The sequence below is a fragment of the Ardenticatenales bacterium genome (assembly GCA_020634515.1).
In the GTDB taxonomy this organism is placed as follows: Bacteria; Chloroflexota; Anaerolineae; order Promineifilales; family Promineifilaceae; genus JAGVTM01.
In genome coordinates this window covers 1-57,671 of the sequence record JACKBL010000011.1, presented here as the reverse complement: position 1 = coordinate 57,671, position 57,671 = coordinate 1, and the positions used below count along the sequence as shown (strand labels likewise).

General features: G+C 58.5%; 42 protein-coding genes and 2 pseudogenes. 9 read left to right on the top strand and 35 right to left on the bottom strand.

All coding sequences use genetic code 11. The features are described from left to right. Positions 1-132 precede the first annotated feature (132 nt). The 24 genes and pseudogenes from H6650_22000 to H6650_21885 all read right to left on the bottom strand — a co-directional run bounded on the left by H6650_22000 (position 133) and on the right by H6650_21885 (position 34,705). Positions 133-2,127, bottom strand: a pseudogene (locus H6650_22000) (serine carboxypeptidase). Between the two features lie 401 nt (positions 2,128-2,528). Next, positions 2,529-3,329 (bottom strand): ABC transporter permease, encoded by an 801-nt coding sequence (locus H6650_21995; GenBank protein MCB8954686.1) that lies wholly within the window; start codon positions 3,327-3,329, stop codon positions 2,529-2,531. Between the two features lie 2 nt (positions 3,330-3,331). Continuing rightward, positions 3,332-4,120, bottom strand: a complete 789-nt coding sequence (locus H6650_21990) for an ABC transporter permease (protein MCB8954685.1) — start codon at positions 4,118-4,120, stop codon at positions 3,332-3,334. Next, a complete protein-coding gene (locus tag H6650_21985; GenBank protein MCB8954684.1) occupies positions 4,113-5,036 on the bottom strand; it encodes an ABC transporter ATP-binding protein in 924 nt (307 codons plus the stop codon). Before H6650_21985 ends, H6650_21990 begins: the two co-directional genes overlap by 8 nt. A gap of 200 nt (positions 5,037-5,236) precedes the next feature. Continuing rightward, positions 5,237-15,583, bottom strand: a complete 10,347-nt coding sequence (locus H6650_21980) for an amino acid adenylation domain-containing protein (GenBank protein ID MCB8954683.1) — start codon at positions 15,581-15,583, stop codon at positions 5,237-5,239. Between the two features lie 43 nt (positions 15,584-15,626). After that, positions 15,627-16,355, bottom strand: a complete 729-nt coding sequence (locus tag H6650_21975; protein MCB8954682.1) for a histidine phosphatase family protein — start codon at positions 16,353-16,355, stop codon at positions 15,627-15,629. A gap of 14 nt (positions 16,356-16,369) precedes the next feature. After that, positions 16,370-17,536, bottom strand: a complete 1,167-nt coding sequence (locus H6650_21970) for a nucleotidyltransferase family protein (protein ID MCB8954681.1) — start codon at positions 17,534-17,536, stop codon at positions 16,370-16,372. A 101-nt stretch (positions 17,537-17,637) separates the two neighbouring features. Beyond that, positions 17,638-18,687 carry an asparaginase gene (locus H6650_21965; GenBank protein MCB8954680.1) on the bottom strand — a complete coding sequence of 350 codons (1,050 nt, stop codon included), beginning with the start codon at positions 18,685-18,687 and terminating at the stop codon, positions 17,638-17,640. An 89-nt stretch (positions 18,688-18,776) separates the two neighbouring features. Continuing rightward, positions 18,777-19,730, bottom strand: a complete 954-nt coding sequence (locus H6650_21960; protein MCB8954679.1) for an LD-carboxypeptidase — start codon at positions 19,728-19,730, stop codon at positions 18,777-18,779. A 40-nt stretch (positions 19,731-19,770) separates the two neighbouring features. Next, positions 19,771-20,952, bottom strand: a complete 1,182-nt coding sequence (locus H6650_21955) for an acyl-CoA/acyl-ACP dehydrogenase (GenBank protein MCB8954678.1) — start codon at positions 20,950-20,952, stop codon at positions 19,771-19,773. A gap of 2 nt (positions 20,953-20,954) precedes the next feature. Next, complete coding sequence (locus H6650_21950; protein MCB8954677.1) at positions 20,955-21,218, bottom strand: acyl carrier protein; 264 nt, start codon at positions 21,216-21,218, stop codon at positions 20,955-20,957. Between the two features lie 36 nt (positions 21,219-21,254). Further along, complete coding sequence (locus tag H6650_21945; GenBank protein MCB8954676.1) at positions 21,255-22,493, bottom strand: type III PLP-dependent enzyme; 1,239 nt, start codon at positions 22,491-22,493, stop codon at positions 21,255-21,257. Continuing rightward, positions 22,490-23,998, bottom strand: a complete 1,509-nt coding sequence (locus tag H6650_21940; GenBank protein ID MCB8954675.1) for an acyl--CoA ligase — start codon at positions 23,996-23,998, stop codon at positions 22,490-22,492. Before H6650_21940 ends, H6650_21945 begins: the two co-directional genes overlap by 4 nt. A gap of 17 nt (positions 23,999-24,015) precedes the next feature. Further along, positions 24,016-25,170: a phosphotransferase gene (locus tag H6650_21935; protein ID MCB8954674.1), complete on the bottom strand. Its 1,155-nt coding sequence runs from the start codon at positions 25,168-25,170 to the stop codon at positions 24,016-24,018. Between the two features lie 8 nt (positions 25,171-25,178). Further along, entirely contained in the window at positions 25,179-26,003 is an 825-nt protein-coding gene (locus H6650_21930; GenBank protein ID MCB8954673.1) for a methyltransferase domain-containing protein, read from the bottom strand. 131 nt (positions 26,004-26,134) lie between these two features. After that, on the bottom strand, positions 26,135-26,521 hold the full coding sequence (speD, locus tag H6650_21925; GenBank protein MCB8954672.1) for an adenosylmethionine decarboxylase: 387 nt from the start codon (positions 26,519-26,521) through the stop codon (positions 26,135-26,137). Beyond that, a complete protein-coding gene (locus tag H6650_21920) occupies positions 26,506-27,654 on the bottom strand; it encodes a hypothetical protein (protein ID MCB8954671.1) in 1,149 nt (382 codons plus the stop codon). The genes speD and H6650_21920 overlap by 16 nt, the downstream gene beginning before the upstream one ends. A gap of 5 nt (positions 27,655-27,659) precedes the next feature. After that, positions 27,660-28,454, bottom strand: a complete 795-nt coding sequence (locus H6650_21915; GenBank protein ID MCB8954670.1) for a hypothetical protein — start codon at positions 28,452-28,454, stop codon at positions 27,660-27,662. 338 nt (positions 28,455-28,792) lie between these two features. Next, a complete protein-coding gene (locus tag H6650_21910) occupies positions 28,793-29,398 on the bottom strand; it encodes an HAD-IA family hydrolase (GenBank protein ID MCB8954669.1) in 606 nt (201 codons plus the stop codon). Further along, complete coding sequence (locus H6650_21905) at positions 29,376-30,434, bottom strand: hypothetical protein (GenBank protein ID MCB8954668.1); 1,059 nt, start codon at positions 30,432-30,434, stop codon at positions 29,376-29,378. The genes H6650_21910 and H6650_21905 overlap by 23 nt, the downstream gene beginning before the upstream one ends. Before the next feature lie 7 nt (positions 30,435-30,441). After that, entirely contained in the window at positions 30,442-31,272 is an 831-nt protein-coding gene (locus H6650_21900; protein MCB8954667.1) for a class I SAM-dependent methyltransferase, read from the bottom strand. Between the two features lie 22 nt (positions 31,273-31,294). Next, the gene (hemW, locus tag H6650_21895; GenBank protein ID MCB8954666.1) at positions 31,295-32,680 is read right to left on the bottom strand and encodes a radical SAM family heme chaperone HemW; all 1,386 of its coding nucleotides are present in this window, start codon (positions 32,678-32,680) and stop codon (positions 31,295-31,297) included. A 184-nt stretch (positions 32,681-32,864) separates the two neighbouring features. Continuing rightward, positions 32,865-33,788, bottom strand: coding sequence for a phosphotransferase (locus H6650_21890; protein MCB8954665.1), 924 nt, complete (start codon positions 33,786-33,788; stop codon positions 32,865-32,867). Positions 33,789-33,844: 56 nt separating this feature from the next. Further along, complete coding sequence (locus H6650_21885; protein MCB8954664.1) at positions 33,845-34,705, bottom strand: cupin-like domain-containing protein; 861 nt, start codon at positions 34,703-34,705, stop codon at positions 33,845-33,847. Positions 34,706-35,310: 605 nt separating this feature from the next. On the opposite strand from H6650_21885, the gene H6650_21880 reads away from it, so the two are divergent. The 4 genes from H6650_21880 (at position 35,311) to H6650_21865 (ending at position 39,622) form a co-directional block, all read left to right on the top strand. After that, positions 35,311-36,639 (top strand): DUF4147 domain-containing protein, encoded by a 1,329-nt coding sequence (locus H6650_21880; protein MCB8954663.1) that lies wholly within the window; start codon positions 35,311-35,313, stop codon positions 36,637-36,639. Positions 36,640-36,860: 221 nt separating this feature from the next. Further along, positions 36,861-37,331 carry a hypothetical protein gene (locus tag H6650_21875; protein MCB8954662.1) on the top strand — a complete coding sequence of 157 codons (471 nt, stop codon included), beginning with the start codon at positions 36,861-36,863 and terminating at the stop codon, positions 37,329-37,331. Positions 37,332-37,501: 170 nt separating this feature from the next. After that, on the top strand, positions 37,502-38,482 hold the full coding sequence (locus tag H6650_21870) for a prolyl oligopeptidase family serine peptidase (GenBank protein ID MCB8954661.1): 981 nt from the start codon (positions 37,502-37,504) through the stop codon (positions 38,480-38,482). A gap of 15 nt (positions 38,483-38,497) precedes the next feature. Then, positions 38,498-39,622, top strand: a complete 1,125-nt coding sequence (locus H6650_21865) for a hypothetical protein (GenBank protein MCB8954660.1) — start codon at positions 38,498-38,500, stop codon at positions 39,620-39,622. A 114-nt stretch (positions 39,623-39,736) separates the two neighbouring features. Here H6650_21865 and H6650_21860 read toward each other — a convergent pair whose 3' ends face one another. The 10 genes and pseudogenes from H6650_21860 to cmr1 all read right to left on the bottom strand — a co-directional run bounded on the left by H6650_21860 (position 39,737) and on the right by cmr1 (position 50,055). After that, positions 39,737-40,540, bottom strand: coding sequence for a hypothetical protein (locus H6650_21860; GenBank protein MCB8954659.1), 804 nt, complete (start codon positions 40,538-40,540; stop codon positions 39,737-39,739). After that, a complete protein-coding gene (locus H6650_21855; GenBank protein MCB8954658.1) occupies positions 40,521-40,970 on the bottom strand; it encodes a hypothetical protein in 450 nt (149 codons plus the stop codon). Before H6650_21855 ends, H6650_21860 begins: the two co-directional genes overlap by 20 nt. After that, positions 40,970-41,980: a type III-B CRISPR module RAMP protein Cmr4 gene (cmr4, locus tag H6650_21850; GenBank protein MCB8954657.1), complete on the bottom strand. Its 1,011-nt coding sequence runs from the start codon at positions 41,978-41,980 to the stop codon at positions 40,970-40,972. Before cmr4 ends, H6650_21855 begins: the two co-directional genes overlap by 1 nt. Continuing rightward, positions 41,973-43,007, bottom strand: coding sequence for a hypothetical protein (locus tag H6650_21845; protein MCB8954656.1), 1,035 nt, complete (start codon positions 43,005-43,007; stop codon positions 41,973-41,975). The genes cmr4 and H6650_21845 overlap by 8 nt, the downstream gene beginning before the upstream one ends. Positions 43,008-43,029: 22 nt before the next feature. Further along, positions 43,030-43,230 carry a hypothetical protein gene (locus H6650_21840; protein MCB8954655.1) on the bottom strand — a complete coding sequence of 67 codons (201 nt, stop codon included), beginning with the start codon at positions 43,228-43,230 and terminating at the stop codon, positions 43,030-43,032. Between the two features lie 1,142 nt (positions 43,231-44,372). Then, on the bottom strand, positions 44,373-46,109 hold the full coding sequence (locus H6650_21835; GenBank protein ID MCB8954654.1) for a CRISPR-associated protein Csx11: 1,737 nt from the start codon (positions 46,107-46,109) through the stop codon (positions 44,373-44,375). A 70-nt stretch (positions 46,110-46,179) separates the two neighbouring features. Continuing rightward, on the bottom strand, positions 46,180-46,662 hold the full coding sequence (locus H6650_21830; protein MCB8954653.1) for a nucleotidyltransferase domain-containing protein: 483 nt from the start codon (positions 46,660-46,662) through the stop codon (positions 46,180-46,182). After that, on the bottom strand, positions 46,659-48,044 hold the full coding sequence (locus tag H6650_21825; GenBank protein MCB8954652.1) for a hypothetical protein: 1,386 nt from the start codon (positions 48,042-48,044) through the stop codon (positions 46,659-46,661). Before H6650_21825 ends, H6650_21830 begins: the two co-directional genes overlap by 4 nt. Continuing rightward, positions 48,041-48,946 carry an AAA family ATPase gene (locus tag H6650_21820; GenBank protein ID MCB8954651.1) on the bottom strand — a complete coding sequence of 302 codons (906 nt, stop codon included), beginning with the start codon at positions 48,944-48,946 and terminating at the stop codon, positions 48,041-48,043. Before H6650_21820 ends, H6650_21825 begins: the two co-directional genes overlap by 4 nt. A gap of 842 nt (positions 48,947-49,788) precedes the next feature. Beyond that, positions 49,789-50,055, bottom strand: a pseudogene (cmr1, locus tag H6650_21815) (type III-B CRISPR module RAMP protein Cmr1). Positions 50,056-50,286: 231 nt separating this feature from the next. On the opposite strand from cmr1, the gene queF reads away from it, so the two are divergent. Genes queF through H6650_21800 form a run of 3 tightly spaced genes read left to right on the top strand, consistent with a single transcriptional unit; the run spans position 50,287 to position 51,946 of the window. Further along, the gene (gene queF, locus H6650_21810) at positions 50,287-50,703 is read left to right on the top strand and encodes an NADPH-dependent 7-cyano-7-deazaguanine reductase QueF (protein MCB8954650.1); all 417 of its coding nucleotides are present in this window, start codon (positions 50,287-50,289) and stop codon (positions 50,701-50,703) included. Positions 50,704-50,705: 2 nt separating this feature from the next. Continuing rightward, entirely contained in the window at positions 50,706-51,371 is a 666-nt protein-coding gene (gene queC, locus H6650_21805) for a 7-cyano-7-deazaguanine synthase QueC (GenBank protein ID MCB8954649.1), read from the top strand. Between the two features lie 56 nt (positions 51,372-51,427). Further along, complete coding sequence (locus H6650_21800) at positions 51,428-51,946, top strand: VUT family protein (protein ID MCB8954648.1); 519 nt, start codon at positions 51,428-51,430, stop codon at positions 51,944-51,946. 251 nt (positions 51,947-52,197) lie between these two features. Here the strand turns inward: H6650_21800 and H6650_21795 are convergent, their stop codons facing one another. Further along, complete coding sequence (locus tag H6650_21795; protein MCB8954647.1) at positions 52,198-54,957, bottom strand: ATP-binding protein; 2,760 nt, start codon at positions 54,955-54,957, stop codon at positions 52,198-52,200. Positions 54,958-55,204: 247 nt separating this feature from the next. Between H6650_21795 and H6650_21790 the strand changes: the two genes are divergently transcribed. After that, complete coding sequence (locus tag H6650_21790) at positions 55,205-56,029, top strand: hypothetical protein (protein ID MCB8954646.1); 825 nt, start codon at positions 55,205-55,207, stop codon at positions 56,027-56,029. A 256-nt stretch (positions 56,030-56,285) separates the two neighbouring features. Continuing rightward, on the top strand, positions 56,286-56,918 hold the full coding sequence (locus H6650_21785; protein ID MCB8954645.1) for a hypothetical protein: 633 nt from the start codon (positions 56,286-56,288) through the stop codon (positions 56,916-56,918). The last annotated feature ends 753 nt before the right edge of the window (positions 56,919-57,671 follow it).

Sequence of the window (57,671 nt, the reverse complement as noted above, 5' to 3'; positions counted from 1 at the left end):
GCCGGCAACCATCGCCCGGTAAGGTCTGCGGCGCGCGCTAACCCCCTTGGCCATGACGGGCATTTTTGCCAGTTTGGCGGCGGCATCTGCCTGCACCTGGGCAAACAATGCCGGGTCCTGGCGATATCTGGCGGCCAGGGTCTGTTTTTCCGCAAATGCCTCGTCGCTAATGTAGTCGCCAAAGGAGCGCAGGCCGGCAATCTGGAATTCGTGCTTCTTGAAGAGGCGGTAAATCTCCTTCACCCGCTCCATGGTAATGTTGCGCCCCAGGGTGTAATCCTCAAAGCGCCCTTCCATCGCCAGCAGCGCCGTCTCCGCCAGGCAGGCGTAGGCCGTCTTCGGGGGCAGGCCAATGTCGTAGCCAAAATCAATGTCCCCCGGAATCAGCACCTCGCCACTCTCAATCACCAGCACATCGGGGCGCAGGGCCGCTTCCGCTTTGTTGATGTCCGGCGGGCGGGCCACGTCGCAAATCACGGCCCCCGGCTTGCACTTGCTGATGTCGATGATGCGCTGGCCGAAGGCGGACGTGGCCGTTACCACCAGGTCGCAGGAAGGCAATGCCTCATCGGGGCGAGTGGCGATGACCACGTGCGCGCCGGGCGTTTCCGCCTGGATGGTGCGCTTTAGCTCAATGAGGCGCTCCGGTTCAATAGAGACGAGGACGACGTCGAAGATGGCTTGCGCCAGGAGGCGGGAGCAGACGGAGCCGATGGAACCGGTGGCCCCAACGATCATGACTTTGCCTTTGGTGAGGTCGGTGGCCCCCATTTTGATCACGGCCTGCTTGGCGGCTTCCAGGGTGGCGGCGACGGTGAGGCTGTTGCCGCTGGTGATGGCGATGTCGGCTTCGTGGGCCACGGTGATGCCGGCATCTCCCACCACACTCGTAAACGCCCCCAACCCCATAATGCGCGCCCCCCGTCGCTCCGCCATCCGCGCCGCCTGATTCAACTTGTTGTACGTAAACCGCTCCCCATGCGTCATCATCTGCCGCGGCGTCGCCCCTAGCGTGATCAGATGCCCCTCAATCCGCTGCCCCGTCGTCGGCGACTGCCCGCCCGTGATGCGCGAGAGATAAATGGGCGGAAAATGGGCCGCCACTCGTTCCACGATCTCGTCCGGGAAGAAGCGCGTCCAGCGGAAGCGACGGTCATTATGCACAAAGCGCACATCCAGCGGGTGAATGACGAAGGAGAAGCGGTTGATGCCTTGTTCTTGCGGTTGGAGGGTGCGGATTGCCGGCATCCATTCAATCTCCGCCAGCAAATCCAGATACGTATCCTCCGTCAATGGCGCGCCCGGATCAGACCGCAGCGCCACCAGTGTCGCCTCCACTGTCGCCGCCGACCATCGTCCCAGGTTGCCGCTGTCCAATGCCGGCATCATCGTCACCACAATTGACGCCCCCCGCCCGCGCAAATCCGTCAGGTCCGCCTCATTCGCATACTCCACCACCACCGTCTTCCGCTTCAACGACGCCGGCGCATAACGGCGAATCGCGCCCACATCCCCGGCGATAATATCCGCCCAATCAAACGCCGATTCCGCCCGCGCCTCCGGCGTGCCATTCGGCTGCGGCTGCAAACGGGCAAACGGCGCATCCTTCAACTGCTCCAACGTCGGCGGCGCCGCCTGCTCCAACGTTTGGCGGCTGCCCACGCCGGGGAACCCGGGCAGGCCAAAGAAAATCATCGGATCGGCATAACGAATCGTGGACGTGCGCCGCTCCAACGCCTGCGCCAACCCCGCATGATTCAATCCCGGGACCATCAACACCCGCTTCTGGCTAAAAATACCCGGCTGCGCGCGATCCGCCAGAATCACGCCCCACCGCTCCAACCCGGCGCGAATACCACTGCCATCAACCACGGGGGTTGTCCGGGCAACCGTAGGGATCGTAGCCCCGGTTTCATGGGCGCGGCGGGCCGGGCCGAGTTGCAATTGTGCCGGCATTCCCTCCAACCCAATCGCATCTACCTGACTATCATATTCCTCAATAGCCGCCTCAACGCGAGCAACGTCCCCCTGGCAACCGATGCGCCTTATCCGCACCGTCTGACCCAGAAAGGTCACCTCTTCCACATTACTATCCTCATTCAAGTGTAGGATTATTATTTGCTTCATAGAACTCCTCCGTCAACAACCTGTTTACGTCGCGTTGATGCTGGTAATAGATGGGGAGACCGGCCAGGTATCGCCATCTGGCGCGCTCCCCGCAATCACCCACACCCCGGAAACCGTTTCAATGGGCCAGTCTGAGGTAAAGTCGTGTTATTCAGACGCAACTCTGGACTGGCTTATGAAGAAGTGTATCACAACAAGACAACTGTGGTGCAATGTGACCTGGCGGCTCCATTTATTGACTACGCTGGCCTGGTTATGCCAGGCAGGAATAGGATGTCAGGTAGAGAGGAGTAGTGGTTGGGCGCTGCCAACACCGCGGGGGATAGCCGCCAGTTACCAGTGGCGGGGAATGCGCCAGGGGCAGCGGTCGCCGGTGCGAAAACGAAGGCTGCGTTCAAGTTTCAGCTTGATTGCAGATCAAATGAGCCGTGTTTGCGGCTGCTCTGCAGCAAAATCGAGAAGGAAATCAACCCCAATCCCAGGTAGACCAGGCCGACCACCCCCTCCAATAAGAGTTCACGCAAGATCAGGTTGGCCGCTCCCCCTTCCAGGACCAGGCGGATCGCCTGCAGCCCATGCGTCAGGGGCAGGAGCAAACCGATCGTTCGCGCCCATTCAGGCAACGCCGTCAGCGGGAAGTTGACCCCACATAAAGAAGCGACCGTCAGAATCAGCACGTTGGAGAGTACATTGTGGAAACCACGCGTGCGCAGCGCAAAACTGCCAATAAGCAATCCCACACAATAGGAACTCAGCGTAATCAACAGCAATATCCCCAACACAAGAACAATCTGTAGCAGAGTAAATCGCAAACCCAGCAGCGGCCCCATGAGGAAAATGCCGACGACGCCCGTCAGGTAGCCATGAAGCCCCATACCGAAATTCCGCCCCGAGAGAACAAGCAACACGCTGCTGGGAGAGGCAATAATCAGCGGCAACGTTCCGGCGCGACGCTCCCAATTCACAGAGGCGGTGACAAAGACGATGGCGGTCGCCGTGAGCAGATAAACGGGATTCCCGATCAAGGCAAACTCCAGGAACTCCCGCCCGCCCACATAATTGGCCAGCAGAGTGAAGAAAATGACCTGCGTGGCCACGCGTGGCACCCAGGCTATCAGGTAGATGTGAGGGGGATAGAGCGTAAAGAAATCTCGCAAGGAGATTCGGGACAAACCGCGGAGAATTTGTAGATCCGTAATCATGGTTAGTTGCTAAATCCAATGGAACCTTCGTTCCGTACGCGGGTTTGAATTCTAACCAGCAAGGCGCGCCCGATCAGGCCGTAGACGAGGGTTAACAATGCCAGCGCCAGATAATAGGTGATAGAAACGGGCACGTCTGTCAAGGTTTGCTGTAACCCTTCGGATGCCCAGGATAGGGGCGTGATGCGGGAAAATGGTTGCAGCCATTGGGGAAGTGCCCCCACGGGTACGGCCAGTCCGCCAAGCAGGTAAAACGGGAAGCTCAACAGGTTTTGGAACAGACGCACAGAACGGGATAACACAAAGGTGCTGGCCATGATCAAGGCGATTGAGGAGATGGAAAGCGCCGCCAGCAAGTTCAAGGCCACAAAAGCGAGCGGTTGCTTGATTTCTACCACGATCCCAAAACCGAAGTAGGCGACCATAACGGCTTCCACGATAGCGATCAAGGAGATGAGGTTCACGGTGACGATGCGGCCAAACAGGGACAGCTCCAGGCCATGCCGCGGGGCAATCAGGAGTATTTCCAGCGACCCGTAGCTCCTTTCCACGCTGATTATTTCCCCGGAAACGTTCAGGGCTGTGGACCACATGCCGATCAAGGCGGGGGCAATAATCCCAAACAGGGCCAGAGAGTCCAACCGCCCGGTAGCCTTAAAAAGCAGCAAGAATAACAGGGTATAAAAGATCGGTTGCAGCACGCTCGCCAGGATAAAATCGACGGGCGAAAGCAGCGCCAGCCGCCACTGCATGCGCACACCTGCCCACAAAACGCGCAGCGAATTAATCATGTTTCTGTCCTTTCATCCCTAGTAGCTGGATGTAAACGTCTTCCAGTGAAGGTTCACGGCTGTTGATTTGCTGTACGTCCGTTTGGGACAACACCTGCAGAATGTGGGGGATGGCGTCTTTCTCGGCCTTAATCTGGAGGGAGAACCCTTCGGCGTTCGTGGACATCTGTACCTCGTGAACGCCAGCCATTTCCTCAAGTTGGGCCGACGGGGTTTGCGCGCCGACGTCGAATTCCACTTTCAGCAGTTGGATGCTTTCGATGGCCCGCGTCAGGGCGCGCGGGGTGTCGAGCGAGACGATCTCGCCCTCTTTAATGAAGGCCACACGATCACACATTGTTTCCGCTTCGTGCATCTGGTGGGTCGTCAATAATATGGTGATGCCTTCACTTTTTAGATTGCCGACCAGTGCGCGCAAATCGCGCGCCGCGACGGGGTCCAGCCCAATGGTCGGTTCGTCGAGGAAAATAACGGGCGGGGCGGACAGCAGGCCACGAGCAATATGCAGGCGTTGTTTGAGACCGCGCGAGAAGACTTCCACGCGATCGTCGGCCCGATCGTGCAAGCCCACCATTTCCAGCAAGCGGGTAATCCGTTGCGGGGCTACGTCGCGCGGCACGCGATAGAGCGCGGCCCAATGTTCCATATTTTCGCGCGCAGTAAGCCGGTAGTAAAGTCCCCGCTCACCCCCCAGCACAACACCGATACATTTTCTCACCTGCTCTGTCTGCCGTACCACATCGTAACCGGCGACAAAGGCGCGTCCAGAGGTTGGCAAGAGCATGGTAGACAGGATTTTAATGAAAGTGGTTTTGCCGGCACCATTCGGCCCCAGCAAACCAAACAACTCCCCCTGCTTTACCTGCAAATTAATCCCTTTCAGAGCTTCCCGTTTCACCTGGGTCTTGCGGAAAATTCCCCGTGTCGTCTCGTAAACACGACGCAGGTCTTCTGTTTCCAATGAATAGTCTGATTGCGTTTTCAAAAAAACCTCCCTTTATGTCACTGAAAAAACCGGGTTTTTCGATTGTGCGGCTGAAATTAGAGTGGTTCGTGTGTAAAAACCCGGTTTTTGGCTTGTACAGGTACGACGCGCTTTTCCAGGTGTGTCGTCCCTCAGCGCAATTTTTCCACCAGGTATGCGCCCAAACGCCTGACGTCCGGCTCACGTACCAGAGAAAAGTGGTCGCCCGGCAGATATTGTGTCTCTACTTCCCCCTTGAGCACCTGGGGCCAGCGTTGAATGCCGGCAACTTCCTCAGGTTCATTGTCTTCCGCCACACACAGCAACACCCGCCCGCCATATTGTTGCGGCGCGTATTCCGCCAGCGCGCGCCAGTTTGCCTTGAAAACGGCAAAGCGCCGCGCCAGTTGCGGCGGGGTAAAGTCGGGCAGCACGAGATTCGCCTGCCGGGCTTCATGGAGTACGTGTAGCAGCATCTCCGCGACATCCCGGCCAGCGGGAATCTGCCGCCTTGACCGCGCCGGCAGGCCCAGGTGACGCGCAAATTGCCGCAGAAGATAGGCGTCATCCGACGCGCGCGCGTCCCTATCGGCGGGAAAATGCGCATCTATCAACACCAGGCTATCCACATCCTTCCCCTGCGCCTGCAACTGCTGGGCCATCTCCAGGGCAACCACCCCACCCATAGACCAGCCACCAATCTGGTAAGGTCCCCGCGACTGCACTTCTTGCAGCAAAAGGTTGTAAGTATGCGCCATTCTTTCTATTTGCGTAAATGGCTCTTCTGGCCCATCCACTCCCCGCGCCTGAAAACCATAACAGGGCCGACCATCCAGGTGGCGCAATAGATCCGCATAGCAGAAAACTGTACCGCCGACGGGATGAACGAGAAACAGGGGGGTTTTTCGCGCGTCTCCCGCTTGCAACAGCACAATAGTCGCATCGTGTGTGGGTTGCGCGTTGCGCCGGCGCAGGGCGATGGACAGGCTTTCGATGGTTCTATCTTGAAATAATTGCGTTAATGGGATTGATTGCCCCCACTGTTCTCGAATGCGGGCCATTATCTGGATGGCCAGCAAAGATTGCCCGCCCAATTCAAAGTAGTCGTCATTGACACCGATCGGGCGAATTTGCAGCACGTCTTCCCATATTTTGACGAGATCGAGTTCTATGTCATCTCGCGGGCCGATAACGGATTGGGTCGGATCAGGGTCAGCAATCGCTAATGCCGGCAACGCCTGGCGGTCTATCTTCCCGTTGGCCGTGGTGGGAAATGCCGGCAACTGTTCAATCACCGCCGGCAGCATATATGCCGGCAGCCGCCCCCGCGCATACGCCAGCAACCCGCGCCGGTCTATCGCCGCTCCCCCTTCCCCCACCACATAGCCGACCAGCCGCGCCCCGCTGCCGCTGCCCATCACCGCCGCCACCGCCCCCTGCACCCCTTCATACCCCGCCAGCACCGCCTCCACTTCCCCCAACTCAATGCGATACCCGCGCACCTTCACCTGCTGGTCCGCCCGACCCACGAACAAGATCTCCCCCGTCGCCCCATACCGCGCCAGGTCGCCGGTGCGGTACAGCCGCTCCCCGCCCCGCCGGCTGTAAGGATGGGGCAGAAACCGCTCCGCCGTCAGCCCTGGTCGCCCGTGATACCCACGCGCCAACCCGTCGCCGCTGACGTACAACTCCCCCACCACGCCTGCCGGCGTCGGTTGCAGCCAGCGGTCCAGGATGTACGCCTGGCTGTTGTCCACCGGTCGCCCGATGGGCGGCGTCACCGTCCGCGGCGGCGTCACCGTCCAGGTAGAGACGACGCTGTTCTCCGTGGGACCATAATTGTTCACCAGCGCAAACGGCAGCCCCGGCGGCGGCCCGTGCTGCAATTTATCCCCTCCTGTCAGCAACGTCCGCAGCGCCATTGACGCCGGCCAGGGCAGCGCCAGCGCCGCTTCCGCCAGCGGCGTGGGCAGGAACGCGATCGTGATCGCCTGCTCCGCCAGCCAGGCGATCAGGGCTGACGGCGTCGTGCGCGTCGCTTCGTCGGGGATGTGCAGGCTGGCCCCCCGGCACAGGTAGGGCCACGTCTCCAGTACGGAGGCGTCGAAGGCGGGACTGGCGACCAGCGTGGCCCGGTCTGTCGCTTGGATGCCAAAGACCCGCCATTGCCAGGCGACCAGCCGGTTCAGCCCCCGGTGGGGCACAGTCACCCCCTTCGGCTGACCGGTGGAGCCGGACGTGTAGATGATGTAGGCCGCCTGCTCCGGGGCGTAGCAGCCGGGCGGGTCTATCGCCGGCTGTTGGCTGAGGAGGTCCTGGTCCGCCGCGCCGTCCAACAAGACCACCGGACACGCCGCTATTCCCTCCGGTCGCAGCCGGCTCTCGGTCAGCAGCACCGCCGCCCGGCTGTCCCGCAAAATGTAGCGCAGTCGCCGCGGCGGATAGGCCGGGTCCAGCGGCACGTAGCAGCCGCCCGCTTTCAGCACCGCCAGCGCCGCCACCACGCCGGCGACAGACCGCTCCAGACAGATGGCTACCGCCGTCTCCGTCGTCACCCCCCGCGCCCGCAGCAGGTGCGCCAGTTGGTTCGCCTGCCGGTTCAGCTCCCCGTAGCTCAACCTCTCCCCCCCTGCCTGCACCGCGATTCGTTCCGGCTGCGCTGCCGCCTGCGCGGCCACCCGTTCCACCACGCTCGTTATCTCGTCGTAGGCGTGCGCCGTCTCGTTCCAGGTCTCCACGACCTGCCGTCGTTCCGCCTCCGTCAGCAGCGGCACTTCCCCCAGCGGCGTCCGCGGCTGCGCCACCACATGCCGCAGCACCGTTTCATATTGGCGGATGATTTGCGCCACCCGCGCTTCGCTGAACAGGTCCCGGTTGTATTCCAGCCGTCCGCGAATGCCGCTCCCCCCTACCGCCAGCGACAGGCTGAGGTCGAACTTGGCCGTTTCCGTCTCGGCGCGCACCCCGCTCACCTGCACTCCCGCCAGTTCCAGGTTGTTCGTCCCCGGCGTGTTTTGCAGCGCGAACATCACCTGGAACAGCGGCGTGGCGTTCAGGTTCCGCCGCGGTTGTAGTTTCTCCACCAGCAGGTCAAACGGCAGGTCTTGATGCGTGTACGCCCCCAGCGCCGTCTCCCGCACCGCCCCCAGCAGCTCCAGGAAACTCATCTCCGACCGCAACGCCGTTCGCAACACCAGCGTGTTCACGAAGAATCCGATCAGGTGCTCGATCTCCGCCCGGTTCCGGTTGGCGATGGGCGTGCCGATGCTGATCTCTTCCTGCCCGCTCAAGCGGTACAGCAGCAGTTTGAACGCGGCCAGCAGCGTCATGAACAACGTCCCCCCCGCCTGCCGGCTCACCTGCCTGACCCCCTCGCTCAACGCTGCGTCTAGCTGGAAGCGACGCACCCGCCCGGCGAACGTCTGCACCTCTGGTCGGGGCAGGTCGTGTATGGTCGCTATCTGCCCGCTCCCGACCGGCAACTGTTTGCGCCAGTAGGCCAGTTGCGCCGCCAGCACTCCTGTCGCCAGTTCCCGTTGCTGCCAGTGGGCGAAGTCGGCGTACTGCACCGGCAGCGGCGGCAGCATCACCGGGCGCTGTCCCACTTCCCCGTTGTACAATTGGCTCAGCTCGCGCATCAGGATGCCCATCGACCAGCCGTCGGAGATGATGTGGTGCATGGTCAGCAGCAGCAGGTAGGCCCCCTCATCTATCCGCGCCAGTTTCACCCGCAGCAGCGCCCCCTCGTCCAGCCGGAACGGCTGCACCGCTTCTGCTTGCACCCGCCGCGCCTGTTCCTCCTCTCCCACCCCCCGCCAGTCGGCTGTCACCAGCTTCACTTCCCCTCTGGCGGCGATGATTTGCCCCAGGTCTTCCCCCTGGCGCACCAGCCGTGTGCGCAGAATCTCGTGCCGGGCCACAATCCTGTCCAGGCTGTGTTCCAGCGCCGCCACGTTCACCTCTCCCTCCAGGCGCAGCGCCACCGGGATGTTGTAGGCCGCGCTCCCCGGCGACAGTTGTTCCAGGAACCAGATCCGCCGCTGCGCGTAGGATGCCGGCATCACCCCCTCCCGCTTCGTCGCTTCAATCCCGCCTGCCGCCGCTTCCCTGCTCCCCATTCCCGCCGTCACCGCCGCGGCCACCCCGGCCACCGTCGGCGTCTCAAACAGCCGCCGCAGCGACACCTCCACCCCGAACAATTGCCGCAGCCGGGAAATCACCTGCGTCGCCAGCAGCGAATGCCCCCCCAACTCGAAGAAGTTCTGCTGCACCCCGACCCATTCCTGTTCCAGCACCTCCGCCCACACCCCGGCCACGCTCTCTTCGATGGGTGTGCGCGCCATCTGCTCCGGCCCCGCTTTCTCCTCTGCTCCGATGCTCATTGCCGGCAACGCCTGGCGGTCTATCTTCCCGTTGGCCGTGGTGGGAAATGCCGGCAACTGTTCAATCACCGTCGGCAGCATATATGCCGGCAGCCGCCCCCGCGCATACACCAGCAACCCGCGCCGGTCTATCGCCGCTCCCCCTTCCCCCACCACATAGCCGACCAGCCGCGCCCCGCCGCCGCTGCCCATCACCGCCGCCACCGCCCCCTGCACCCCTTCATACCCCGCCAGCACCGCCTCCACTTCCCCCAACTCAATGCGATACCCGCGCACCTTCACCTGCTGGTCCGCCCGACCCACGAACAAGATCTCCCCCGTCGCCCCATACCGCGCCAGGTCGCCGGTGCGGTACAGCCGCTCCCCGCCCCGCCGGCTGTAGGGATGGGGCAGAAACCGCTCCGCCGTCAGCCCTGGTCGCCCGTGATACCCTCGCGCCAACCCGTCGCCGCTGACGTACAACTCCCCCACCACGCCTGCCGGCGTCGGTTGCAGCCAGCGGTCCAGGATGTACGCCTGGCTGTTGTCCACCGGTCGCCCGATGGGCGGCGTCACCGTCCGCGGCGGCGTCACCGTCCAGGTAGAGACGACGCTGTTCTCCGTGGGACCATAATTGTTCACCAGCGCAAACGGCAGCCCCGGCGGCGGCCCGTGCTGCAATTTATCCCCTCCTGTCAGCAACGTCCGCAGCGCCATTGACGCCGGCCAGGGCAGCGCCAGCGCCGCTTCCGCCAGCGGCGTGGGCAGGAACGCGATCGTGATCGCCTGCTCCGCCAGCCAGGCGATCAGGGCTGACGGCGTCGTGCGCGTCGCTTCGTCGGGGATGTGCAGGCTGGCCCCCCGGCACAGGTAGGGCCACGTCTCCAGTACGGAGGCGTCGAAGGCGGGACTGGCGACCAGCGTGGCCCGGTCTGTCGCTTGGATGCCAAAGACCCGCCATTGCCAGGCGACCAGCCGGTTCAGCCCCCGGTGGGGCACAGTCACCCCCTTCGGCTGACCGGTGGAGCCGGACGTGTAGATGATGTAGGCCGCCTGCTCCGGGGCGTAGCAGCCGGGCGGGTCTATCGCCGGCTGTTGGCTGAGGAGGTCCTGGTCCGCCGCGCCGTCCAACAAGACCACCGGACACGCCGCTATTCCCTCCGGTCGCAGCCGGCTCTCGGTCAGCAGCACCGCCGCCCGGCTGTCCCGCAAAATGTAGCGCAGTCGCCGCGGCGGATAGGCCGGGTCCAGCGGCACGTAGCAGCCGCCCGCTTTCAGCACCGCCAGCGCCGCCACCACGCCGGCGACAGACCGCTCCAGACAGATGGCTACCGCCGTCTCCGTCGTCACCCCCCGCGCCCGCAGCAGGTGCGCCAGTTGGTTCGCCTGCCGGTTCAGCTCCCCGTAGCTCAACCTCTCCCCCCCTGCCTGCACCGCGATTCGTTCCGGCTGCGCTGCCGCCTGCGCGGCCACCCGTTCCACCACGCTCGTTATCTCGTCGTAGGCGTGCGCCGTCTCGTTCCAGGTCTCCACGACCTGCCGTCGTTCCGCCTCCGTCAGCAGCGGCACTTCCCCCAGCGGCGTCCGCGGCTGCGCCACCACATGCCGCAGCACCGTTTCATATTGGCGGATGATTTGCGCCACCCGCGCTTCGCTGAACAGGTCCCGGTTGTATTCCAGCCGTCCGCGAATGCCGCTCCCCCCTACCGCCAGCGACAGGCTGAGGTCGAACTTGGCCGTTTCCGTCTCGGCGCGCACCCCGCTCACCTGCACTCCCGCCAGTTCCAGGTTGTTCGTCCCCGGCGTGTTTTGCAGCGCGAACATCACCTGGAACAGCGGCGTGGCGTTCAGGTTCCGCCGCGGTTGTAGTTTCTCCACCAGCAGGTCAAACGGCAGGTCTTGATGCGTGTACGCCCCCAGCGCCGTCTCCCGCACCGCCCCCAGCAGCTCCAGGAAACTCATCTCCGACCGCAACGCCGTTCGCAACACCAGCGTGTTCACGAAGAATCCGATCAGGTGCTCGATCTCCGCCCGGTTCCGGTTGGCGATGGGCGTGCCGATGCTGATCTCTTCCTGCCCGCTCAAGCGGTACAGCAGCAGTTTGAACGCGGCCAGCAGCGTCATGAACAACGTCCCCCCCGCCTGCCGGCTCACCTGCCTGACCCCCTCGCTCAACGCTGCGTCTAGCTGGAAGCGACGCACCCGCCCGGCGAACGTCTGCACCTCTGGTCGGGGCAGGTCGTGTATGGTCGCTATCTGCCCGCTCCCGACCGGCAACTGTTTGCGCCAGTAGGCCAGTTGCGCCGCCAGCACTCCTGTCGCCAGTTCCCGTTGCTGCCAGTGGGCGAAGTCGGCGTACTGCACCGGCAGCGGCGGCAGCATCACCGGGCGCTGTCCCACTTCCCCGTTGTACAATTGGCTCAGCTCGCGCATCAGGATGCCCATCGACCAGCCGTCGGAGATGATGTGGTGCATGGTCAGCAGCAGCAGGTAGGCCCCCTCATCTATCCGCGCCAGTTTCACCCGCAGCAGCGCCCCCTCGTCCAGCCGGAACGGCTGCACCGCTTCTGCTTGCACCCGCCGCGCCTGTTCCTCCTCTCCCACCCCCCGCCAGTCGGCTGTCACCAGCTTCACTTCCCCTCTGGCGGCGATGATTTGCCCCAGGTCTTCCCCCTGGCGCACCAGCCGTGTGCGCAGAATCTCGTGCCGGGCCACAATCCTGTCCAGGCTGTGTTCCAGCGCCGCCACGTTCACCTCTCCCTCCAGGCGCAGCGCCACCGGGATGTTGTAGGCCGCGGTCCCCGGCGACAGTTGTTCCAGGAACCAGATCCGCCGCTGCGCGTAGGATGCCGGCATCACCCCCTCCCGCTTCGTCGCTTCAATCCCGCCACCCGCCGCCGCTTCCCTGCTCCCCATTCCCGCCGTCACCGCCGCGGCCACCCCGGCCACCGTCGGCGTCTCAAACAGCCGCCGCAGCGACACCTCCACCCCGAACAACTGCCGCAGCCGGGAAATCACCTGCGTCGCCAGCAGCGAATGCCCCCCCAACTCGAAGAAGTTCTGCTGCACCCCGACCCATTCCCGTTCCAGCACCTCCGCCCACACCCCGGCCACGCTCTCTTCGATGGGTGTGCGCGCCATCTGCTCCGGCCCCGCTTTCTCCTCTGCTCCGATGCTCAATGCCGGCAACGCCTGCCGGTCTATCTTCCCGTTGGCCGTGGTGGGAAATGCCGGCAACTGTTCAATCACCGCCGGCAGCATATATGCCGGCAGCCGCCCCCGCGCATACGCCAGCAACCCACGCCGGTCTACCGCCGCCCCCCCTTCCCCCACCACATAGCCGACCAGCCGCGCCCCGCTGCCGCTGCCCATCACCGCCGCCACCGCCCCCTGCACCCCTTCATACCCCGCCAGCACCGCCTCCACTTCCCCCAACTCAATGCGATACCCGCGCACCTTCACCTGCTGGTCCGCCCGACCCACGAACAAGATCTCCCCCGTCGCCCCATACCGCGCCAGGTCGCCGGTGCGGTACAGCCGCTCCCCGCCCCGCCGGCTGTAAGGATGGGGCAGAAACCGCTCCGCCGTCAGCCCTGGTCGCCCGTGATACCCACGCGCCAACCCGTCGCCGCTGACGTACAACTCCCCCACCACGCCTGCCGGCGTCGGTTGCAGCCAGCGGTCCAGGATGTACGCCTGGCTGTTGTCCACCGGCTGCCCGATGGGGATGATGGGCCGGGCAGCATCAGCAGCGACAAGAGGCTGCCAGGTGGTCACAATCGTGGCTTCCGTGGGGCCATAGGTGTTGTATAGCCGTACGTCGTCGCCGACCGCGCGCTGCCAGGAGGCCACGCGCTCCCGGTTGGCGCTTTCGCCGCCAATAATCACCAGGCGCAGGTGGTCAGGAAGGGGAATGGGATCAGTCTCTAATTGGGCGACCAGTTCGTGCCAGTAAGCTGTCGGTAAGTCCAGGATGGTGATCTTCCAGGTCGCGCACTGCTCCAAAAATGTGCGGGCGCTGGCCATCATGGCGTCTGTGCGCAAGATGATAGTGCCGCCGGTGGCCAGGATGGGATAGATCTCTTCGGCGGCGGTATCGAAACTGAGCGAGGCAAACTGGAGCATTCGATCCGTTGGTTGCAGGTCAAATTGCCGGCAGGCTGCCTGCACATAGTTGCTCAAACCCCGATGGGATGCCATAACGCCTTTTGGACGTCCCGTTGAGCCTGAGGTGTAGATGAGGTAAGCCACGTTATCTGCCGCCAACGCGAGGGGGAGATCGGCGCTGCTTTCGGCAGCGATACGCGGCCAATCGGCATCGAGGTCAATCAGGCTGCCGGCATAGTCAGGGAAAAGGTCGGCGGCGTTATTTCCGCCGGTTACGAGGATTGACAGACCACTGTCTTCGACCATGAAGGAGAGGCGGGCCTGGGGATAATCGGGGTCCAGGGGCACGTAGGCGCTGCCCGCTTTCAGGATACCAAGCAGACCGACGAGCATCTGGCAGGAACGATTGACGCACAGGCCAACGAGTACGTCCGGCCCCGCGCCGTGTTTCCGCAACTGGCGCGCCAGTTGATTCGCCTGTGCATCCAGCCTGGCGTAGGTGATTGTGTCGGTGGGGGAAATGCCGGCAATTGCCCGCGGCGCGCGCCTGGCCTGAGCGACAAATAGATCGAGCACCGTCTGGGCCGGATGGGTCACTCTGGTCACCGTCGCTTGAGAAAGGCGTTCTTCTCGCTGTGGGGATGTCAGGAGAGGCAGGCGGGATATGGCGACGTTCGGCGTCGTCACGATGGCTTGCAGTAACACCTGGAAGTGGGCGAGCATGCGCGAGATCGTGTCGTCACGGAACAGGCTGGCGTCATACTCCACCGCCCCTTGCAACGCCTGATCAACGTCCCACATGAGCAGCGTCATGTCAAAGACGGTCGTTTCGCGCTCGCGCAAGAAGAAACCCGCCTCCACATCCGGCAGGCTCAATCCGCTCCTGGGCGCGTTTTGAAAGGCAAACATCACCTGAAAAAGGGGGGAGTTCGCCAGTTCCCGCGCCGGCTGCATCATTTCCACCACCTGCTCAAATGGCACATCCTGGTGCGCCAACGCCCCCGTCGAAGTCTCGTGTACCTGGTGTAATAATTGCAGAAAAGGGGGGTCGCCGGACAGGTCGGACCGCAAGACGAGCGTATTCACGAAGATGCCAATGAGCTTCTTCAGCAGGTTATGATTGCGGCTGGAAGCGGGCACCCCGATCAGGATGTCCGTCTGGCCGGTGTAACGAAAGAAAAGCACGTTGAGCGCAGCCAGCATGGTGACAAACGTGGTCACCGACTGCTGCTGACTCAGGTTCCGGATCGCCTGGCTCAGTTCCTCCGGCAGGGAGAAGTACAGCCGTTTCCCGTGCATCTCCTGGCGGGGCACGCGCGGGAAGTCGGTGGGTAGCTCCAGCAGGGGGGAAAACCCTGTCAATTTGCGCTTCCAGTACGCCAGATGGTCCTCCAGCACTGCGTCTTGCAGCCAGGCCCGTTGCCAACTGGCGAAATCCGCGTATTGAATAGGTAATTCAGGCAGCGGGTCCGGACGGTCATGCAAAAAGGCGGCGTACAGGGCGCTGACCTCTTCTTTGAGGATGCCGATTGACCAGCCATCGGAGATGATGTGGTGCATGGTGAAGATCAAGACATATTCCTGCGCAGCCAGTTGCAGCAGGGATACGCGCAACAACGGCCCGGTCGTTAAGTCGAACGGCTGCCGTAATTCGGCGACGGCCCATTGACGGGCGTGTTGTTCTCGTTCTTCCTGAGGCAGATGACGGAAGTCCTGGAAAGTCCAGGCGCATGCAAGGTCCGGATGGATGATTTGAACGGGTTGTCCGTCTTGCTCAACAAAGGTGGTGCGCAACGTTTCGTGTCGCCGGACAACTTGCCGCACGCTGCGGGCGAGGAGATCGGGCCGCAGCGGACCCTGTAAACGCGTGAGGTTGGAGACGTGATAGGCGGAGCGATCGACGACGAGTTGGTCCAACACCCATAGCCGTTCCTGGGCGAAGGAGAGGGGCATGTTGGCGTCGCGCGGTGCCGGCAAAATAGGCGGCGCTTCACGTTGTGTTCGAATGATTCTTCTGATCGTATTCCACATGATTGTTCTCGCTGCCTGGGGGAGAAACAACCGCCAGGACGCCTCACTCTTGACGAAACATCTGGCTCAGCCGGTAAAGTCGCGTCAGGTGTTCGACGCGATTAAGGTACAAGATGTAGACCCCATCCGGGCGGAAATCAATACGTGTTATGCCGGTGTTGAAGTGGTGATAGGCGAATTGATCGGACAGGGGAGCGCCGGATAGGACTTTGATCAGGCCATCAACAAAAGCGCCATGTGAAACCAGGAGTATGCGCTCGTCCTGTTGCGCTCGCGCCTGCAATGACGTCGCCACCCGGCGCACTCGTTCCGCGCACAGGGCCGCGTCTTCTGTCTCTCGGAACCACCAACCGTGTTCTGTAATGCCTGCCGGGAGGAGGAATGAAGGGAAGTGCGCCTGGATTTCTTGTCGGGATTTGCCGGCATACGCCCCCCCGCCATCTTCGGGACACGCGCCGCCGCGCTCGTGAATGTCGATCCACACCTCCGGCGTCAGCTTCAATAGGGGAGCCAGGATTTCCGCGGTTTGCAGAGAGCGCCACATAGGACTGCAATACAAATGGGTGATGGCAAACCCGGTTCGCCCCTCGTCAGCCAACCGCTCTCGTGGGGTGCGTTTAGCCAGATGGGGCAAGGCGTTGTCAGCCAGATATTGAGCCAGCGATTTGGCCTGTCGTGCGCCCCAGGGAGTAAGCGACGGCTCATACGTAAACGGGGCGCCAACGACGTTGTTGGTCGCCTGCGCATGGCGGACAAGATAGAGTTCCATCATCAGTCAGATTCCGGTCAGACGCCAATCACCGGAGTAGGCAACGCAACCGGCCGCGGGTCAAATAGATCGCGGCGCACCTTGCAATGCAGGCGTTCGCGCATCGTGCCCCGCCATTGATAAACGCGGTTCCCCGGCGCGGAAGCGGTATTCAGCCAGGTCATATCAACCTGGTCCTCCAGGCCAAGCGTAGCGACGCTGTTCATGTGCCACGCCTGATCGGCGTGGTAGAGCACCCACAGGATGGCGGGGACAATCTCAAACTCTTGCAGCAGTCGGACAAAAGCGTCGCTCTGCAATTCGTCGGGGTACATGTGCCAGAGTCGCCAGATGTCGGCAAACTTGGAAAGGTTTACATCTTTCCCGCGCAGGGATTGCCATCGCTGCTCTTTCCACGCCTCACGAAACAGATGCAGCGCTGTAAAGATGAACTGGTACTCAGGCAGGAAGAAAGGCATCGTCACGTCTGAGAATCCGGGAATGGGATATTCTATCGTCTGCGCCAGCGCCCGTTCGACGGGAATATCGATGTTGCTGCCGGTCCATGTCAGGCTGTTGGCAAAATCAGCCTTCACAAAGCGCACGATGGGATCGTGCGTTTGTCGTGAAAGCGTAGGAATGTGGTCTGGGTTCAATTTGTAGGTGATCATCTGGCGGCGGGGTAGCGGCTCGACGCGATCGGTGACGTAGGAGTAGAGGCCGGTCTCGTATCCCAGGCGGTCCATGATCTCCATCACCTTGCCACGATCTTTTGCCAGAATCATAATGTCTACGTCATTGAGATTGCGGCTGCCCTGACCGGCATATAAAGTGATGGAGAAGCTGATCCCCTTGGTACAGGCGAAGCGGATGTTGGCCTCCCGCAGGTTTTGGATTATTTCCACGATGGCCTGGTAAAGCAGGGTCATTTTGTGTCGATTGACGTCCAGGACTTCATAAAGATGGTACTTGACCTCCATGGGGACGGCGTCTTTATGTGTGCTTGTCGTCACGCAATAGGCCAGCAACGGCATTATGCGGTGTCGGACCGCCTGCTCAAGGACCTCTCCCCAATGAATGGCGTCGGATTGTAGGAGACCATCAAACATCTGTTGTTCTTTTTCCGTGCGCAACCCCCAACAGGCCAGTTCCAGCAAGGCCCATTCTGGCCCTAAGGTAAAATCGGGTAATGTGATTTGTGTCATTTCCGCACTTGTTCCTTCTGTTCATCTCTGTCAGTGTGCGACGCACTGGAGAAGCGTGTGATCAGCGGGTCGCGCCGCTGCCGGGTGAAACATCACCTGTTTCATACGTAATCATTATTACCATTCTCACGCGAAAGAATCTGGCAATCACGAATATCGTCGTGCTGCAACAGCCACAATATGTACCGTTCCATGCCCAGGCCAAATCCGGCAGTGCGCAGCGGGAGGATGTTTTTCATGTCGATGTACCATGCGTACGGCTCGGCATCGACTTCGTGTGTCTGGAGCGCTTGCTGTACCTGCGCCGCCGACCGGTGGCGTTCGCCCGAACCCAGGATTTCGCCGATGCCGGCAAGTAAATCAGCCGACAACGAAAGATGCGGGTTTTCCTCGTCAATCGCCTGGTAGAAGGGCACGATCTGGTGCGGGAAATGGGTCAACCAGATAAAGTCGCCGTGGCGACGGAGCAGTTCTTGTTCCCCCGCGGACGTAATCTTCATCCAATCGGCAACGACGTGTGTGACGTGGCCGGCATCTTTTTTTAGCTCCGCGATGGCGTCCTGGTAGCTGATAGTCGGAAAAGCCGCGCCGCGGGATAACGTGTTTTCGATATGCGTTGTGGAGCCAACAATGGCGGCGATCGTTTCGGCCACGTGCTCAAGCATAAATGCGTTTATGTGCCGCAGATACGCTTCGCTGAGTTTCATGACATCCGGCAAGCCTCCCACGATTTCCGCTTCGCTGTGGAAGAACTGGCACAGGTGGCGCTGGTCCATTTCTTCGCCGCGAAAGGATGGCATGATGTAATAGACGCCCTGGCAGCGGGGGTGAATGCGCAGGCTGTACTCCAGCATAAACTGCATCGAATCCGCCAGGTAGACGGGCACGCCGCCTACTTCCACCTGCACCGGGAGGGAATCGCTGCCCAGGCCCATCGGGCTGGAAATGGCATTGGTGGTGATGGGCAGCAGGGATGCCATAAACTTGCGGGATTGGAAGAAATCGACTGTAGCATAAAAGAAGGCGTCCGTTATTTCAAAGAGCGCCCGGTACCAGGGGTGAAGCAAGGCTTCTCGATATTGCGCTTTCGGGCGCGTCCAGGATTTAGGGGGGGCGATCCCGTTGGCAGAATGTGTGTGGGGGGGGTGCATACCGGCAGTCATATTTTTCCTTCGTCAATCGGTAGGTCGAACGTCTTGCTCGACGGCCCAAATGGGATGATTCAGGCCAGTGGATTTGATCACCATTCCAGGTAGGGTTCGAGAACGTCTATCGTTTGCGCTGTGGCGTCTATTCTTCCCAGGCATCCCAGGGGGATTGGGCAGATATGCGAGAAATGACCAAACTCTTCCGTCTTCAAGATAGGAAATTGGAATTCTTCTGTAATGGACAGAAAAAGGTGCGACAGGGGAGGATTCCAATCTGTGTGCGTGGAATCGACACAATCATGGAACTTACCCAGAAGCAGGCCGTTGATGCCGGCAAAAACACCCGCCTGTTTCAGGTGCGTGAGAGCGACATCCAGGTGCTGCGGCTTCTTCTGCACATCCTCCAGGATGAGAATTTTGTTGCGCCAATCTGGTTCATAGGGGGTTCCCAGCAATTTTCGCACATCGCTGAGACAACCGCCGACAAACGCCCCTTCAGCCACGCCGCCGCGCCAGGTCTCGCGATCGGCGGCGGGCTGAATACGCAGTGGTGTGCTCCCTTCCAGGAAGAGCTGCGCAAAGCTGGTTCTGTCATACTGACCAAACCAGGGCCACAACGGATCAAAAGAAGCCGCGTGAAACCCATAGAACGTGATCAGGCCGGCCCGCGTCTGAATCGCATTCAGCAATACAGTTGGGTCGCTGTACCCGGTGATGATCTTCGGATGGGCGCGGATGAGTTCGTAATCCAGCAGGGGCAGGAGTTGATTGGCATTTTCGCCCCCCATGGCCGTCATGATCATTTTCACCCGTTCGTCGCAAACAAACTGTCGCAGATCCTGCCATCGTTCGGCGGGCGTTCCGGCCATGTAATAATGCTGCCGGAACAGCGTCTGGCCGGTAACGACACCAAAACCCATCGCCCGCAGTTGTTCTATACCTCGTTCCACCCACTGCCACACCTCCGGCGTCAACGGATCGGAAGCCGTAAAAACGGCGATCATGTCGCCTGGCTGCAATCTAGGGGGACGAATCACGTCAATCATGGATCTTCTCAATCAAAGCAGAACGCGCCTGAACGCCTTTTTATTGCCAGACACCTTGCATAGATGAATGCTCAACCAGGATCAATTTACCATTTGCCGCCATCAAGCGATCATTGTGATACATCAACGCCGCCGAGCGCAGATCACGGAAGGTGCGCTCAAGCCCCAGCGCATCCCCTTTCAGGTATCCCTGGCTTAAGCCGCTCAATTCCAGCAGGCCGTCGGACACCGCAAAAGCCAACTGGGAGGAAGCTATCTTAAGATTATTCAGAGTGATATTGAAGGTGATGTCTTCGTACATCGCGGGAGGTGCGTCGTCTCGCTTCCATTGTTCCAACTGGTCTGCCAGGCGATAGATCATCGATTCCATCAGATCAAGAGAAACCCTGATAGAAGCCAGGCGGTGGATAAAGAGGTCGGATTTTAGTTTTTGCCGACCCTGGCTACTTCGGCGCAACTGCCCGACGAAACGGCGACAGGCCCCGCGGGCGGCGCCGAACCAGGCTGCCGCCCAGCCGAGGTGACCAATGGGAACCATCGTCTGCAAGGCCATCTGCCGGAAGGCGCGGCCGATGAGGCGTTCCGGGCCAATATGCACGTCAAAAGACATGGGCACGCTGGCAGTACCCCGCATCCCCATCGCCTGCCACTCCCCGGCCACACTTATCTGGCCATCCGTCCGTTTCACCAGGGCCAGACAAACGTCATTTGCCGGCATCCCCTCTCCGCGCAACATCGTGATCAGGTAAAACTCCGCCTCCGCACCATAACTTACAATAGGCGCAGCGCGGCAGAGGCGCAGACCGCCGGGTTCCTCGCGCAGCGGCGTGCGGGAAGTGAACAGATCCCCCCCCTTACCATATTCAGTGGTTACAGAGGCCACCAGGCTGCCGCGCCGGGCCACATCCGCCAGAATGCCGGCATGTTCTTCCGCGGCGTGTTCGGCCAGGGTGGCGACCTGCTGCCCGTGCATGGCCCAGATCAAAGCGGTTGACAGGCAAGATTCCCCCAGAATGGCCGCGATTTGCCAGAACGTGCGCGTGTCTCCTTCCAGGCCGCCCAGGCGTGCGGGCACAAAAAAGCCGATCAACCCGCCTTCGTGCAAGGCGGCCACGCTTTCCGTGGGAAACCGGCCGCATTCGTCCACTTCCGCGGCCCACCGGGCCAACACATTCTGGCCGATCTCCCGACTTCGTTGCAAAAGCTCCGTAGGTGGGATCATGGTTATCGTCCGAGTAGCTGATCGATAGCGTCGCCTAGCGTGAGCGCGGTGCGGAACGTTTCCCCATTTAGCATGGCATCCGGGAAGACGATATCAAACCCGTCCTCCAGGTCGAGCAGCAGGTTGATGGCGCTCAAAGAGTCCAGGCCCATGCGATTCAGTTTTTCCTCGACGGGAAAAGGTTCCGTTGCTTCTGACAATCTAAGATGACGGCGCAGAATAGGAAGAAGTCTGTCCATAGTGGTCGTCGTGACCGCGTTCTGCATCTGATTTCTCCTGCGATAAGACAGGGTGAACCGCCGTTACGATCCCACGGCGGATTCATCCATCGATATGCGCTTGTGCCGCGCTTGAATTTGATAGCTGTCCAGGACCTGGTGGCCGCGATAGACGACCTCGACCGGGGCAGGTCGGCTGAGAAAATGAACCAGGCTGGCAGTCAATCCATAGGCTCCCACATTCGGGATAGCTACCACGTCGCCGGGAGCGAGAGGGGGCGTCTTCACGTCACGAGCCAGGTAATCGAGCGGACTGCACAAGGGGCCAACAATGTCCACCGTTTTCTCTTCGGCGTCGGCGGGAGGGCGCAAGGGGATGATCTGAACCAGGTGGCGAAAAATGCGGCCCAGACCTGCCATGCCGCCGAGGCAGTTGATGCCGGCATCCAGCACCACAAACGTCCGCCCTTCTTTCCCGGCCTTCACCGCCATCACCGTGGACAGTAACGCGCCAGATGAGGCGCTCAAGTATCGTCCCGATTCAAACCACAGGGCAGCCCCAGACGTGCGCGGTCCCTGTTGACGAAACCTGAGGACGTGGTCGCGCAAAGGGGTGAGATCGACTTCCGCGCCGGTTACTGCATAGGGTGCGGGGAAGCCCCCGCCAATATCCAGAATTTGCAGCGGGAGATCCAGGCTCTGGGCCAGTGATTCCGCCGTCCGCAAGGCCATCTCCATCGCCGCGGACAGCGCGGCGACGGTGGCGATTTGCGAGCCGTAGTAGATGTGTATGCCGGCAATCCGTAACGTTGGCGGCAGCAAACGCAATCGTTCCACCACCAGATCGCCCGGCTCAAACCCGAACTGACTGGCGACGCCGGACATCGCCAGTTGCGCTTGCGGCGGCGCGGGCGGATTAACGCGCAGCAAAACACGTACAGGCCGATCGACCTCTGCGGCCAGACGATCCAGATCAGACCACGATTCACAGGAAAAGAGCGTCACATTGGCGGCCAGCGCCGCACGAATTTCGCCCGTCGTCTTCGCCGGGCCTGTGTACAGGATTTTGTCCGGCGCAAAACCCGCCGCCAGCGCCGCGTCCAGTTCACCGGACGAGGAGATTTCCGCGCCGTATCCCTGCTGATGTAGCAGACGGCCCACGGCAGGCAGCGGATTCGCTTTCAGCGAGTAAAGCAGAAAGGCATCCTCCGGCAGCGCGGCCCGCAATGCGCCGGCCCGGCAGGCGATCTCGTCCGCATCATACACGTACAGCGGGGAACCAAATTCGGCCAATAGTTTTGTGGCAAAATCGGCGTTAATCATAACAGGTTCCGCAACCCCTTTCTATCCAGTTTGCCGTTAGGCGTCTTCGGCATCCGGGGCAAAATACGCACGCTGTCGGGAACCTTATACGTCTCCAACTCCTCCTCCAGCGCCAGGAGGATGTCGCGGGCGGTGATTGCGGGGTCAGACAGCGTGACAAAGAGAACGAGTTTATCATCCGGCTCCGCCAGCGCCAGGCCCGCTTCCATCACGCCGGATACACGGCAGGCCACGGTTTCCACATCCAGGGGGTGCAGGCGATAACCTTTGTGTTTCAGTTGTTCGTCGTTGCGCCCGACAAAATACAGGTATCCTTCTTCATCCAGCCAGCAGAGATCACCCGTATACAACTCTCGCGTACCATCCGCCCGTCGGCGGAAACGGTGTTGCGTTTCCTGCTCCGCCTGCCAGTAGCCCAGGGTGACGTGCCGCCCGCGGACGACAAGTTGGCCGACGGTGCGCGGCATCACAGGCCGCTGCTGTTCGTCGATGATGGTCACTTCCGTGCCCGGCAGGGGGCGTCCGACGGAACCGGGCCGGGTGTTCAGTTCCGTCGCCGGCAGGATCGCCACGCGCTTGCATTCGGTGAGGCCATACATGGCGAAGATCTGCAATTGGGGGAACAGTCGCTGAAGTCCTTCGATAGTGGTCGCGGGCAGGTGCGCGCCGGTATTGGTCACGCTTCTGAGGCAGGGCAGGGCGCGGGGGTGACGCCGGAGGAGTTTGAGCATGCCGGCAAACAGAGACGGCACCCCCGGCAACACCGAAATGTCGTATTGTTGCAGCGTGGCGAGGAGTTCAATGCCGGCAAGCTGCGCGTCAGCCACAAAAACAGCGGCCCCCGCCAGGGCTGCCAGAAACACCTGGTACAGACCATAATCAAAAGACAGCGGCAGGAACAGGCCCACGATATCATCCGGTCGATAGGCCAGGCGTTCCTGAATAGCCTGCGCAGCAAAGCGAAAATTGTCATGGCTGATGACAACGCCCCGCGGCTGTCCGGTTGAGCCAGAGGTGAAGAGGACGCAGGCCGGGTCCAGGTCAATGCCGGGGAAATCGCGGGGGGCTGCGGCGGGGAATCGGGCCAGATCGTCAAACGGGATCGCCGTTGCCGGCCTCTGTTCGCCGACCCAGACAAGCGCGGCATGGGAGATTTCCGCCGTGAGGCTGGCCGTTGAACGGTCGAGCACCATGAGTACGGGATCGAGTTGGTTCAGAACCTGGCGTAGCCCCGCGGGTTTAACCTGGTTATTCAAAATGGTGAAGATACCACCCAGGCGGGCTACGGCAAAGGCGATCAATATCGCTTCGATACGATTCATCGTGACGATAAGGACACGATCGCCCCGGCGAACCCCGTTCTGCCGCAGCCAGTGAGCAACGCCGTTTACTTGCGTGATTGCCTCCTGATAGGTAAGGGTTTGCCGTCCATCTAGCAAGAAAGGGCGCGTTGCATAGTTGGCCGCGGCTTCGTCCAGCAACCCGGCCAGATGCCAGTCAGTCAACCTGGTTCTTGTCTGGTTTACCATACAGCATCCGTTATTTGAGGCGTCATCGTGGTGATGGATTTGCCCATCGAAAGAGAGTTAAACACATCGTGGTAGTTGAAATCGCCGCGCACAAGTCCCAGGCACATCAGTTCAATCCAGATAAAGATCATTTCCCCGGTGACCAGGCGTTTTTCCGCGTCGCTGAGCGGGAAGCGGGTGTGGGCCTGGTAGGTGTGGTAAAAGAGGCGGGCCTTTTCGCGGTCGTATCGCGTGGCGATGGGCCGACGCAAGTTAGAGGTGTTGCCGGCATAACTCACCCCATCGGAGAAAGTGAGCATCGCTTCCGCCAGGTCGCGCACGCGCGGGTGATGGTCGCAGTTGTCGAAATCGTTGACGGCGGCCACGCCGGTGGCGGAGAAAACCAGGTTCAGGGGGGAGTAGTCGCCGTGGGTGATCAGGTGGCGAATGCCGGCATCGGGCGACGCCTTATCCCCCGCCTGTTCCATGAAAGCGCGTAGCCCCATCATCGCCGGCTCCTTGTCCAGCGCCCGCGCGGAGCCGGCCAGATCGTACGCCCGTTGCCAGAAGAAGCGGGTTTCATCATAGGATGATTTGCGCGGATACGTTTCCGGGATGGCGAATTCGGCGGCGGCGTTGTGCATCCAGGCCAGGGCGGCAGCGGCCATCTCGATATCCGCATCCGCGCCGCGAAACATGCGTCCGGGCTGAAAAACGGTCAAGACATATTTACGCCCGTTTGCCGGGACAAAGAAACCGTTGTCTCTGGTTCGGATGATCCGGGGCACAAAGGGCAGGCGTTCCGCCAGGAAGTGTTGAAAGCCGGTTGCCAGGGTGATAGAGAGGGGATCGGCGCAGTAGTCTGGTTTTTCTTTCAAGAAGTAAGCGCCGTCGGTAGTATGGATGATAGCTTTGCGACTGGTAGTGGTGACCACCGCGGGATAAGAGAATCCGCGAATGGGGCCAATTTTATACTGCGCGGCAATGCGCCGCAGGAGAAGATTGTCCGTGCCGGCGCCCAGCAGCAGATCGGTGTGCGTCAGTTCCCGTCCGTAGACGTCCGTTTCCCGCCGATCCGCTTCGGGGAGGGGCGGGGCAGGCGCAGGTTCTGGGGAGGGCGGCAGACGGGGGGTGAATGCCGGCAAAATCAACGTTTCTGGTCGCCTCATAACGCCCCTCACAATCCAAAAAGGGTTCTTTCTTCCTCGTACGGACGCTTGCGATAAACGAACACGCCATAAGCCAGATACCGGTGATTCTCATTAAAGAGAACCATGATCTGTCGCCACTTCTCAAATACCGCCCGCTCCACTTCGGCGGAAAACTGCCTGCGGGCTGCCATGTACCGGCAGTACGCATCCAGCTCCGCGTCACTGACTTCGCGCATCATGCCCTCATGGATATAGAACTGCTCCAGCCCCACCGCGGCGTACAATTCAGTCCAATAGGACAAACCCCACGGTTGGATATCGGTTGACATCATGTCGTTCAATTCTTGAATCAGTCGCGCAGGCGGCAGCGTATGATAGAAGAAGTTAATATCTCCCACAAAACCCCAGTCACGACAGACCCGTTTATACTCTTGCAGAGCGGCTGTTTTTTGGGCGATGAACGCGGTTGAACCGCCACTCATCACCAGGTCAAACGAATTGTCCGCGTAGGGCATACGCATTCCATCCACCGTCTCGAACACGAGACGCTCTTGATAGAACGGGGTCTCGCGGGCGCGGAACGTGTTGGCAGTCTCGATCATCCGCGGATTGATGTCAATGCCCGTCACGTGGCAGTTTGCCAGGTGGGCCATTTCAAAAGAGCAGTAGCCGGTGTTGCAACCTACATCCAGGACCTTGCTGTCTTTCGTCACAAATGCGTTTTGCAACAAGATGCGCACAGCGTTTTTCCCGCCGGGCGGACGGTTAGTCTCCCCCAGGAAAGCCACAAAATCCACATAGCCCATGCGACGCACATCGGCGTCCGAAATCTCCGCATACCGTATCGTCATTCAATTCCTTTCCTTTCCTGGTTGTATTGCCTGGTTGTAACTGGACGGGCGCGGCATCCTTTTTCCGCGCGCCGGGCGATGAAAACGACATTCAGAACTGCGTTGCCCCTCTGGATGAGTTGCTTTTCCGGTTAGCGGACCACTTCATTTCGCACCACGTTTTTAGGGCGAAACGCCTGCACCAATTTATCAAAAATGTAACCAACCTTGTGCGTGTTGTGCGTTTGATAATTGCAGACGTAGATGTCTAGCGTCACGTAGCTTAATTCCGGCCAGGTATGGATGGCAATATGGGATTCAGCCAGGACAGAGACGCCGGTGACGCCGCCGCCACCTTCAAATTGGTAGTAGTAGCTGCCCAGTTCTTGCAGCGCCGTTTCCCGCAAGAGGTCGGAAATCAACCGCTGTAGTTCCGGCTGCCGATAGTGAGCCAACTGCTGCCGGTCGCAATCAAGCAGATTGCCCAACAAGTGAATGCCCGTTGTCGGTAAGACGTTCTGTGTCATGTCCGCAACCATTTCTCAAACAGCGTGATCAGTTGCTCCAGCACCAGGCTGTTGTGATGAATCCTCATCACCGGGTAGCTGGCGGCTATTTGCCGGCATACGTCGCCCACATCCTCCCCGTTCCGGCAATACTCATCCCAAAACGGTTGATTTTCCGAAACGGTATAAAAAGCATTGTGCTGTAAGAGAGCAGCGGCGTCTGTTTCCGTGAGCGTCGATAGCGCCAGGTTATCCGCGTTCAAATCCAACTGAATCAGGAATATGCCCCCCAGCCTCGCGCCAGCAAACAGGGGCGACGCAAAAGCGTGTCCGATTTCCGCCGGGGCAAAAACCAGCTTTTCCCCTTTATATTTGCGATTGTGATTGTGGTGGAGCAAGGTATGCATCTGGGCGTAATCGACCAGTTCAGGAAACATGGCGAGCGTTGTCCGGCGCACGCCCACCGCCAGAGGAACACCCGTCACCTCGCCGCTCACGGGGTCAACGAGTACCTGGTCATTGGTGAGGAAAGCGCAATTAAATCGATCAAGTAACGTCAGCAGCAGGGTTGTTTTGCCGGCAAACTTCTCTCCCAGAAACAAGAAAGCCCGCTCCTTGTAAATAACGCCGCTGGCGTGCAGGTGGAGCCGGCCCTGGTTTCGAGCATCCAGGGTCAGCAAATTGCGGATCACGCGCATGGGCACAAACAGAAAACGTTCCGCGTCATTTTCGGGCGCGAAGACAACTATTTCGTTGCCGCAAACGGACACAACCTGATAAAGCTTGTCATAGACGAACTGAATGAAAACGCGCATCTGGCCGCTGGCAAAGCGCAAAATCTTCACATCACCATCGACGTAAGATTGCTTCTCCATCTCTGGCGGCGGGTTATGGAAGAAATAATCAATCGCCGTCCAGATGTCCGCCGACGCCGCGGCAAAAAAGACACGCCAGGTCGGGGCCACAATCGGCACGGGCGGGACGAACAAGAAGGGGCGCAGGTAGTCCGTTATCCAATCATGGTCGCAGGCATCAGAGCTAAATGAAACAGAGAGGTTTGCCGGCATCGCCGTCACATACTGCGTACAACGCTTCGCCTCTCTGGCACGGCCAATCTCCTGGAGCAGCCTTTCTTCAAATAAAGCAACGGTGTTTTCCTGGTACATCTCTCTCAATGGGTACTCGGTATCGCCTCGTAGAGGCCCCAGTCTGCGTCGAAATTGTCAACGCGAATCATACGGCCATCAGCGTCGGCGTGGAAGACGCGGGAATGCAAGCCATCGACGAGTAACCACGTCTTGCCGTCAAAATGGGCGTCATGCAAGTAGGTTGTTTCTGTCTGGATTTTGCCGGCAACACGGGCACGGGCATAATGGCGATCCAACCGGACCAACAGAGCCTCGCCGGCGCGCGTGTCCACGACCGTAATATGCCGTTCATCAAAAACGCGCACACAATGGGGCCGCCCCAGATCTTCCAATAAGGTTGAATGTCGGCCCGTCTTTCTATCAATGCGTACCAGGTATCCTTGATGGGACAACGTGGCCAACAGGGAGCCATCCGGCAACTCTACGGCGGAGTTCACGTGCGTGGTGTGCGTTTTGGTATCATATTTGAGGCCGCGATGGTCCATCTCTTTGTCAAGCCGGCGTTCTCCACCCAGGAAATCGGTGCGGAAACCTTGTTCCGTAGCCCACCACGCCCAAAGCAGTTCACCTTCGCGCGAGATTTCCACAATTGCGTCAATACCGGTGGCCGCGACCAGCAGGCCACGATGGGAGCGTCGGAGCGAATGCAGGTAATTGCACCAGGGGCCGGATAAAACCCGGTGCATTTGGGACAAATCAAGAGAAATCACTTTGATATCCCACGGGCAGGCAACGAGCAAGCATCCCTGATCGACCAGGATCCCCTCCGGTCCCCACAACGGCAGGGATCGCTCAACTTCGCCCGTGTCATTGACCATCACCACATATCCACCAGGCGGATCCGTGGCGGATTGTGCCGTTCCCAACCATTCAACCGGCGGCGGTTCTTTGCTGTTCGCTTTTTCTCTCCAGCGGACCTTCCTGGCAACCAGGTCAGTCAGCTCTATGCTCAAATAATAGGACATAAGGAATAATAGGCTGGACTCTGGCGTTTTTGGCGTGAAGGCTTCAGCCGGTCCACATAGGGGGGGGACCCGGCTAAAGCCTGGACTCCGATCACCCTATGTGGCATTCGCCAAACTCCAGTAATAGGATGCGACGCGCCTTTCTTGCAACTTGTAGTCTGTAGTTTGCGCGAGTGTGCTACACTTCCGCGTCAGATCAACCCATGATGGCGCAGGTTTTCCCGTAACGAGGCCACGTCGCGGAATACATGACCCGCTATTCCTGTAGCCTCGGCGGCGGCGACGTGTTCCGCCTTGTCGTCCACGAAAAACGGGTCTGTTGTCGTTGCGCCCACATGGCGCAAGGCGGCCTCAAATATCTCTTTTTGTGGCTTGATGTAGCCGATATCCGAAGAGTTGATCACGTGGTCAAACAGGTCGTCAATGCCCAACCGCCGCAGGTCGTCAGACAGGCGGGAGGTGGCGTTGGAAATGAGGATGACGGAGGATTTATGCCGGCATTCCCGCACCAGCGCCGCCACTTCTTTGTTCACCTCCCCCGAAGAGGAAGACCAGAGCTGCACCGCCCGTTCGGCATCGACATCCGGGTATTCAGCCTGCAAGCGGGCCGCGATTTGTCGTCGCCACTGGGGATCGGATACCTGACCGGTAATTGCCGGCAGCAGCAAGTCACGCGAAAAGGCCGCTTTCTGAATACTGCCCGCGGGCAGCCCCACAGCCCGTTCTGCCGGCACGGCAGGGTCAACGCGCCAGGTCCGTATCACGCCATCTAGATCAATCAACAAAGCTTTGCCCATGAACCAATCCTCCGCCAACGGTTTCGCGCACCAACAAGGCCGCTGCACGTGCGCAGGACATATTCTGGCGCAGGCGATAAAAAGGGATCGTCCTTAACACACGATCCTGCAATTGCCGCCGCCGCGCGACTCCCGTGTCACGATACCACCGGTCAAGAAATTCATCGAAGTAAACGGCCTTTGATTCCACGTTGGCGGCGAGCAACGTCTGCGCCGTCGCCTCGTCCAGCAGCTCTAACACCGGTTCGTGGACTGCGTCGTCAAACTGGGGGAAAACGATCGCCGTTAATGGGGCGCCTTTGCTGATGCCGGCATCAACCGCCTGCATCAACTCCGCGGGATAAAGCCAGACGGTGCGCGGCACATTCTCGGCATGTGTCACATCCTGCGCCTCGTTGTGCGGACCGGGCCAGGAATTGGTAGGATGGGCGCCATACGGTAGCCGCCGCATCAGTTCCGGCATCCATTCTTGCAATGCCAGCAGGGTCTCTCGACGCGCGGTAATGCTCCGCGGCCAACCGTATCCAATCAACCGTCCCCCTTCTTCGCGTACGGTCAGCGCGTCATTGGCCACCAGGCGAGTGCCGGCAAACAGCAGGCCGGCGAGGATGGCGGTCGTTTTGCCGGTTCGTTTGGCCCCGGAGAAGACAACACCGCGGTCGTTGATGGCGATCATGCCGGCATGTAGAAAAAGATCGCCGGCCACATAAGCCTCCCAACGCAAAATATTTCGCACCGCCCGCAACATGTGCAGCGTTCGCCAGGGACCCGGTGGGCCAGGAACCAATATTCTCCGCCCGGCATGATCCACAAACAGGGTCCGCGCCAGCTCATGGTCAGATGCATAGACAACGCGTTCCCAATCCCCGTCAGTCGGCGCCGTGGCGACGCCGATCACGCTCGGCCACCGCGTATCTGAATGACCGGCAACCGTAGACACCGCCAGGAAATCGTGACACAAGTCGCCCAGCGTGTCCACCGTTTCCCGGTCGGATTCAATCAACACGCCGCCGCAATGCGACTGGACCAGAATCATCGCCATCTCATGAAACCTGATCAGCTTCGCAGCACTTTTCGGCCACGATCACCTGGTAACCATCATATTTCGATTTCGGTTTTCGGGACTCGAAATCTCCATAACAATGCCTGACGACAAATCCCGCCACGCGCAGCAAATGGATAAGTTCCCAGGGAAAAACGTAGCGATACGTCAACACCGTCAGATGCCGCTCTCCCAGGCGCCCCGATGGCTCGATCTTTTCATGAATCAGGTGATGATGGAGCAGTTGTCGAAACTGATCTACTTCTATGGTTCGATTACACAAGAAACGCTCACCCGTTTCCGGGATAGTAAATTCAAATTGCCGCGGCGAACGCCTGGACCTGGCCCCGGCGATAAGCATCAGATCGGGTGTAAAAGCCTCAATAATGAGCGTGCCATTTTCCACCAGATGATGGTTCACGCCGCGCAGCGTCTTCAACTGATCCTCAACTGTCAGGTTGAGCAAGAAGATGTTGCCAGGCATAATGACCGTCTGGCAACGCGCATCCAGTTGCATGGCCCGCATATCCTGCTCATGGAGCCGCACCCGCTGCCGCACGACTTCCTCCTCATGCGCCAGCTTACCGCGCACGACATCCAGCATATCGGCGGAAATGTCAATCCCAATCACATCGAGGCCGGCCCGCGCCAGCGGCAGCGTATATTTGCCGCTGGCGACGCCAACGTGCAACACAGGGCCGCCGGCGCGCAAACTCTCCTCAACATAGAAATCGACCGCCGGGTGGTTGAGCCGTCTCGACAAGGCAGGCGAATAATCATAAAGCTGCCCCAGCCGCCGGTCGTACACGTTTGTCTCGCTTGTATTGTCCATTTGCTCGCTATCCCTCATTCCTTTACCAGCCACTGAAAACCTGCTCCACGGAAGTAAGCTGCCGGTTCGCCGCCCTGACAGGCTCGATGCCATAACGGCGCAGAACCTGTTCCAGGGTATCTTCAATCACGCCCAGGTTGAGCACGCCCTCCTGCGTCAACTCAATATCCCCGCCCACGCGCTGGATCATTCCTGTTCGCTCCAGGCCGATCACCTCCTCATCAAACAGCTCCTCCATCTCGTGCCCATATTTTTGGGCGAACTCGGCGACCGGCATCGGCAGCAGGCGCAGCCCATATATCATCGCCCGCACCATTCGTTCACCCAACGAAAGCCGGCTTTCCTCAACCGAACACTCTTCTCCGTTCATCGCCTTGCGGATATAACTGCCAATATTCTTGTCATTCTGGTACAAGATACCATTGAGGTAACTTACAGCCCCCTGCCCCGCCCCTAGCCAGTCACGATCACGCATCTGCCATGTTCCATAGTTATGCGGGGTCTGGTTGTGGAGGCTGTAATGAAACGCCGTATACCGGTGAAATCCATGCGCTGCCAGAGAGTCCGCCCCGGCGTAAAGCTGGGCGCGCCTGCTTTCCAACGTCGGTACGGAGATCTTCTCTGACCGGCACAGATTAAAGAGGGTCGTTTTGGGGTAAATCCACAACGGGTACAGGGCGACGTGGTCCACGCCCAGCGTCACGGCCTGGCGAACATCCCGCACGACAGCTTCAGGCGTGCTGAATGGTAAGCCATATATCAGATCAATACCCACCGACGCCAGGCCGGCGTTCACCGCCTGCGCGATGGCCTCCATCGCCTGTTCCTTTTCGTGCCGGCGACCAATGGAATCAAGCACAATATCGTCGAACGTTTGCACACCGATGTTGAATTTAACGCACCGGTAGGCGGCAATTGCTTCCAGTTTGCTTTGGGTAACAGAGGAAGGGAACCCTTCGACAATGATTTCTTCCAGTTCCGCGCAGTTAAAAAGAGCCAGAATGCGGTCAAGCAACCATTGTAACTGTTCTTCCGTAAGCATTGAGGGGGTACCGCCGCCCAACTGGATAGTCTTAATGGGCGGCGCGAAGGGGGCCAGCATGTCTGAATAATGGATCAATTCTTGTTCCAGCGCCTGCAGATAACCCTGAATCAGATCATCATTGACCCGTTTTCCGACCACCACGGTAAAGGTACAAAAATAGCAGCGGGTCAGACAAAAGGGGATATGAACGTACAGGGCCAATGGCGCGTTAGATTGGTGATTTTTACGGTGTGTGGCAGTTTCGAAGTTCACTTCCGGGTGAAAACGGACGGGTGCGCCGCCATTCCACCAATCTTCCCCATCGTTCGCCTGCCAGAAATCATCCAGCCTGTCACCAGATCTGCTGCCTTGTTTGGTGGACACAAACTCCTCCTTCGATAACAGTACCAGCTAGAAACCCAGTTTTGACTCTACTGAAAAAAAAGGTCCAAAACCGGGTTTTTACACATGAACCGCTCTGGTAATTTCAGCCGAACAATCGAAAAACCCGGTTTTTTCAGTAACAGGGTATTCGCCTGTCGGTGAGCGGGTGAACTAACAGCTTGCGCTACGGCAACGAAACAGAGACCTGTTCCAGATGCCAATCTAACAAGTTGAGGAGTGGCCGTTTCCGGCCCCACGGCGTCGCCAGGTGCACCGGTTGGCCGCCAAACCGTTCCACGTAAGCAAGAATCACGTAGGCATTCAAAGCGGCGTAAAGGTGCAACCGCCATGCGGGATAGGCAGCCAATGAAAGCAGGGTTTCCAACAACGGCGTCTGGTCAAGGTGAACCAGGGATTCGCCATAAGGGTGGGCAGCGTCGCCATGCCAAACCAGGGGGACATTCACGAATACCAGGTTTCGCCGCGGGTCAGTCACCAGGAAGTTTCGACTGTTGACGTCAGCCGGAATAAGGCGCGGCTGCGCAATCTCGTGGTCCAGGCGTCTCTGGATGCGTTTGAATGCATTATAGAGAGCATCAAAGCGCAGAGCGGCTAACTGAGGCGCTTTTTGTCGCTGTCGCATCAAGTAGCTGTCCCAAAACGCCCCCCAGGAAGCGGCTTCTCCTGTTCCATTGATATCGGGTTGGCCGAAGGATTGTGCCGGCAATTCGCCCAGCCGCACAAACATCTCATGCATCTGGCCACCCCATCGGATCGCTTCCGCCGGCGTGTACGCATTCGTTTCCAACACCTGGTCTAACGAGACGCCGGGTATAAAATCCGAAATCACAACGAAGGTCCCATCAGCGCAGGATTCGACCCATCTGATCGGTCGAAAAAGGGGATCCGGCGTCAACCATTCGCCTATACGCTGCTCCATCAACGGATCAGAGCTACGATCCGCCAGATGCTTGATAACAAAACGACCGGACTCTGTTTCCACCTGCCATAACAGGCTGTTAGAACGGCTGAGCAACCACCAATCTTTGATAGCGCCTACCCGTTTCCGCGCCAATGCCACCGGCAATGGCAGTTGATTTTCTGTCATGGAGCGCGTTACGGAACGATACATTTAGGGGATTTCAGGCGCGACGTACCGGGAGCCTATCCGGCGGCAAAACCTTTGTCAATCAACAATGCCGCCAGTTCCTGGCAATCTCCTTGCAGATATGTTTCCCGAAAAGAAGCCAGCAACGTCGCAAACGAGGCGGTAGCCTCCTGACGCCGCGCCTCATCGCCACAAACGCCATAAGCAAAATCACGCCAGGCGGCGTCATTGATCAACTCATTCTCCAGGGCACGACAAAGGACGGATATCCAATGCGGACCCTTGACCACAAAATTGAGGCTCAAGCAGTCGCCAATCGCCTCCGTCTGGTGCCAGAACCCACGCGGCAGAAAGACCGCTCCTCCAGCCTCCAGGTCAATTGTGATAGCATCATCTGGCATTTCTTCCGGGAAGGGCAACGTGTGGGCCAGTTTGCGCTGCAAGGAATCGGGTGGCATGAGCCTGTCAGGAAGACAAATGCTCGTCTGGTTGACGATATTTTCGTTTGCGGCGACCATCCAACGTTTATGCCCGCGCAAAATCAACTGGAAGTTGATATCATAATCGCTGTGCATACTGGCCCCGGACACGCCGGTGGAGCAGAAAAGTTCACACTTTATTTCGCTGCCAGGCAAACCAATTTCCCGACCCAACCCGGCTACGATTGGCTGCAATTCTGGCACATATTTGGCAACATCACGCAAATAGCAGGTAAAGCCTTGCCGGTAGAAAGGGAGAGCGGTGCGCCCATCGGCTACCCGCGTATGAAAGCCATCATGACGCAACAGCGTCACCGGAGAGGCGTATTTGTCCAGAAGCAAGGGGGTAGAATTGAGGGCGGGTATCTCGTATAAAGGGTGATACCGGTCACTGGAGGCCGTGGTGGCGTAGAACTTACGGGGCCAATAATCGCGCATGAACACATCGGCCGTCAGCGGAGCAACGATAGACGCAAGTGTAAGACCCATTACCTTACCCTCGATACAGGTGCATTGCCGCTTTCACGGAGCGCACTCAGTAAGCTTATAGATGCCGGGCGTGCGGGGCATTCCCCTGCGGTGAAGTTATATACGGACAACCGGTCCGCATAACAACTCGCCGCACCCGGTATTATTTACCAATTAGTACCAAAATAGTGGATTACAGACACGTAATGACAATAATAAGAGATATTTGCCGATTGTCAATAGAAGGGACTTCTTGAACCAGGGTCCTTTAGCCGGATTCTCGCTTCTTTTTTGATGGGCAAACGCGGGTGACGGAGGATCTGCTGGCACGGCTCCCGGCGTATGCAACAAGCGTGCGGGAAGGGAGGCGACAACCATCGCCGCCGGTGGGATTTTGACGATATGGTGGGGGGAGAAAATGCCGGCATCTATTCAGCCTCCAGGGTATATGGTCCCAGAGATCTTCCCGGAAGCTCGGTTTCAAGCGCAACACGCCGCATGATTCAGCTCATTTGGCATCAAAACGGCTTCCGGGAAGGTGGTCGTGAATCGTTACCCAGGAAGTTCGTAATTCCATGACCCCTCCCCCTTTCTCCGCCCACGCCGCTCACGTCCACGCCCTGGTGAACGAAGCCATCGCCGCCGCCCAACCCGCGCGGGTGATGGCCGCCCACCTGCGCCGCGAAGGGCAGATGGTGCTGCTGCCCGATTACGCCTTTGACCTGGCGCGCGGGCGGCTGTTCCTGGTCAGCGTGGGCAAAGCGGGCGTGGCCCTGGCACGGGCGGCGGCGGCGGCATTGGGTGAGGGGGGGATCGCTGCCGGCATTGTCATCGCCAAACAGCCCACCGCCAACCTGCCCGCCCCCCTACGCTACTACCAGGGCAGCCACCCCGTGCCCGACGAAAAGAGCGTGGCCGCCGCCACGGCCCTGGCCGACCTGCTGCGCCACACCCGCCCGCAAGACCTCGTGCTGTGCCTCGTCTCCGGCGGCACATCGTCACTTCTCAGCCGCCCCCGCCTACCACTGGCGCCGTGGCAGGCGCTCAACCAGGCGCTGCTGCACAGCGGCTGTCCCATCAACGAGTTGAACCACGTGCGCCAGCAATTCGACGCCATCAAAGGGGGCGGATTGGCGCGGTTGGCGGCTCCGGCCAGCGTTGTCACCCTCATCCTCAGTGATGTGGTCGGCAACCATCTCGCGCACATTGGCAGCGGACCGACTGTGATCACGCCGTTGGATGCCGGCAAAGCCCAGGACATCCTAAACGCCTACAATGTCTGGTCGCGGTTGGACGCGGCGACACGGCGGCAGGTGCGGGACTTGTTGGCGCGGCCCGCTGTGGCAGAAGAGGCCGCGGCCTCTTCTGCCGCCATCACCCGCAACGACCATCACATCATCGGCGATGTGGGGCTGGCGGCGCGCGCGGCGGCAGCCGCGGCCACCGCGCGCGGCTTCACCACGCGGCTGCTCACCACCACGCTCACCGGAGAAGCGCGGCAAGTGGGGCGGCAAATCGCGGCCACGGCCCGCGCCCTGCCGCCCGATCAATGCCACCTCTACGGCGGTGAAACCACCGTCACCGTACAAGGCGATGGCTACGGCGGGCGCAACCAGGAGATGGCCCTGGCGGCGGCCATCTCCCTGGCGCATCACCCCAACTGCGTGATCGCCGCTTTTTCCACCGACGCCGACGACGGCCTTCATCCGGCGGACGCGCCCGCCGTGGCCGGCGCTTACGTCACCGGCGAGACCGTGCCCCAGGGGATGGCTCGTGGCCTGGACGCCGCCCGCTATCTGGCGAACAGCAACAGCTATGCCTTTTTCCAGGCGTTGGGAGAAGGGCACATCACAGCGGCAACGGGCACGAATGTGAACGACCTGACACTGGTTTTGACCTACTAATCCGTAGTCCGATTTTCCAAATCGGACAACTTTCGCAGGGCACATAATGCCGGCAACGGGCACGAATGTGAACAACCTGACGCCGGTTTGTGTGCGTAGTCCGATTTTCCAAATCGGACACCATCACCCACAGCCCGATTTAGAAAATCGGACAACCTGCCCCAACCCCACGCGGCAACTACTTTGACGCGCAAGACGTTTTTCTCATCACCTACGGCGACATGATCCAGGCCGAAGGGCGGACGCCACCGCAAACCCCGCGCCGGTTTTTGCGGGATCGGGTGCGCGGCCTGATTACGGGCGTCCCAATTCTCCCCCTTTTACCTTACTCCTCCGACGACGGCTTCTCCGTCATTGACCACCTGGCCGTCAATCCCGACCTGGGCCGCTGGGACGACGTGACCCCCTTCGCGCCCGACTTCCGACTCATGTTTGATGCCGTCATCAACCACATTTCGGCGCACAGCGACTGGTTTCAAGCCTTCCGGCGCGGCGAGGAGCCATATACGCGCTATTTCAAGGCTGTTGCGCCGGAGACCGACCTGTCAGCCGTCTTTCGCCCCCGCGCCCTGCCACTGCTGACGCTGGCATTGCTTTATGCCGGCATCAATCTTTGCGCACAGGCGACCGTCACCCATCGCCACCTGCAACTGCCAGGATATGGCGTCGCCTGGATCAAACGTCATCAGTAAACGACGCAACCTATGGGTAAACCTTCCCGGAAGCTCTATGTCAAGCCAAACCTGGCCCGCTACCTGACCCTGCGGTTGCCACCTTCGAATAGATACCCGCCACCTTCATCCATCATCTGATTCTTGAAGGTGCATGGCACTTATGGGATACTTGCGCCGGAGGTTGTTCCATGCGAAAAAAACTACTTATTGTTCTGGGTATACTCGTCGTTCTGCTCGTTGTCGCCTATCTGGGCGTCAGCTACGTCCTCTATCAACAGCTCTCCAATGTCGCTAATAGCTGCGACATCCACGCCGCCAACCGGCCCGACGATTTCCGCGATCTCGCCGGCTGGTGGGGAGATGATTTCGACTACGCCAGCTACGCTTTTCCCCCTTCCTATGAGACGGTACGCTTCCCCAGCCGTCAGGAGGGGCTGAACATTGCCGGCTGGTATATGGAGGCCGCCGCGGACGCGCCCGCCGTGATTCTGGTGCATGGGTTGGGGTCTTGTAAACATGCGCCGCAGATTTTAGTGCCGGCATTCATGCTCTGGCGCAACGGGTTCAACGTCCTCATGATCGACGTGCGCGACGTAGGCGACTCCGACATCGAAGACGGGCGCTCCGCCATCGGCAACGAAGAGTACCAGGACGCCCTCGGCGCCTGGGACTGGCTGCAAACGGCTAAAGGCATCCCCCCCGAACGCATCGGCATCCTTGGCAACTCCCTCGGCGCGGCCACCGCCCTCATCGCCTTCGACCAGGAACCCCGGTTGGCCGCCATCTTCGTGGACTCCCCCTTCGAGAACCTGCCACAAATCATCCGCGAAGAACTCACCCGCAACCACGTCCCCACCTTCATGTACACCGGGGCCATCGTCATTGCCCGCCTCGCCGCCGGCGACAACATCGTCGCCCACAACCCATCCGACGCCGTGCGCGACGACAATGGCCGCCCCATGTTCATTGTCCACGGCACGGGCGACACACGCGTGCTCGTCAGTCATACGGAGCGGTTGGCGGCGCTGGCGCAAGAAACAGGCGCCAACGTCACCGTCTGGATCGTCCCCGGCGTGGAACACGTCCAAACCGCCCGCGACATGCCGGCGGAATACGAACAACGCCTCGTCGCCTTCTTCCGCGACGCCCTCGGCGGCGGCGGGCGATAACCAGAGGTTTTGACCATGTCTGAATACCAATACTACGAATTTCGCGCCCTGGATCGCCCACTGACACCGGCGGAACAGACCGCCGTGGCGCGTCTTTCCAGCCGTGTTGATCCCCACCCCACACGCGCTGTCTTCACCTACAGCTACAGCGATTTTCGTGGCGCCCCCCTGGACATCCTCGCCCGCTACTACGATGCGATGTTCTACATTGCCAACTGGGGAACCATAACACTGGCTTTTCGTTTCCCCAAAAGCTTAATCCCCCTCTCCGAGGTTGCGCCTTATGCGATTGAAGATAGCATCACCATCACGGAGGGCGAGGAGTACACGATCCTCGAACTCACCTATAACCAGGATGGTGGATTTGACTATTGGATAGAGGGGGAAGGGAGCCTGGATGCGCTGCTGCCGCTACGCGGCGATCTCATGCGGCAGGATTATCGCCTTCTTTATCTGGCGTGGCTGCGTGTCGCCGTAGCCAATGAGTGGGAATTCGAAGGTGAGGAGATGGAACCGCCGCCGCCGCCGGGTCTTGACAACCTGACGCCGCCGTTGCGCGCGTTTTGCGACCTTTTTCAGTTGGATAAGACATTATTGCAGGTGGCAAATGCCGGCAGCGCCCCGGCCACGGATCAGAAAAAGCAGAATTGGGAGACGGCCATTGCCAGAATGTCACCTGCCGATCAGCAAGCATGGCTGCAGCGGTTGGTCGCGGGTGAACCCAACCTGGACATTCTCTTGCGCCGCCACTTACAAGACAGCCACCCCACCGCCTCCCGCAGACCCAAACAGGGGCAGCGCACCGTGCAACAACTCCGCGAACAGATCGAATCCATCAAACAGCGCCAACGCCAGAAAGCGCGCGCGGCGGCGGAAGCGCGCCGCCTGCAAGAGTTGGAATCGCTGGCCGCCAGAGAAGAGTCCACCTGGAGTTTGGTCACGATGTCTATTGAACAGGGGAATGGCCCTGCTTACGATGAGGCAGTCGGATTGCTCGTCAAGTTGCATGATCTGGCGCGACACCAGGGGACCGAAGCCGATTACCGGCGGCGCGTGCAAAACCTGCGCGCAAAACACAGCAGGCGCTACGCGCTGATGCGCCGCATGGACGCTCACCCCTTTCTCCAGGCCGCGCTGTAGCTTTCGTTTTAGATTGGTTCATTCTTGGAGAATGAACCAATCCGGGTTCATTGGCCGTTCGCATCTATGTTGGCGGAATTGGGTGGATGATTTGCCGGCAGCCCCCCCATTCGTTTACCGCCACAACCCATGCGCCACAATCTGGAATGTTTCCGGGGACTGTACCTGCGCTCCTGGCGCGTAAGTAATAACCGCTTTTTTGCTGAGTCTCCAGGTGGTTTCGTTGTCCCCGGCTCGTTCCCAGCCGATCAATGGTTCAACTGGGCCGCTGATGCCGGTGGCGCCTTCGGTCTTGAGATGAGCGGTAATGCGCCAGCACCCGTCCTTGCCTTTTACCGCCTCCCCAAGTGGTTCGCCGGAAATGGCCTGGCCATTTGATTTGTGGCTCAAGGCGACGCGGCCCCAGCCATAGCCCCGTTCGCCGCCGAATTGCAATCTGTTGAGTACGTCCGGCCACGCGTGCAATTCTGCCGGCAATCCCTCCCGTACAAGAATAGAACCCTGCAAATAAACAGGCTCTCGGGTGCGTGTCACGGGAGCAATGAACTCTGTTTCGTGCAGCATCGCATCTTCCGCGCTGAAGCTATCGTAGTTGAGGGCTGTGCTGGCGTAACTGTTCAGGAACAGGTAGTCGAAATCATCTTGCCAGGGGTAATGAACCTGATATTCACCATCAACGCGCAGCGCGGGATACAAATAGCTAAAACGAAAGTATTCTTGAACATCCTGCCCAATATTCCGATAATCTTCGCCGTACGGCTGTGAGATGGTTTCACGGGTGATATGGGCTGTAAGGGCGGCCCAGAATACTTTGCCGGTCACATAGCCCCGTGTTTGCTGCAAGTTGCTCACCTTGCGGGCGCCAATGTGCAGCGGCGACAGCAGGTGGAAGACCAGGTCATATTGCTGCCAACTCATTCCCCGCTGCCTTTGCCCCGTAGCGGGCATAAATCAGGGTTTGCTCGTAGAGGTCTTTGACCAGGAGCAGCGTGTCCAGGTCGTTGCAGACAGTGCCGCTGTAAAAGGCTAAAGCCGTTTCAGCATCGGCATCATCAGTTGGCACTGATTTGTCTTTAAATGGATAAAGTTCGTGATTCTTCTCCCGATCTTGCATCAACCGAAAAAGAGAACAACGAATAGCAGGAGCAATCTTTGCTTCATCGCTGGTACGTGAATAAAGGAACAGGATAGCAGCATAAACGCCTTGTTCCTGTAACACCCCTAATGTTTTGGTTACTAAACGTTCCAGCGTATCTATTGGTTTTTTAACATCTTTCGTACCTTCGGCATTGATTACCATTTTCTGGGCATATTGAGCCGCTTTTTGGTCCAGATTGAGCGTGGTCATCACTTTACCTCCCAATGGGCCACGGTACGCACCCGGCCAAAACCGCGTGTGCCCATGCCGCCGACGCCGAGTAGTTTAGCCAGTTTAATGCCGGCAGTCACGACATCAAGCGGTTTCTCCCATACCTCTCCATTCCCCAACGGATTGCCGGCATTGTCCGTATAACGATCCTCTTTCGCGCCGTTTTCCTTCTCAACCTCTTCAACCTTGCACTTATTCTCAGTTCGAGGAAAGTGGCGGTCCTTAGCGCCCTTAAAATCATCCTCTACCACATCCAGCCAGAGGATGGCGGAGCGGGGAATCGCTTCATAAGTAAACAATGCCTTGTCCGCCGCCGCTCCGGTCTCCGGGTCAATGCTGACCGAGGTGCGTACTTCCAAGTTTGAGTTGACAATCTGGCTAAAAAGCTTGTCAGAAACGAGAACAACCCGCTTTTGAATTTCCTCAGGAATACCATTTATCTTTTCTGACCAGTCAAACACATCACCCGCCTTCTCCAACATTAACCACCCCAGGTTAAGGTAGCTCTGCGCTTGCAGATCGGAGGGGAGCTTAACCAGTTGAACCTCTTTTCCGTCTTCTTCTCGAACCGGGTCTTGTTCGGGGACGTCAAATTCACGCAAAATGCCGGGACAAGTGACCCATATTGGCCCGGCCAGAGAATAAACGGGGAAAAGGAGCAACCGCGCATCCCCAATGCTTACCCTTCCACTTTCTCCACCGGCCTGACCTTTCAGGTAGCCAAATGTATAGCAAATGGGGCACTGGCGACTGCGGCAATGTTCCTGTTTGCCTTGCCCGCTGCCGGCACAGGAAATCTTTTCATAGCGAACCGCCGCATATTGGCGTATCGCCCCATGCAAAGACGTGCCCGGAATTTTAGGCAGCCGGGTTCCCGGTTCACGCACAATGCTCAGGTCTACCCGCCCCAGCCGATTGCCCCCCGTGCCCACGTGCAGCGGGTCCAGCGTCATCAGTAAATAGCGTTCTTGTCGGTAATAATCACCCATTTTCTTCTTCCTCCCGTTGCGGTTTTTCCTTCATAATGCCCATATACAATTGCACCACATCCGTGAAAAGCCCAGAAACGACCCAGTTGGTCAGTTGATCAACTTCTTTGTCGGGTTCTTCTTTCCAATTGGCATTGGCGACCGCATCGCGGCAAAAACGCCTGAACATACCATCTTTTTGACACTGCTCCGGCGTCGGCTCCCAGCTTTCCCGTTTCGCCTCAACCAAATCGCGCAAAATATAAATCTGGCTACTACTCAGCCCATCCGCCTCAGAAATCATCTTCCACGCCCTGTTGATCGTCGTCAATTCATCGAGCAAATAGGGGCGGGCAGGAAAGTCACGATGGTCACGCCGCCGGCCATCATCATCGTAGGCGATGGCGAAACGCTGGCCTGCGCTGTCCAGCCATTGAAAATCCAGGGTAGCCGGCGTGAAATAAATCTGGTCGTCTTTCTTGAGTTCAGCAGCATGGACCAGCCAACACTCTTCCGTTGTTCCATCACGCTTGGGGCGTAACCCTTTGAAGACATACTGCCGGCCGCTGACATCGTTCTGGACAAAAACATAGGGATACCAATTGTCATCGGTTTGCCCATCCCCCATCTTGGCCGGAACATACCAGGTAAGGGAACGTTCGTTTTGCTCCAATTCGACTGTTATTGTTTCTGCGAATTGTTGCGTCCCCGTAGCCAGGCATTTTTTCTCATCAGGTAGTACACCTTTTGGGGCATCCTGCTTTACCGTCCACGTTTCGTCCTTCGCCCTTCCTCCTTCATACTTCAACATCCGCCGTCCCGCATCCAGCGCCGCCCGCAATGGGGTGCGCCGATGGAAATAGACAATGCCCAGGTGCAGCGGCAGCCGGTTCCGCACCTTGCCCATTTCCCGTTCGTATTTGGTCTTGATGGCGTCAATCACATCTAGGGCTTTGTTTGCCGGCACCATAGCCATGAAGGTGCGAGGTTGGGCGAGGATAGGGATAACCGTAGCGTAATCACTGTCTTGATAATTAATGCCGGCCAATCTGACATCATATTGAGTATTTCTAGTTCAATCGTTTTTTGTGGCTACACCTAAACCCCTGATTAGATGAGGCAACCAAGAGGTTTTCTAGCCAGTTTTCTCGATAAACAAATCCATTCAGCTTGTGAGCAGGTGACTGATACTCCTTGCTCACTTTTGATCGCGGACAGTAAGGGCGAAAGTTGTGCAACAACGCCCACGCACGTGTCCTCAGGTCAGCCACTTGTAGATTCCCATGAAAATATCGTCCACCCGCTAGCCAGCGAGCCATAAGCCCCATGTGGCGGTCAAGCATATTGCTGGTACGGTGGGCTGTAGGATGGTCAAATGCGAGACAGTATTGGTCAGCTCGCTGACATAGTTTGTCTATGGCCTCGATTGCATAACCACTTAACTTGTCTCGATTGTGCATCACCCACTGCTGAAGCATGGTAATGCCCTGTTTGAAATCGGGACGACTTGTCGCCTGGTAGATACCCCACACTTGCTGTTTGATTTGGGTGTAGGTGTTACCCAATCGCTTGCATCGCCCCCGTATTTTGATGAAGGCATGTAAAAAGCACAGGATAATTGTGATGGCTGGAAACAGGGTCTGCCATGCCTTACTTGTCGCTGCCCATCCATCTACATTGACCGAATCGGGTTTGTAACTGGGGTTTAGCTGCTGTGCTTCTTCTTTGAATACCTCGTAAGCAGCGGTCAACCCTTCTGCATCGGCGCTCTGGGATACAGCCGCCCCCAGTACGCAATCCTGGGCTACTGTCGTGGCTACGTACCATTTGCCGCCATGGGCTTTGGCATGTTTTTCATCTGCTAACAGATCAGTTGGCAGCTTTTCTGCTTCTTTCACGGTCGTTCCCACTAGACTGAATCGACCAAACGACTCGGTAAGACGGTACCAATAGCTATCGTTGCGCCCAAACACGTAAGTCAACGCCCAATCGGGAACACCGAACTGCTTCAAGAAGAGCGCCTTCTCTACTTCTGTTACCGTTCCTACCAGATAAGGCAGCAGGTCGCATGGGGCAATGGTGTAGGCCAGCTTTTGCCCCGCTTCATTCTCTATCTGTAACCGAATGCGGCGCAAGTGTACTTCTGGCATTTTCTTCGATGGCCTTGTCCATCCGTGCAGTTTGTATCCGGCTTGCATAGCTGGTGGAAACAATTCGGGATGGCTTGCCATTTGTTGTTCAATGTAGGTTTTGGCTTGTTGTGGGTCGGTCATCGTTTCTTGGTACTCTTCGTACTGCATTGGAATCACAATCCGTCGTGATTCCCACCGAGCGTTGTTTTTGTCTGTGCTATACTTGCGTTGCTGAGGGATTGTTGGTTCTGTCACAAGCCCAACAATGCCTCAGTTTCCTTTCAGACACAAATTCCGTTTGAACTAGGAGTATTTCTCTCATCATCAGAGATGAGTTGAAAAAACCGGTTTTTGCGCTCATCGAGCCACACGCCAACTTCCAGAGCCGCATCTACAGGCGTCCGCCATTTTTCTTTTTCGATGTTCAACTGCCCTGCCGTGTAAGAAAGGTTATCAATACTGATTAACTGTTCTCCATCCCACAACACGCTCAATTGTGTCTGGCCCAGCAAATCCAATTCATAAGTTTGGTTTGCTTTAAGGTTCGGTTGATTGCCCAGTGTGATGGTCAGTCGCCTGCGAAGGTCAGTGAGAATCTGGTTGATACCAGTTTGAGATTGTTCCCAGAAAGTTTGGGTAGTTTGCCAGATACGGCGTAAGCGGGCGAAGGAAGGGGTTTTAGAAATTGGCAGGTTGCTTGCTGCAGGTTCTTTGACCAATAAAGTTTCTACCAAAACACCACTGAGCCAGTCAACAAGGTCAAACGAGCCAGTAATAAGCGCAAGACGGCCATGCCTGTCTGCAACCTCATCCAACCAGATCGTTTTGCTCTGATCTTGTAACCATTCAACCACTCGCCCTTTGCGCCGTTCACCACATACCTGGCAATAGTCCAGTTGTCTGTTAATGCAGGGACGTAACCCACAAATGGGGCAAATGGTTTGTTGTTGGTTTTGCCATGCTTCGTTAATGACGGTGGCATCGCTTTCTGGCGTTGCCGGTATAGAGAGGATGGTTCCGGCTGGCGGGATTTTGTCCCTTCCTTGCCAATCAGGGTCTTGACCCCACCATGCCGTCGGATCGAGTGTAATTTGCGGTACAACTTCTCCATCTGTGGCAAATTGCTGCTCAATATGAGTTTGCAGTGTTTGGTCGCCACCATCTTGTAGGGCAAGCAAATTAGGCAAGTTAGGCACAACATAGAGTGAGCCGTTTTCGTCCCGATACACTTCTGCGGCTAACGGGTATGTCTCTTCCAGCAGGGTTTGCACATTGTCGATAGCGGCTTGCAGTGTGTTTTGACGAGCTATCAGATCTGGCAGACGAGACACGTTGGTCAAATAGGCCAATGCGTCGGTGCGGATGCCAAGCAATTGCCAACGTAGATCGCGATTGGCGGGTTGGTGACCAAAAATCACAGCAGCAATGGCCGCTTTATAAAGCCCGCCAACCAATACCCCCCAATCCCATAAGTTGATCTCGTTGATGGGACGACGTGTATCTGCTCCAACTGTAGCAAACAGTTTTTTCACTGTTTTGCGCAGGCTATTCCGGTTGTTCGTATTAAGCGTAGTTAAGTTATTCCAGGGAAGTGCCCATAACTGCGTGGTCAAATTGGAACCAACAGACGTTTCATATCCAAAAGCTGTACTAACCTGTGTTCCGGGGAAGTTCTGTTTACCGCTATTCAACGGATCCTGCTTATCAAAATGAGCAGTGTTGTGGCAACGGGCAAGATATTGTTGCAGAAATGATGTACTAAGGTTGTGGGCTTGGCCCCTCGGCTGATTTAGTAAATCGGGAACCTGCTCCGTAACGGAAGCAATTGTTAGTAATACAGAGTTGAGATTAGCGAACCGATTGGTAAGTTCTGCGCGAGTGATCGCATTGCCACCAGGGTTGGCAGCCTTGGTTTGCAGTTGTTCCTCGGAACACTTGCGGTAATCATGGAGCCAGCCAACAGCTTCCGCCAACAGGATGGCATCTCGGTGTTGAGCGAGTTGGTCTAATTGGCTCATGTGTCACCTTCTTGTGTTAGGTTTTGGGCAGTGGTTTCTTTGCCAGAATGCCGGCAAACAGAGTATAGATTCATGCTGTTTCCTCCCAGGTAATCTGCCAGTTGAGGCCCGGAAAGCTTTGCCAAAGCCAGATCATCTCTTTACCCTGTTGTCGGCGGAACAGCCCCTTGGTTTGCAGAAGTTTATGGAGATAGGCGAGCCGGTTGGCAGCGTAATGGTCCGGGTCGTAGAGAATGATGCCATCCAGGGCGATGTCCAGAAAGAGGGGGGGCACAGCAGTTTCAAATTCGGCAAGGGTTTTGGCCAGTAAGGAGATTTGGGTGCGCCAGGGCGGGGGCAACAGCTTTTGCAAGTAGCGATGACGGGGAAAGGGACGTTCCGGCAGGTTGTGGGCCAGCAGCAGCACATCCCAATCGCTGTCTGGGGTGGCATCACCGCAGGCGCGGGAACCGAAGAGAACAAGAGCAACCAGATCATCGCCCAATGCCTCTTGCAAAACAGTGACCACAGGCTGAAGTTGTTGGATAACGCTGGTTTGGGTAAGTTGGCTCATATATCGCCTCCCACAGAATCAAAAATGTCTACCAGATCAGAAAATGCGCAGAAGCCTCGTTCTGTTATTGGTGGTGAGGGTGTGGTGGCGGCTGTTTCCCATTCGGTTAGCGTACTTTGGTACTGGTCCAGGTCGCTTTGGTATTGCTGATACAACTTCTTAATCTCTTTTGCCTGCTGACGCATACGGTTGGGTACGCCAGCGTCTTTGAGTTGTTTCGGCTTCATGTCCAGATACTCAGGCGGATAGTTTTCCAAAAATTCCCGCACAGCTTCTGGGTAGAGCGGCTCCTGGGGGCGAGGCGATTGTGATTTGGCGGCAGGGTAGTAAAGGGCTAAGTGTCCCTCCCCTGTCAGTTCTGCCAGCCCAAACCCGCTGCTGGTCTTGGCGCCAAAGCCATAAACGGTAAAAAGCGATTCCAGACCCTCGGCCAGCAGTTGCAAGTCGGCGAACACCTGGCGGCGGGTTTCCGTCGCATCTTCACCAACGCGGTCCAGCGGCGTGTAGAGCAGGGTGAAACTGGCGGAAGCCCCAGCCGGAACCGCCTCAAAGTAGATGGGCAGTTTGCCGGCCCCCGTCTCCCGGTCGTGAGGGTTAATCACCTCCAAACTGAGTTGGTCAAAAAAGGTGGGGTAGAAATAGAGGCGTCCAGCCAAAAAGCCTGTACTAGATAGGAAGCGACGCACATAACGCTTGTACCATCTATCTAGCTTCTCATCCCCACATTGCACCAGATAACGCCGGGTATTTTCAATCTCCGTGCCAAACAAGCGCGTTAATTGGATGCGTTGAGCCACAAACTGTTTCCGCTGCATCCGCTGCGATTGCTCTGCTTCACCCAGGCCCTGCCACCATTCAACCAACTGCTTCACCATGGTGGCCTGTAACGTTCCCTTCCATTGAGTAGAAGCGACATAAGGCAGTTTGAAGAGCCACTCTTTCTTCATCGGATTGTCCAGCAGATGCAGGGCGGTGTCATCTTTGCTGAGGTAGGGGCTGGTGAGGGTGAAGGTAAAGTGGAGGGCAAATGTGCCAAAGGGCAGCAGGCTTAAATCGGGCAAAGAACGGCTGGATTGATCCAGGTTCAACTCATTTAACCGATGCCGTTGCCGGGTTAGAAACTCCCTGGCACCATGCTCCAGCCAGAAAAGGTAGCCACCAGGGTCATTCCGCGCCCCCACTCTGGCCTGGTCTTTATATGAGGTAAAAACCAGCATTTGCGCCAATAAAGCCATGCGTGCCCCATCATCATCGAGAGCAGCCAACTCTGGCCAGGCATGGGGTGGATGAGATTGTTTGCCAGCCAGAAAATCAATAGCCGCTGATTGTGTGCCAGCGTCCTGCAAGGCCAGGGGCAGGTGGGCGTGGAATTCATAGTTCATGACAATTCTCCGACATTATGAATCAAGCATTCCCAGGCTGCAATTAGAGAAGCAAAAACCTGGCGTAATTGATCTTCAGGGGCCTTCTCAACAATATCTCGAGCGAACCAAACGTGGGATTGGCGAAACTGAAAGGCAGTGATGTAAGCATAGAGCCAGGACTTGGCGTGAGTCCAGGGATGGCCGTTACTTTGCATCAACACAGTAAACTCCTCCTCGCCCTTTTTCAACAACCGGTTTGCCAACTGACTTTGGGTAGCCAGCAGTTTTTCAGCGATATTCTGACTGGCCGGCCCCTGTAACAACTGCAATAAGTAGCCATCGAAATCTGCACCCTGAAGGCCCTCCACCCTCACGTCAGCAATATGCAGGACAATATGCAATTTGTTTGAGTAATGTTCAAAGATGTTGGGCCAACCGGCAATGGATTCAAAAGTAAATGACTGCCAACATCCGTCGGGATCAGACCAGCGCAGGTCAGCTTCAATTTTCCTACAGCGATCTTCAGCTTGCTGATCATTCTCTTGATCGAAGAGTAGCAAAACACGTTCTAATGAGATGGAAGAACGAAGGGGTTCCAATACACCTTCCTTCCCCTTCAAGCCACTGATGACTTTGTTATATCCCTCACGACTGCCGGCTTTAGCACGTTCCCAAAGGCGTGTTTGCGGGTGTTTGCCGGAGAGATCGGCAGCGGCTACGGTCACATCATAGCTGATAGATTCCCCATATTGGGCCTGAAGTGTAGCCGGGCGGGCAACCGTGCCAGTCAGGTACAACGCTTCCATCAAGGCGGATTTCCCAGAGTTATTGGGGCCAACCAGGATGTTTAGTTGGCGAAACCCTTTGATCTGCCCATGCTGAATACCGCGAAAATCTCGAATTTGGATACTGTCGATCATGTGTCACCTGAATTTGTCTGGTTTAAGAAATGGGTTATTTGCGATGGTGTGTGTGCAGTCCAGGGAGAATCTGCCGGCATTATTTGTACTTGAGCCTGCGAATAGCTGCCACTTCCTAATTCAAGACCCGATAACCAGTTTTGAGGAGTGTGTAGAGCTTGTTGAAGTCGTTGGGCTATTTCACGGGCGTTGGTTTTGCCCAATTTGTCTGGCGGCAGATAAACCCAACCATCTATCTGCCACCAACTTTGTTGGCGGTAGGCCCAACTCAAGCTGATTTTGCTACGTAACCGATAGTTGCCCTTCAGTGTCCCAAAGAGCCATTGCCCTATCTCTGGCGACCAATCAGGGGTCTGATTAAAACGCAAATGATTTTTCAGGGTAGGGGTGGTTGGCAGGGTATGATATTGGTTAACCAGATTGGCTATCACTCCTTGTTGGTAGCGGAGAAGTTGGCGAATACCAGAAATTCGTTGCCACCAATCTTCCTGGCGTGGCTGAAACTGTAGGGTAAAGAAGGTGAAAGCGCGTAAATCTGGCAGCGTGTTTAGTTCCAACTGTCCCTTGGGTTCCCAGGTATAAGGGCCAGGATCATTTTTGATGTCAATGATTTGAAAGCGCCCATACCCCAATTGTGGTCGTGCCCCCAGGTTGCCATATTTTTCCATAAACAAAAAGGCGGCTTTCAATTTTTGCCGGGTTTGCAGATCGCCAGTAAGGTGTATCGTTATGGTGCCGATTTGGCCGGGTTGCAAATACCAGCCTCGGATACGGCCATAGGGGCGAATGTTGAGAGGGTGGTTATCATCTTTCCAGGCCGGGCTTGTTTCAGCGGTTATTTGCATGGAAAACCGTCGCCGCCAACCGGTTGCCCCAAACATCTGGCAGACATCACACAAACCATTGTTGGGTTTGTCTGTATTGTTGTAAATACAGGCATGGGTGGTGGGATCACAGGCATGGCCGCCCAGGCCACGGACGATGGCTTCGTACCACCAGCGCAGGCTGCCGATGATGCCGGTTTCGTGGATGCGCTCCATTTTGCCGGTTTCGACGCCGCCGGTCCACAGGGGGGTAAGGGTTCTGAGGGTGATGGTTAATGGATCCATTTGATTCCTCCTGGCCGTAATTTGCTCATGGAAAAAATTATACCCAAAATGGCGTGTTTTTCCCCCACATACACCTTCACTAACAAGACACCCAAAATCCTGCTATAATCCCACCCAATTGACCGCCGGTCGCGGAAAAGGGCACGGCCCCCACCCGGCTTAACAAAACCGCTGATCAAGTGCGACGCGCTTTGGCAGCGCGTCGCTTTTTTTGTCTTGGAGAACAAACACATGAACCCCGAAGTCCCATTCCGGGCACTGGGTCGCCCGATGAACGCCCCCAGCAAAGAACTGGACACCTTCCCCAAACCACCCCACGTCACCATCGTGCGCTTCCACAGCGACGAACTCACCAGCTTTTGCCCCGTCACCGGCCAACCCGACTTCAACACAGTAGAAATTGAATACCACCCCGACCAACTATGCGTGGAAAGCAAAAGCCTGAAACTGTACCTGTGGAGCTTCCGCGACGAGCGCATTTTTGGCGAAGGGCTGGCCAGCGCCATCGCCGACGACATCTTCAACGCCCTCCAACCCACCTTCTGCCGGGTCACTCTACAGCAAAACGTGCGCGGCGGGTTGCAAATGACGGCCATCGCCGAACGCCAAAAACCCGGTTTTTTAGAAAAACCGGGTTTTTCGAGGTAAACATGATTGATTCCGTTGCCATCGTCAGCGGCGGCCTGGACAGCGTTACGCTATTGCACCATCTGGTGCGGACGGAACAACGCCATCCGGCCATTATCACCTTCCGCTATGGGCAAAAACATGCCCGTGAAATTGATTGCGCCCGCGCGCAAGCCGCGCTATTGGGCTGCCAGGAACATCTGGTGCTGGACCTGTCACCACTGGCTGTCCTGTTTGCTCATTCGGCGCTGGTAGATGCCGGCATTCCCATCCCCCAGGCAAACGACATACACGGAAACCCCCAACCCCCCACCTACGTCCCCAACCGCAACATGATCTTCCTCGCCCTGGCCGCCGCCTACGCCGAATCCCACGGCGTCAGCGACGTCTACTACGGCGCGCAACGGCACGATCTCTACGGCTACTGGGACACAACCCCCGACTTCCTGGCACGACTAAACCACGTCTACGCCCTGAACCGTAAAACACCCATCCAGATTCACGCCCCCTTCGTGCATCACAGCAAAGCAGACCTGTTGCGCCTGGGCCTTTTACTTGGCATTGACTACGCGAAAACATGGTCCTGCTACGCCGGCGGCGAGCGCGCCTGCGGGCACTGCCCCACCTGTGCCGAACGGCTGCAAGCCTTCGCCGCAGTAGGCCTAACGGACCCGCTGCCCTATGCGTGAAGGGCAAGGGGCGAGCGAACGCGCGGCGCGCAAACCCGCAAACTCCCGGAGGATTAATGATCTACGTTTTGCTTTATTTGAGTGCCATCGTATTGGCCAATTTGAGCGTGGCCGCGTTTGGCCCCGGCGTGACCATTGTCAACGCATTCTTGTTTATTGGACTGGACCTGACGGCGCGGGATCGGCTGCATGACGCCTGGCGCGGGAATCAACTACTGCCGAAAATGGCCGGGTTGATTGCGGCGGGGTCGCTCTTGTCGTGGCTGCTGAATCGAAACGCGGGACCAATCGCCCTCGCTTCATTCGCCGCCTTCGCCGCCGCCGCCAGCGTGGACGCCCTCGTCTACCAATGGCTGGACCGCTACCCCCGCTGGCTGCGCGTCAACGGCAGCAACGTCCCCAGCGCCGCCGTGGACTCCCTCGTTTTCCCCACCCTGGCCTTCGGCAGTTTCCTCTGGCCCATCGTCCTGGGGCAGTTTCTGGCAAAAACGGGCGGCGGCTTTGTCTGGTCGCTCATTTTGCACTGGGCAGAACAACGGCGGAATGCCGGCATGGAAACGCAGCAGCCGATTTAGTGTCCTGTCACGCATAAAACGATGGAAACGCGCCGTAGGACAAGACGCTGTCTTGTCCGGTCAATTCAGCGAATTGACCTACGGTTTACCATCAAAACACCCTTGACAGGACATTAGGAAGAAAACGGTTAATTGGTTCTCCAGGAATTCGCGGGGAGTGGAGGCTTTAGCCGGAATATGTGCGCAAGAACCGGCTAAAGCCTCCACTCCAAACCCATATGTGGGGCAGACCCCGCGAAATCCGAAAGAACCTAATTCTTCTCCAGCTTCCGCTGCAGTTCCGCAGTCTGCGCCGCCTCTTGCGCCATGCCCAAATCAGTAAAAAGGACAAAGGCTTCAGCGGCGGCTTCGCGGGCTTCAGCCAACTGCGCCTGCGCCAGGAACTGCTCCGCCTGGGCGCGGCGGGCATAGGCCAGCATAAAGCGGTCTTCGTTTTGCGCGGCGATGTCGGCGGAGGCGGCAAAAGCATGGGTGGCTTCGTCCGGGCGATCTTGCGCCCGCGCCACCAGTCCCAGCGTAAACAGGGCGTAGGGGTGGGTAAATGGCTCTTCCTGCTCCAGCACCAGCAGGGCATAATGGCGCGCTTCCGCCAGATTGCCCAGGCCGTAGTGCCCTTCGGCCAGGTTGGCGGCGGTGGCCCCAATGCCGTGGGCGTGGCTGATGCGCTGGAAAAAGGGGAGCGCCTGCGCGGCGGCCTGCACGGCGAGGTCGTACTGCTGTGTCTGGATGTAGGTCGAGGAGAGGATGCTGCGCACGGTTTCCCGGTTGAGGCGGTCGCCAATGCGGTCGTAGTAGGTGATGGCTTTTTCGGCGTGGGCGATGACGTCGTCCAGGCGGCCCTGGCGGCTGAGGAGGGTGATGAGGTCGCGGTGGGTGCGGGCAATGCCGGCATCATACCCCACACTCTCCGCCACCACCAACGCCCGCTGATACGACAAATACGCATCCGCATACCGCCCCTGTTCCGCCAAAACCACCCCCTGCAAATTCTCCGCCTCATACTGCGCCAGCCGCGCCTCCCGCCACGCCCCCGGCATTTGCCGCTGCCGCACAAACAACCGCGCCCGCTGCTCGCGTAGCAACGCCAACCGGTGCAGCAAGCCCAACGCCGCCGCCATCCCCGCCTCATACGACGCCAGCGCGGCATCCGGCTGCCCCAACGCCTCCAGAAAAGCCCCTTGCAGCGCCCGCGCCGACACCGTCAGCGTCGCCCCATCCGGCCAATCCACCCCCTCCAGACCCGCCAGCCCGCGCGCCGCCTCCCCCTGAAGCTGGTACAACTCCGCCCGCAGCAGCGCCAGCGCCCGCTGCTCCCGCTTCCCCAGACGGCGCGCCGAAATCTCCCCAAAGATCGCCAGCGCCGCCGCCCCCTGCCCCCGCTGAATCTCCGCCTCGCGCCGCGGAAACCACAACTGCACCGCCGCCTTCAACGCGCCCGCCTGCCATAAATGATAGGCGGCAGCCGTATATTCGCCCCGCGCCGCGCGCACCCCCGCCGCCGCCGTGTGCAGCCGCTCCCGCAGCTCCGCCGACAACTCCGCGTACAGGAGTTCCCGCAATGCCGGCCACAACATGACGCCCCCCCACCCATCTTCCAGCAGCAGCCCTCGTCCGCGCAAACTACGCCAGGCCGCCGCCTGCTCTCCCCAGGCGTCCGACGGCGCGGGGGCGCGAAATACGGCCAGCGATTGCAGCAAGCGTCGCTCCGCGGAACTGGTGCGCAGCCAGAGCCGGTCAAACAAGGGCCGCAAGGCGGGCGCGTCGGCCATCCGCGCCAATGATTGCGCCAGGTCCGGTGGCTCAACCTCCGCATCAGGCGACTGACGCAGGGCCATAAACAGGCGCAGCAGGCGGGGATTCCCATTGGTGTATTCGTGCAAACGGGATAAATCGGCAGGGGCTATGGGAAAATCGACGTCGGCTAACATTCGGGCTATCTCCGATGCCGGCAATCCACTCAAAGCTTCATGCACATCCGTATCCACCACCGCCCGCTGCCCCACAATCAGCAGCGGCACCAGCCCACGCAGGCTATCCAGAAACTCCAACAACTGCGCGTGCGCCGGGGGGAGATGCTCAATATCCGGCGGGCGCAGGCGGTCCACCTCATCAAAGCAAAGCAGCGGCGGCGTCCGGCGCAGCCGCGCCAGGTCCTCCCGCGCCAACCCCAACGCCAGATTCGTATCCATCCCCGCGCCCCCATCCGTCGCCAGCATCTGCCACAGGCTGTCCGCCCCCTGCTGGTGCAGGAAAAAGCCCAGGCTGTAAAGCAAGCTGCTCAGATGATCATTCAGCGTCGGACGCACCGTAAACCAGAAAACGGCGCCATGCGGCCAGGTCGCGGCGATGACGGCCGCGAGCGTGGTCTTGCCAACGCCGCCGGGACCGCTAAGGGCCACGCTCTGCCCGGCCACCAATGCTTCCAGACCACGGCGCAACGGCTTTTCCCGCCCAATGAAAGCATCAGCGCGGGGCGGCTGCTCCAGGCGAAAGGTCGGTCGCAGTTGGGAAAGCAGCGCCTGGCTCAGATGGCTGACGGCGGTATCCACGTCGCGGTAAAATTCAGCGCGCGACTGGCCTAAGAACTCTTCCCATATTTGCGAAAGGCGGCGGGGCTTGAAGAACCGATGAAAGTAGCGCAGTTCCAGCACAAGGAAACTATAACGAGGAGAGCCAGGGGTCTGCAAGATGGCGGGCATGGCCTGTTCGATCTGCTCCCGGTTGGCGGGACCGGTTTCTCCCCAGAGCGTGTTTGCTGATTGCCGCACTGCCCGGCGCAGCGCCTCGCCACGAGCCGCAACAAGGTTAGGGGGGCGAAACGCCTGGCGTTCGCCGGAAAGAGCCGCCGCGCCCAAAAAGTAAGGGGCGGCAAGAGGCACATGTTGCCCCAACCACTCCGCATCGTGATAATGCTTGAGTGCTTGCTTGAGCTGTTGTACAAAATCCTTGCTGGCTTCCGTCATGCCTGTTTTCATGGGGGTAAGGGGGGGGACGCTTTGGCGGTAAATCATTCGCGGCGCGGCCCGAACGCGGGGAGACCGATTGGCAATTTTGCCAGGGGTTTGTGAGACAAAAGACGGCCTGTTTGAGACCTTATCGCCATTTTTTCGACTAAAATTGGTAACTACTAACACTCTCTGGACATTGGACCAATTTCACCAGAGAAAATTGGTCCAATCTGGCTTAGCAGTTACTAAAATTGATTATAGCGAGATTGTGCGTATCACAAAAAATCAAGAGCAAAGGAGCGTGATGGCCATGGAGAAGCAGTCATTTACGGCGGGGCGGTGGGTACTTTTGGTCGGGATTCTGGCGGTGGCGCTGCTGGGAGTGTATGGCACGACGCAGGCAGCGGAGACGGAAGGGGATTTGGCGTTGCCGTCCGCGCGTGCGAAATGGATGATGCATGTGCAGTTTCCGGCAACGACGATTTCGGCTACGGTGTTGATTACGGCGCGGGTAGGGATGGCGCAGTATGAACGAACAATAGACATTTCCCCCTCCTGTGCGCCGCAAGCGGGGGCGGTGATCAACATGAACCAGGCCATTATGGGACCAACGGGGTATCTGCAATGCCAGATGCCTGATTTGGCGGCGCAGGTGGCGGATATGACGGGTGGGGCATTGATTTTGCCGCCGATGGCCAACTGCCCGGCTGATGGACATGCCTGGGGGCAGGGGATCGTGGCTCTGGGGGCGTTTGTGAATGCCGGCATGAATCCCCTGTTTTCGCACCCAGACGTACAGTATGAAATGCCTTTTGTGGGGACAGGCGCGCCCGCGCTGACGGTGCTGCGTTTTTCGTTGGGCAATTACCACGTCAACAGCACGCCATTTCGCCCGCGCGCCCCGTGGAACGGGGTGCGCACGGACCTGGTGTGCAATGGCGTCAACTGCGGGTGGCGTCACTGGGCGAACGGAACCGTGCGCAGTACGGGGTCCAGCGCCGCGCCAATGGTGACGATGACGACTTCGAGCGTGCCGATATTCATTGGGTACAACCCGACCAATCAGCAAACCCTGGCGGAGGGGCGATTGTATGAGTTGGAGGTTGATCCGGGTTGTTCGATGGTGGGGAATTAGGAGAGCGTTGGCGGTTGACAGTTTTGGGGGGGGTATCCCAGGCCTGGGGACGGGCCTGGGATTTTTTTTGTTTTTGGGGGAGGCGCTGACGACGTGAGACAAAGCGGGGTGAATGCGAGATTTTGGGGCGGGGGATTGGCGTATGATCCGATTATCAACAAGAAAGCGTTTGCAGGGAACAGGTGGCGCATAGCAATCAACACGCAAACGCGCCCCTCATCACTCGCCCCTCATCACTATTTTCAGGAGATAAATCATGTCCAAGAAAAAATTCAGTCTCGTTTTGTTCGTTCTGGCTCTCGTTCTCGTTCTTTCTGGCACGTCCGTCTTTGCGGCGGGAGCGGAGGAAGCCTCGCCCACCGCGCCCACGGCCTGCACAGGGCCAATACACACCGGTTTTGCCGTGCAGTCGCACCCGTATGACGTGACGCGCACAGCGGCGGGCTATGCACCGCGCACGGATGCGCACATTTATGTGGGCAGCACGGGGGGCGCGGGTAATGATTTCCGCGCTTTGATGCCTTTCCCCCCGGCCACGAATCCGCCGAACCCGGGTGGAATGCCGGCAGGTTCCTGTGTCCTACACGCCGAATTGCGCGTCTTTGTCGATGCCATCAGCGGCGAACCGCGCCCGGTTGTGGCCGGTCAGATTGATTGGGCCACGGGCAGCGTGATTATGCCCACCGCGCCGCAGGTGATGACCCTGGGCTGGAACGTCTTCGACGTGGCCCCGCAGGTGCAGGCATGGGCCGATGGCACATACCCCAACCGCGGGCTGGGTCTGCGCGAGGAGGCCCCTGGCGGTCCCTTCAAGAACGACGTGCGCAGCCGCAATCACGCCAATCCGGGCACGCATCCCACGTTGGTGATTGACTACCAGGAACCCTAACCCCAACACCCCGGCGAATCCCACCCTCGCCAACCCGCCTCCCCTCCAAAAGCCCTCCACCCCCTCCCGGTTGGGGGCTTTTGCGTTCTGTGCCGCCCCGGACTCGTTAAAAACTCGGCGTCAAGGCTTTAGCCGGTTCCTCTCGCACCGGTTCCGGCTAAAGCCTCCACTCCCGTCGCCGGAACGTTCTGACTGAAGCGATGCCGGCAAATTGAGAATTGATGGGTGGTTGTCTATGTCTGGATGCCGGCAAATGACAGACCGAAGCCGACTGCATCCGCAACCATTCACCTCCGCTCCCTGAGCCTGCCGAAGGGAACCGGTTTCGACAGGCTCAACCTACGGGGGAGTGAACGGTTACTCCCATCTGTAGATTGGTAGCAGTTGGCGCTGCCGCCATACTTGGGCCATCTCCTCCGGGCGGGAAAGTCGCTGCCCTGGCGCTTTTGAATTTAAGGCTGATGGCCTCCTGGCCCGCCAGGAGCAGGAAGGTTTATCCCTTGTTGAAGATGCACAGTTAGATCGCCTGCTGGCCCAGATTGACCAGCTAACTATCCTCAAAACCCGGGCGCTATACACTCTGCAAGAACGCTCTCGAGCTACCGCCAGCAGCAATTCCAATTATGGTAGGGGCGGGATGGCGCGGAATAGACCTGTAGGAAACAAGCGGCCTCGTCTCCGCGCCATCTCGCCCGCACAGGCCGTAAATTCGGGCGAGATGACCGGGAGACAACACCTTACGCTAGACGAAGG

Excerpts from the sequence above, each read along its gene's own strand:
- H6650_21995 (MCB8954686.1), bottom strand. The coding sequence starts at position 3,329 with ATGATTACGGATCTACAAATTCTCCGCGGTTTGTCCCGAATCTCCTTG.
- H6650_21990 (MCB8954685.1), bottom strand. The coding sequence starts at position 4,120 with ATGATTAATTCGCTGCGCGTTTTGTGGGCAGGTGTGCGCATGCAGTGG.
- H6650_21980 (MCB8954683.1), bottom strand. The coding sequence starts at position 15,583 with ATGTGGAATACGATCAGAAGAATCATTCGAACACAACGTGAAGCGCCG.
- H6650_21975 (MCB8954682.1), bottom strand. The coding sequence starts at position 16,355 with ATGATGGAACTCTATCTTGTCCGCCATGCGCAGGCGACCAACAACGTC.
- H6650_21970 (MCB8954681.1), bottom strand. The coding sequence starts at position 17,536 with ATGACACAAATCACATTACCCGATTTTACCTTAGGGCCAGAATGGGCC.
- H6650_21965 (MCB8954680.1), bottom strand. The coding sequence starts at position 18,687 with ATGCACCCCCCCCACACACATTCTGCCAACGGGATCGCCCCCCCTAAA.
- H6650_21960 (MCB8954679.1), bottom strand. The coding sequence starts at position 19,730 with ATGATTGACGTGATTCGTCCCCCTAGATTGCAGCCAGGCGACATGATC.
- H6650_21955 (MCB8954678.1), bottom strand. The coding sequence starts at position 20,952 with ATGATCCCACCTACGGAGCTTTTGCAACGAAGTCGGGAGATCGGCCAG.
- H6650_21950 (MCB8954677.1), bottom strand. The coding sequence starts at position 21,218 with ATGCAGAACGCGGTCACGACGACCACTATGGACAGACTTCTTCCTATT.
- H6650_21945 (MCB8954676.1), bottom strand. The coding sequence starts at position 22,493 with ATGATTAACGCCGATTTTGCCACAAAACTATTGGCCGAATTTGGTTCC.
- H6650_21935 (MCB8954674.1), bottom strand. The coding sequence starts at position 25,170 with ATGAGGCGACCAGAAACGTTGATTTTGCCGGCATTCACCCCCCGTCTG.
- H6650_21930 (MCB8954673.1), bottom strand. The coding sequence starts at position 26,003 with ATGACGATACGGTATGCGGAGATTTCGGACGCCGATGTGCGTCGCATG.
- speD (MCB8954672.1), bottom strand. The coding sequence starts at position 26,521 with ATGGTTGCGGACATGACACAGAACGTCTTACCGACAACGGGCATTCAC.
- H6650_21920 (MCB8954671.1), bottom strand. The coding sequence starts at position 27,654 with ATGTACCAGGAAAACACCGTTGCTTTATTTGAAGAAAGGCTGCTCCAG.
- H6650_21915 (MCB8954670.1), bottom strand. The coding sequence starts at position 28,454 with ATGGTCAATGACACGGGCGAAGTTGAGCGATCCCTGCCGTTGTGGGGA.
- H6650_21910 (MCB8954669.1), bottom strand. The coding sequence starts at position 29,398 with ATGGGCAAAGCTTTGTTGATTGATCTAGATGGCGTGATACGGACCTGG.
- H6650_21905 (MCB8954668.1), bottom strand. The coding sequence starts at position 30,434 with ATGATTCTGGTCCAGTCGCATTGCGGCGGCGTGTTGATTGAATCCGAC.
- H6650_21900 (MCB8954667.1), bottom strand. The coding sequence starts at position 31,272 with ATGGACAATACAAGCGAGACAAACGTGTACGACCGGCGGCTGGGGCAG.
- H6650_21890 (MCB8954665.1), bottom strand. The coding sequence starts at position 33,788 with ATGACAGAAAATCAACTGCCATTGCCGGTGGCATTGGCGCGGAAACGG.
- H6650_21885 (MCB8954664.1), bottom strand. The coding sequence starts at position 34,705 with ATGCGCGATTATTGGCCCCGTAAGTTCTACGCCACCACGGCCTCCAGT.
- H6650_21880 (MCB8954663.1), top strand. The coding sequence starts at position 35,311 with ATGACCCCTCCCCCTTTCTCCGCCCACGCCGCTCACGTCCACGCCCTG.
- H6650_21875 (MCB8954662.1), top strand. The coding sequence starts at position 36,861 with ATGATCCAGGCCGAAGGGCGGACGCCACCGCAAACCCCGCGCCGGTTT.
- H6650_21870 (MCB8954661.1), top strand. The coding sequence starts at position 37,502 with ATGCGAAAAAAACTACTTATTGTTCTGGGTATACTCGTCGTTCTGCTC.
- H6650_21865 (MCB8954660.1), top strand. The coding sequence starts at position 38,498 with ATGTCTGAATACCAATACTACGAATTTCGCGCCCTGGATCGCCCACTG.
- H6650_21860 (MCB8954659.1), bottom strand. The coding sequence starts at position 40,540 with ATGAGTTGGCAGCAATATGACCTGGTCTTCCACCTGCTGTCGCCGCTG.
- H6650_21855 (MCB8954658.1), bottom strand. The coding sequence starts at position 40,970 with ATGACCACGCTCAATCTGGACCAAAAAGCGGCTCAATATGCCCAGAAA.
- cmr4 (MCB8954657.1), bottom strand. The coding sequence starts at position 41,980 with ATGGGTGATTATTACCGACAAGAACGCTATTTACTGATGACGCTGGAC.
- H6650_21835 (MCB8954654.1), bottom strand. The coding sequence starts at position 46,109 with ATGAGCCAATTAGACCAACTCGCTCAACACCGAGATGCCATCCTGTTG.
- H6650_21830 (MCB8954653.1), bottom strand. The coding sequence starts at position 46,662 with ATGAGCCAACTTACCCAAACCAGCGTTATCCAACAACTTCAGCCTGTG.
- H6650_21825 (MCB8954652.1), bottom strand. The coding sequence starts at position 48,044 with ATGAACTATGAATTCCACGCCCACCTGCCCCTGGCCTTGCAGGACGCT.
- H6650_21820 (MCB8954651.1), bottom strand. The coding sequence starts at position 48,946 with ATGATCGACAGTATCCAAATTCGAGATTTTCGCGGTATTCAGCATGGG.
- queF (MCB8954650.1), top strand. The coding sequence starts at position 50,287 with ATGAACCCCGAAGTCCCATTCCGGGCACTGGGTCGCCCGATGAACGCC.
- queC (MCB8954649.1), top strand. The coding sequence starts at position 50,706 with ATGATTGATTCCGTTGCCATCGTCAGCGGCGGCCTGGACAGCGTTACG.
- H6650_21800 (MCB8954648.1), top strand. The coding sequence starts at position 51,428 with ATGATCTACGTTTTGCTTTATTTGAGTGCCATCGTATTGGCCAATTTG.
- H6650_21795 (MCB8954647.1), bottom strand. The coding sequence starts at position 54,957 with ATGATTTACCGCCAAAGCGTCCCCCCCCTTACCCCCATGAAAACAGGC.
- H6650_21790 (MCB8954646.1), top strand. The coding sequence starts at position 55,205 with ATGGAGAAGCAGTCATTTACGGCGGGGCGGTGGGTACTTTTGGTCGGG.
- H6650_21785 (MCB8954645.1), top strand. The coding sequence starts at position 56,286 with ATGTCCAAGAAAAAATTCAGTCTCGTTTTGTTCGTTCTGGCTCTCGTT.